Genomic DNA, 57,671 nt, shown 5'->3' on the forward strand with positions numbered 1-57,671 from the left:
ATCTATATACAGTTCTTATTGTTTTAAAAAAAGGTGTCGAAGAAAAAAGAAGAAAAAAGGGGTCGGATCACTTGCTTCATAAAAGAAGAAAAAAGGGGTCGGATCACTTGCTTCATAATACTTTGTCATGATTGTTCAGGTACTGGCATATGAGGAGTGTTGTGAAGCAACGAACCTGACCCCTTTACTTTTATTCTGACCCCTTTATTCTGAAATGCTGTATCAGCAAGGCTTCATACATAAAGAGCTTTACTCATCATTAAGTAAAGCAATGACGCTCTCATGACACTAAACCTTGTGAAGCTAAGTAGTTATTGCCTAATGCAATGTTAATTACTTTAGTTTTTGTCTAGCGGCTTGGTTTGGCAGTAGTTGCTCAACAATTTCCCTTGCTGGCAATGTGTAACGCACACCATCAAACATCACTGAGGTAAATTCCTCAATGCTCGTTATGCCCGTTAAAGTCCAGCCTTCACCACGCTCAGGGCAATAAACAGTGGTTGTTGGTTGTATTACTTTAAATTCATCGCTCATAATTTGATTGCTGTGTTATTAACTTGTATGCGCGGTATCTTAAGGCAATAATAGCGGGCTTGAAAGCCGTAATTTAATTTTATTTATGAACCATGAGTTTGCACTAAGCCGAATTACATTAAAGCCAATTAAGCATAGGGACTGTAGCGCGTTGTGGGCTATTTTGTCTGAGCCGTTAGTTGCTCAATATAATGATTATTCGTTGCCACTTACACGTAATGAGGTAAAACAACTGATCCAAGATGATATTACTGGCATGTATGAAGGAAATACGCTGCGCTTTGGAATGTACTTATTAAATACGTCGACCTTGATTGGCTGCATTGGTTTATATGATATTAGAGAAGATACTGCTTGGTTAGGTTTTGAGTTGTCACCAAATCATTGTGGGAATGGGTATATGTCTGAAGCATTAGCATTTATACTAACAAATATAACAGCCCTTGTTACGCCGTTAGGCAATGAGTTGAGCATTACTAGTTTAAAGGCTAAAGTAGCGCTAGAAAACACCCAAAGCCAGCAATTACTTCGCCGTTTTAAATTCATTCATGTAGCGAGTGAACAGTGGGTGTATCAACTGTAAATCATACTTTGTTACATAACGGTAGTTTAATTAAAAATACAGAAAGGGTATTGTTTTTAAAACAATCTTTACCTGACAGTTATGTTTACTCTATTAAAAAAGCTAAATCGCACCGTAATTATAATTCTCTTGAGTACAGCTGCCCTTATTGCATGCGCTATTGTTACTTATAAATACAACACGCATTACATTTCAAATTTTAAAGACGTCACTATTTATTCTCAGATCTTAGATGAAAATAGGAAAGTGTTTATTCGTTTACCTAGCAATTTTGAGCCAAATAAACGCTACTCCTTGATAATTAGAACTGATGGTAACTTTAATCTTACTCAGTGGGATTCCGTTTTGGCTGAGCTACCAGCGCAGCAGGACACAATTTTAGTGTCAATCCCTAATCAGTTTTGGACCTTTACCAGAAATCGTGATTTAGTGCCTCCGTATGCACGTCAAGATGTAAATACCCAGCCAAGACCTGCAAGTGAAAATGCAACAGAGCTGTTCGGTAAAGCTGATCAATTTTTGGCTTTTATTGAAAATGAGTTACTACCGTATTTAGAATCACATTATAAGCTAGATAATAATCGTATTTTGTCGGGCTACTCAGCAGGAGGGAGTTTTGTTTTATACACTATGAGCACAAAACCTTGGTTGTTTAACGGTTATTTTGCATTTAGTCCGGCTGCTTGGTACGACGACATGACCGTTGTAAAAGAGTTTGAGCAATTCTTATCGCAACGAAGCTTCACAACAAAAGATAATATACCGCTGTCGCTATATATAACAGTAGGAGGCGCAGAGCATCCATTAATGTTAAGTGCCTTTGCAGGCCTTAATAATAGCCTTAAAATACATGCTAATGATATTATTTGGAATAGTAGAATTAATGAAGGGTTAGAGCATTCTGAAAATCCAATGGTTAGTGTTAAGCAGGCACTCGATTTCTATAACTCATCGATAAACTAGTATGCGTAACGAAAAAATAAATTAGTAACAAACCAGAAAAGAACACATCATACTAAACATATTAATTAAGATAACTCTGCATAAGAGTTATTTTTAACTAAAGCTATCAAGAGGAATTATGAGCTTGATAAATCAAAGAGTAATCGTGAAATAAGTTGTCGCTAAAGAATAGATATTTTGCTGGTGAGTTGACGTAGCATTTTTTCAGGTTCTGGCACAGGTTCATTTAACCCTGAAATAATAGTCATAAAATAACAATCTAACATCACACTTGCTTTTATATCGTCAAACTCTTGCTGTTCATTGAACAGCCGTTTTTTAAACTCATTCATTTGCTGTTCAAAAAAAGCGGCTTGCCAAATCATATCGCTTATTAATATTTTACTAAATTCAATATTATTACAATAAAATTCAAACAACGGTAGGGCATAGTGACGCAACTTAAGCCTTGGTGCATGTTGGCAATCAGTTAAACTAGCCTGATGAATGATCGTATCTATTTGTTGCTGCATTTCTGCTTTTAGTAAGTCGATTTTATTTTCGAAATGACTAAACACAGTACCAACGGCCACATTAGCCGCTTTTGCAATTTCTCGTGTAGATGTATGAGCATAACCTTGCTCTAAGAATAACAGCCAAGCCGAGGTAAGAATTTTATTATAGGTTTGCGTTTTTTTATTCATTGCATATCAATTGATTATATTAAACTTGTGATAATAAAAATGAAGTCACTTTAAAAAGTGACTGTGCTCAATTATATTTGTGAGCACGCTCATTTAAGCAAGGATCTCATATGAACTTTATCAAACAAGTTATTGGTTACGGACTATTTATCCCATTTATTATTTTTTATTCTTACATGCTAGGACCATTACTAAAAGCTATTTTATTACCGGGGGGAATTTTAATGTTATGGATAATTTTAGGACCTAAGGAAGGTTATTTAGCTTTGACAAAAGCGTTTGCGACTAAAGATAAAGCAAAAAGTGTTATAGCACTAGGTACTAAATATTAGCAAAATAGGCTGATCAAATAATCAGCCTGTAAAAGTGTTCTAGTTATAATGTGTAATGAAAACCAAATGCAATGCCATCATCTTCTGATAGACCCATTTGATATTCTTGCTCTTTATCGGCACTTGAAAAATCACTAAAGTCTTTACGTGCTTCAATGTAAAAAATCGTATTTTCGTCGAACAGATAGTGAAAGCCAAGTACTGCAAATTGACGTTTAAAGTTATCGTTTGGATCAGCATTAAAGTTAGGTTGAATAACATAATCTTTGCCAGCATCGAAGATGTTATAAGCTAAAAATGGACGAATATCATTATCAAACTTATAAGAAACGAGTGCTTCTAAGCCAACTGCATCCTTAATTAAGCGACCTAAGTTATCAGTATCATGATTTTCATTTTTATTAATGTTAGCAGCAAAGTAGAACCCATCTTGCTCAAATTTACCCCAGGTTATTCCTGCACCATAAATAAAATCATTTACTGATTGAACTCGCCCTGATGTGTAGTTAACGCTTAGCTCACCGCGGTTAAATCCTGCGGTAAGTTTTAATTCATCACTTACTGAATAAGTAATGGCTGCGCCATAGGTTGAATTAAACGCCACTTTTTGCGCAAGGTTACTGCCATTATCCCACAATGTTTGGCAAGCTGACTCCGAAATAGCCTCTATATCACAGGTGTAAAAGTCATTATTTTTAAACTGAACTTGGGCTGCAAAGCTAAAGTCACCATAACTATTACGATACTGTAATAATTTATCGCCTCGACCGGTGCCGTTAATCGCGCCATCATCTTTGTTATACGTGTAAACACCGGCTGCATTACCGTCCCAAACTAGACTGTAATTAGTGCTATAAACTACGTCGTACCACGCACCCCATTGTTTACCTATTGTCACTTGGCCATATTTTTCATGTGTGATACCTACATAACCGAGTCGGTTATATAAAAATTCATCTTGAATAGACTCAAAACGGTTGTTATAGATAATATCGCTACTACCAACAGGGTTTACACCCCACTCTAATAAGGCTAAAGCTGACCATTGACCTTTTAGTTTACGACTAAAGTCAAAGCTGATCCGTGATGCGCCATTAACTATTTCAGTTTGCCCTTGTGTATTGATTATTCTAGCGTCAATAAAACCACCAATGGTTAAATTATTTTTTCCATCATCATAAACTTCAACAGCGTTTACGTTCGGTGCCATCAATGCACTTGCGATGATAACTCCAACTAATTTTCTATTCATTCGGTATTACCTTGTTCTATTTATCAGTGTCCTTAGGTCGCGCAGACTAACAAAGCTAAATTAATGACTAAAGTGAAAAAATATCATCAAAAAATGATAGAGGAAATTTGAATTGTTAACTTCTGTTCTTTTTACGCTCAACAGCATAATACTAGCATAATATATTGACCCTCATTAGCTTATTTTAATGCGCAGCAACTATAGCTCACAAAGCTAATAATTCATGGAAAAATAGGCCTCTTTGGTTTACACTCCAGTCAATTTTATTTCTTTGATTTTCCCCGTTGGAGGGTAGCGCTATCATCAGTACAGCTAACATCACCATGCAATTTGGTGCTAAACCATTATTTGAGAATATTTCAGCTAAATTTGGCGAAGGTAACCGTTATGGTTTAATTGGCGCAAATGGTTGTGGTAAATCGACATTTATGAAAATCTTAAGTGGGGAATTGGAGCCGTCAGCTGGTAATGTAAGTACTGATCCAAATGAGCGCGTTGCGAAATTAAACCAAGATCAGTTCGCTTACGAAGAATATTCTGTTATTGATACTGTAATAATGGGCCACAAAGAGTTGTGGGCAATTAAACAAGAGCGTGACCGTATCTACAGCTTACCTGAAATGAGTGAAGAAGATGGCATGAAGGTTGCCGATCTTGAAACTGAGTTTGCTGAAATGGATGGCTATTCTGCTGAATCTAAAGCAGGGGAGTTACTAATGGGCGTAGGTATTACAACTGATCAGCATTACGGTCCGATGTCAGAGATTGCTCCTGGTTTCAAACTGCGAGTGTTACTTGCGCAAGTGTTATTTTCAGATCCAGATATCATGCTACTTGATGAGCCAACAAATAACTTGGATATTTATACTATCAAGTGGCTCGAAGATGTACTGAATCAACGTGATTGTACAATGATCATCATTTCCCATGACCGTCATTTCTTAAACTCTGTATGTACGCATATGGCTGATATTGATTATGGTGAATTGCGTATTTACCCAGGTAACTATGACGAATATATGTTTGCAGCAACGCAAGCTCGTGAACGCTTATTAAGTGAAAATGCCAAGAAGAAAAATCAAATTGCCGAGCTACAACAGTTTGTTTCGCGCTTCTCAGCGAATGCATCTAAAGCAAAGCAAGCAACATCTCGTGCCAAGCGAATTGACAAAATTCAATTAGATGAAGTTAAAGCTTCTTCGCGTCAAACACCGTTCATTCGTTTTGAGCAAGAAAAACAGTTATTCCGTAATGCCCTTGAATTAACAAACTTAGGCCAAGGTTTTGACGATATGTTGTTCACCGGCCTTGAAGGCTTAGTTGAAGTAGGTGAGCGTATCGCTATTATCGGTGAAAATGGGGTTGGTAAAACAACACTATTAAATACTTTAGCAGGTCGTTTGACGCCAAAACAAGGTGAGTTTAAATGGTCTGAAAACCATAATATCGGTTATTATGCGCAAGATCATGCTGACGAATTTGCCACCGATATGAACTTATTTCAGTGGATGGAGCAATGGCAGCAAGAAGGCGATGATGAACAAGTTGTTCGCAGTTTCTTAGGGCGTATGTTGTTCTCACAAAATGATATTAAAAAGTCTGTAAAAGTAATATCTGGTGGTGAGCAAGGCCGCATGCTATTTGGTAAGATTATGATGCATAAGCCAAATATTCTATTAATGGATGAGCCAACGAACCACATGGATATGGAGTCAATAGAAGCATTAAACCTTGCGCTTGAAGCATATGAAGGTACGTTAATGTTTGTATCTCACGACCGTCAATTTGTATCCTCAGTTGCAACCCGTATTTGGGAAATCAAAGACGGCAAAATAATTGATTTCAGAGGTACTTATTCTGAATATTTAGCCAGTAAAGAAGGCTAAAGCTCAATTTACAAACTGATCAAAAAGCCATGCTAGTCATGGCTTTTTTGTTACTCGATATTCGCAATTTAACAATTAATACGTGTATAATGACCGCCTTTAATGCGGACATTAGTCCGCTGTAAGTATTAAAACCATTACTGAGGAGTATTTATGACTGTTGGCATTATTATGGGTTCCAAGTCAGATTGGCCAACTATGGAACATGCGGCGATCATGCTAGATAAATTTGGCATCGCTTACGAAACTAAAGTTGTATCGGCTCATCGTACTCCTCAACTACTCGCTGATTACGCAAGTACAGCAGCAGAACGTGGTATTAAAGTCATTATTGCCGGTGCCGGCGGTGCGGCGCATTTACCAGGTATGGCTGCTGCTTTCACATCGTTACCAGTATTAGGTGTACCAGTTAAATCTAAAATGTTAAATGGCATTGATTCATTACTGTCAATTTGCCAAATGCCAAAAGGTGTTGCAGTAGGTACATTAGCAATTGGTGAAGCTGGTGCTGCAAATGCGGGATTATTAGCAGCACAGATTTTAGGTTGTCAGCAACCAGAGATATTTGCCAAAGTTGAAGCGTTCCGTAAAGAACAAACAGACACAATTTTAGCTAACCCAAATCCAGCAGAGTAATATGACTATTTTAATTTTAGGAGCCGGCCAATTAGCACGTATGATGTGTTTAGCTGGTGCGCCATTGAATTTAAATGTGGTTGCGTATGATGTTGGCAGTAAAAAAATTGTTCACCCATTAACTGGGCAAATCTATACTACAACACTAGAGCAAGCCATTGCCGACGCTCATGCGATCACCGCTGAGTTTGAACATATTCCTGATGATGTACTTACGAAATGCTGTGAAAGTAATAAGTTTTACCCTGGTAAAGCAGCGATTAAAACGGGTGGAGATCGCGCCCTAGAAAAAGCATTATTAGGTAAAACAGCGGTCAAGTGCGCACCATATCAGTTAATCACTGAAAAGGCCCACCTAGAACAAGCCGTTGTTAGCTTGGGCAAGCCATTAGTGCTCAAAACCTGTCAAGCTGGTTACGATGGTAAAGGCCAGTGGCGTTTAAAATCAGATGATCAAATTGAACAGATATGGTTGGAAATGGCCGATTTTATTGCCTCCGGTACAGAATCCGCGCCACACACTATTATTGCCGAGCAAATGATCCCATTTGATCGTGAAGTATCAATCATAGGTGTTCGCGATAAAAGTGGTAACACCGCTATTTACCCACTTACTGAAAACCAGCATACCAATGGTGTTTTAACTTTATCTATCGCCGGTAAAGAAAAATCAGTGATTCAACAACAAGCTGAAGATGCATTTAATAAATTGGCTAATGAGCTTGATTACGTTGGTGTACTGGCGATTGAATTTTTCGATGTGGCAGGGCAGTTATTAGTCAATGAAATTGCTCCTCGAGTTCATAATTCTGGTCATTGGACCCAGCAAGGCACGCATTGCAGTCAATTTGAAAATCATATGCGAGCTGTCGCAGGGCTGCCATTAGGTAGCACACAATTACAACGCGTTACAGTGATGGTGAATGTGCTCGGACAAGCCGCTATTCCTCAACAAGTACTGAGCATTGCTGAGGTGACGAGTCATTGGTATGGAAAAACAGCAAAGCCTGGTCGAAAAATGGGTCATATTAATGTATCTGCTGCTAATCTTCATGAGTTAGGTGAACGCTTAGCACGATTGATGGAGTATCTTCCGGAGGAAGATTATCCCGGCGTGTTAGCGGCCAGCACCGCGTTGATTTTAAATTAACTAAAAAAGCCGAGTTCATCTCGGTTTTTTAGTCGTGCCAGCTGGTTATCAGCCCAATATACCGATTGTACGATCGTAACAAAGGGGTTATTTTGTCTGCTCGGATTAAAAAGCTCTTATATTTGCTTTTATTTGGCCTGTGTATCACCCCTTTGATTGGTGGTGGTAGTGCCCTAATTTGCGGGGCGCTGTTTGTAATTTTGCTCGGTAATCCATTTTCAGAGCTATCCCAAAAGGCGAGTAAATGGATGCTCAAAGCTGCTGTGGTTGGCTTAGGTTTTGCTGTTGATTTTAATCAGGTGATTGAAGTTGGTCGCAGTTCGCTGGTATTAACCATAGTCAGTATTACTGCGATCATTGGCCTTGGTGAAATTTTAACGCAAGTTTTTAAGTTAAATCGTAATACAGGGGTGTTAATTTCATTTGGTACGGCCATTTGTGGTGGCAGTGCTATTGCCGCGATGGCGCCAGTAATTAAAGCAAAAGATCACGAAGTCGCGGTTGCTCTTGGTGTGGTGTTTTTATTAAACGGTGTCGGTTTGTTACTATTTCCAACCATTGGCCATTATTTTAATCTAAGCCAACACCAGTTTGGCTTATGGGCAGCGTTAGCTATTCATGATACCAGCAGTGTAGTAGGTGCGTCAGCAGCTTACGGAGCTGTTGCACTGAGTATTGCTACAACCGTTAAGCTCACACGTGCGATGTGGATCATTCCCTACACTACGATTGCAGGTGTCTTTTGGCGCTCAGAGGAAAAAGCCAGTACTCCTTTATTTATTGTTGGTTTTTTAGCTGCTGCATTGATCAATACATATTTGCCTCAATTTTCGGATCTCTGGCAGCTGATCAACACCGTAGCAAAACAATTACTAGTAATGACTTTATTCTTAATTGGCAGTGGCTTATCACTGGCTGTATTAAAAGAAGCAGGACTAAAGCCCTTTATTATGGCAATTATTTTATGGGTAGTCGTAAGTAGTGTCATTTTGTTATTAATTTTAGATGGATATATCGTATGAAGAAGCAGTTTTCTATCGCCACATTAGCGTGCCTATTAATCAGTGGTTTTTCTAACTCAGCATTAGCCGTGTCATCTTTACGAGTAGCCACGTTTAATGTGAGCATGGATGCAACAAATTATGCAGAAAATGATAAACCCTTTGATGACAACGGGTTGGTAAATGCATTACTAAGTAATCATCCACAAATCAAAAATATTGCCGAGATCATTCAGCGTATTCGCCCTGACATTTTATTATTAAATGAGTTTGATTATGTCAGCAAAGCGCAAGGTATTGATTATTTTAAAACGCACTACCTTGCTAAAAGCCAAAATAAACAGCCCGCTATAGATTATCCATACAGCTATATTGGTCCGGTAAACACAGGTTTGAAAACGCCATTTGATCTAGATAATGACGGCCAAGCAACTGGTATTAAAGGGGATGCATTTGGTTTTGGCTTTTTTGAAGGCCATTATGGTATGGCCGTTTTATCTCGCTACCCAATTGATTTTGATAAAATTCGTACCTTACAAACCTTTAAATACAAAGATATGCCAGATGCTAAAATGCCTATTGATCCAACTACAGGTGAAAATTGGTATAACAACGAAGAATGGCAAGCTTTGAGACTCAGTTCAAAATCGTTTTGGGATATTCCGGTTACTGTAAAAGGTAAAACGCTGCACGTTATTGCATCGCACCCAACGCCTCCTGTATTTGATGGGGCTGAAGATAGAAACGGCTTACGTAATCATGATGAAGTACGATTGATTAAAGATTATATCGCCAGCGCAGATTACCTCTATGACGATCATGGTGTCAAAGGCGGGTTAGCTGAAAAATCACGATTTGTGATAGTCGGAGATTTAAATGCGGCTCCTGAAGGAGATAAAAAACGCCCAGAAACAACGGATCTACTTTTAAAAAATCCATTAATAAACAGGCAATTTACACCAACCAGTAAGGGCGCTAAAACCACTTACAGTGAAAAATATGCTGCGGCTTACACTGCAAACTGGCAAGCTCGTGCAGATTATGTGTTGCCTTCTATTTATGGCATTGAAGTCCATGACGGTGGGGTATTTTGGCCAACTAAAAATAGCGAGTTGTATCGGTTAATTAAAGATCGTAATGCATCGTCAGATCATCGCATGGTGTGGTTAGATATTTCTATAAAGTAACTTGGTTATTAAACAGCAAAGTTTGGCTGTTTGTCTGAAATTATTGCTATTACATAGGAGCTTCTGCTTAAATTGGGGGAATTACAATAACCTTACAGAAGCCCTATGATTTTTAAATCTTCTACTCAAAAAACCTTAATTGCACTTGCCGTCGCGTCCAGCGTTATGTTGTCCGGTTGTCAATCAACCGCATCTACCCCTACAGAGCAACCACAATCAACTGTTGCCAGCGTTGTTGTAACGCCTGCTGATACAGGCAGCAGCGCAATCACACTTGAGCAAGCAATGGCACATCCTGATTGGTTAGGCCGCCAAGCAGAGCGTGCATTTTGGGCTGCTGATTCAAAAACAGTTGTCTATGCGCAAAAACAACAAGGTAATGAGCTTCGAGACTTATTTACACAAGCTGTTGATAGCCAAGCGGCAAGCCAAGTAGCGTTAAATAAGTTGCATACATTAGGGGCTGGTGATGCCGTTTATTCAGCGGATCGTACACAGCAAGCCTATGTATTTGAAGGTAATATATTTGTAAAGAACATCAATACAGGTGCAATTACACAAATTACTCACGACAGTGCTAAACAATCTAAACCGCAATTTTTAACCGATGGTAATTTAGCTTATCGTCAAGCAAACACTTTTTATAAAGTAGATCTGGTAACTGGACAGCAAGCTGAGCTTGTAAATCTTCATTTGAGCGATGCACCAAAAGGAGTTACAGAGCCTGAAACTTACATCGCTAAAGAACAGCATAAACTGATTGATTACATTGCGCTGACCCATAAAAATAAAAAAGATAAACAAGCGCGCAAAGAGCAACTCAACCAGCAAAATAGTTCAATTGCCAATGCTCAGTTTTACTTAGGTAAAGGCAATGAGCTAGCCGATGTGCAGTTATCACCAAATGGTAAAGCCTTAATTGCTGTTGTCACTGAGGCCAGGCCTTGGCGAGATGAAGCCGACATTATGCCAAACTATATTGCTAATGATGCTCGGGTCAAAGCTGAAAAAGTACGTCGTCGTGTTGCTGATGACAAACCACAAACCTCGCAAGTTATCTACATAGATTTAACTGAGCAATCGCAAACAGCACTCGCATTTGATACCTTACCTGGTTTTGATGAAGATGTATTAGCGGCAGTTAAAAAAGAAAACTATGCCCGTGACGGCAAAACATATGAATCTAAAAAAGCACTTCGTGCTATCAACCTAATGATGGATTGGGGATGGGATCAAAGTGCTATCGTCTGGAACAAAGCTGGCACGCAAGTCGCGATTATGCTTGAAGCATGGGATAACAAAGACCGTTGGTTAGCTACTGTTGATGCTAAAAATTCCAAACTTGTTTCACAACATCGTTTACACGATGATGCATGGGTTAACTATGCTTATAACGATTTTGGCTGGTTAAATAATTCAGATACCTTGTATTATTTATCTGAAGAAACAGGCTATAGCCATCTATATAAAAAACCACTTAATGGTAAAGCAACACAACTTACCAAAGGTCAGCTTGTCGTATCGAACCTCACACTAACAGATGACGACAGTGCAATTTACTACAAAGCCAATGTTGAGCATCCTGGTCTATATGAAATCTACCGCGTTGATCCACAAACGGCAAAATCAGAGCAAGTAACCAACTTAGACGGTATGACCGACTATAAATTAAGCCCTGATCAAAGCAAATTATTGTTAACACATTCCAAAATCATGGCTCCACCAGAGTTATATGTTGCTGATGCAAAGACGAATACAGCTGCAACGCAGCTAACTCATACAGTATCGAGTGAATTTTTAGCAAAACAATTAATTGCGCCTAAAATTGTTGCGGTACCGTCAAGTCATACTGAACAACCGGTATACGCTAAAGTATATTACCCAGCAGACTATGTAGAAGGTGAGAGCGGCAAAAACCGCAAAGCGGTCATTTTTAACCATGGTGCAGGTTATCTACAAAACTCACACATGGGTTGGTCAGGTTACTTCCGCGAATTTATGTTTCATTCATTACTAGCCTCTGAAGGTTATGTAGTGATGGACATGGATTATCGCGCATCAAAAGGTTATGGGCGTGATTGGCGTACGGCGATTTACCGTCAAATGGGTACCCCAGAAATTGAAGATTTAGCCGATGGTGTTAAATGGATGGCTGAAAATGCCAATGTTGATACCGGTGCTGTTGGTACATATGGCGGCTCTTATGGTGGCTTTATGACCTTTATGGCGTTATTTACTCAGCCTGATTTATTTCAAGCTGGGGCTGCGCTTCGTCCAGTTACCGATTGGGCACACTATAATGGTCCATACACATCAAACATTTTAAATCACCCAGATGTAGATCCAATTGCGTATGAAAAAAGTTCGCCTATATATTATGCGCAGGGACTTAAAAACCGCTTATTGATCAACGCCCCTATGGTTGATAATAATGTGTTTTTCCAAGACTCAGTACGCTTAGTACAGCGTTTAATTGAGCTTGAAAAAGAAAACTTTGAAACGGCTATATTTCCAGTCGAACCACATGGTTTTGTACAGCCTTCTAGTTGGTTAGATGAATACCGTCGCATTCATAAACTATTTAAAGAAAGTTTATAAGCACTAAAATTTTAGATAACGCCAAGCTTATGCTTGGCGTTTTTTTATATAATTGATCAGCAGTGGCGTTGCGAGTACTATCCCACCAATTGCACCGATTAAGTGGGCATCAATAGCAACCCTGGAGGCAATTAATTTACTCACTTCAGCACTGGGGCCATGAAATTGTTCATAAGCAATTTTAAGCCAAATACCGATAAACAATAAACCGCCGCTTTTCATGCCAACTTCAATATCTTTGATTGCCCCCCACACAATTACACCATGCAGTAGTGCACTCAATCCGGTGTAAATATGAATATCAGGACAAAAAAAGTAAACCCCAATACCGCACCAAGTAGCCAAAAACAAGGTGTGCAATGCATATTGCGTCGGTTTTGTATGCTCAGCATGTAATGCCCATATCAGTATGATACCGGCACAATTTAATGCTAAGTGCGCCCAGTTAGCATGCACATATTGGCTCGTGATCAAACGCCAAACTTGGCCTTGATCAATTAGCTGGCGATTAAACTCTAAAATATCGTTTAAATTAAACGCTGCAAATAGGGCGCTTAATGCCATTAAACTCAGCGGGGGTAAAATATATCTGGGTTGAAGTGGTAAATAGACCATTTTATTCTTATTTTTACAGCAAAATTTTGCATATTGTGCCCGTTTAACTTTAAGATGCCAAACATCTCAATGCAATTAAGGTCTTTTTATGTTTTTACCTTTTAAAACCAGCGTCGTCTTTAGTTTAACTCTTTTTACTTTACCGGTTTTAGCCACTCAAGCACCACGGGAAGTACGCGAGCCAGAAGCAGCCACTGGCCATCAACTTAAGCAACATGTCACCGGTCAGCAGTATATGGTTGCTGCGGCAAACCCCTATGCTGCTAGAGCCGGACAAACCATACTCGCTAAGGGCGGCAGTGCAGTTGATGCTGCCATTGCAACGCAATTAGTGCTAACGTTAGTAGAGCCACAATCTTCAGGAATTGGTGGTGGGACTTTTATGCTGCATTTTGACAAACGTCATAATAAGCTAACCAGCTTTGATGGCCGCGAAACAGCGCCAAGCAATGCTGACGAAACATTGTTTTTAGATGAAAAAGGTAACGCGGCACCTTGGATTGAGGCAGTGGTTGGCGGCCGTTCAGTGGGTGTACCTGGTTTATTGCATGCCTTTGCAAAAGCGCATCAACAATATGGCACACTTACATGGGCGGAGCTATTTAAACCTGCCATAGAGCTTGCTGAACAAGGATTTGTAGTATCGCCGCGTTTACATGCTTTATTAGCCAAACAAATAAACCCTGGGGTGACAACACTACCGGTGATCCGTGATTATTTTTTCCCTGATGGTAAACCGCTTGCTGTTGGCACTGTTAAAACGAACCAACCACTTGCTGAACTTTATAAAAAAATAGCCAGTAAAGGCATTGATGCTTTTTATAAAGGTGATAACGCCAAGCAAATGGTTGCTGCGGTCACTCATTCGATTGTGGCACCAGGTACTTTAGTGTTAACCGATTTAGCTAATTATCAAAGTAAACAACGTGACGTAGTTTGCACCCCGTACCATAGCTATAAAGTATGTTCCATGGCACCACCGAGCAGTGGCGGAGTCGCTGTGTTACAAATACTCGCTTTGCTTGAAGATAAGAACATGGGTCAATTTAAAGCTAATTCTGCACAAGCCCTGCATTATTTTAGCCAAGCATCACGACTCGCTTTTGCGGATCGTAATGTGTATATGGGCGACCCCGATTTTGCAGATATTCCTACTAATGAGCTACTCGATAAACGCTATATCGAGCAACGGACAAAATTAATAAGTGAGCGAGATGAAAAAGCCTATGCAGGGCAACCTCGTCCATTACTGAGTTACGCACAAGATGATGCTTATGAATTGCCATCTACTACCCATGTATCTATTGTCGACAGCGAAGGGAACGCAGTATCAATGACCAGCTCAATAGAAATGGCATTTGGCTCAACGGTTATGGTAAACGGTTATATATTAAACAACCAACTAACCGACTTTGCCTTGTCGCCGCGCAAAAACGGCAAATTATTGGCCAACCGTGTTGAAGCAGGTAAACGCCCGCGCAGCTCAATGTCACCGGTGATGGTGTTTAATAACGATGGCAGTTTACGCTTAGTGGTCGGCTCACCCGGCGGTAGCCGAATTATCGACTATGTCGCGCAAGTGGTTATTGGCGTATTAGATTGGCAACTAACTGCTCAACAAGCCATTGACTTACCAAGAATTACTAATCGTAATAATTACACTAGTATTGAAAAAGGCACCGCTATCGAAACGATTATCCCAGATCTACAAAAACGGGGTCATACAGTAAAAGTCGTCGATTTAAACTCTGGCTTGCATGCGGTTGAAGTCATCAATGACACTTTGTTTGGTGCCGCAGATCCTCGCCGCGAAGGGATCGCTTTAAGTGAGCAAAGTATTGTTCTTAAAGAGCACGAAATGCCAGTGAATAAGCCTTAATTGACATCGTGATTTAATGTATAATCTACTTTTACGTGTGTGTTAAGCGCACACGTCTTATTTTCTCCTAATGGTCTGACAAGATTGAATATCATTGCTTTTTAGTATTCAACAGTAATAATGACAGATCGTAACTTAAAGACTTCGTTAAGCTTGGACTTATGACTACAAATACTGACCCAAATTATCTTTATATTCATCACTCAGGCCCAGGTCTGATCGAAACGCCACTTTTAAATAAAGGCAGTGCATTTACTCAAAAAGAGCGTGAAAGTTTCAACCTTGCGGGATTACTGCCTCCTCGCTATGAAACGATTGAAGAGCAGGTTGAACGTTGTTATCAACAATATTCAAGTTTTAAAGACAACCTAAATAAACACATTTATTTACGCGCCATCCAAGATAACAACGAAACACTTTACTATCGTTTAGTGCGTGACCATCTTGAAGAAATGTTACCAATCATCTATACCCCAACGGTGGGTGATGCCTGTGAAAAATTCTCAGATATTTATCGTAGCGCACGCGGTTTATTTATCTCTTATGAAGAGCGTTATCAAATCGATGATATTTTACGCAATGCGACCAAAGGCAAAGTAAAAGTTATCGTTGTTACCGATGGTGAGCGTATTCTTGGTTTAGGCGACCAAGGTATAGGTGGCATGGGCATTCCAATTGGTAAACTATCACTTTATACCGCCTGTGGAGGCATAAGCCCAGCCTATACGCTACCGGTTATGCTTGATGTAGGGACTAATAACGAAAAGCTATTAAACGATCCTATGTATATGGGCGCTCGCCATAAACGTATTGCACAAGATGAATATGATGAGTTTTTAGATCTATTCATCAAAGCCGTTAAGCGTCGTTGGCCAAACGTGTTATTACAATTTGAAGACTTTGCACAACCTAATGCAATGCCTTTATTAAAACGCTACCGTGATGAAATCTGTAGTTTTAATGATGATATTCAAGGCACTGCGGCGATTACAGTTGGTTCGTTGCTTGCTGCCTGTCGTGTAAAGAATGAACAATTGTCAGAACAAAAAGTAGTGTTTGTAGGTGCAGGCTCCGCAGGGTGTGGTATTGCCGAGCAAATCATTTCGCAAATGGTGTCGGAAGGTATTTCTGACGAACAAGCCCGCAGCCAAGTTTTCATGGTTGATCGTTTTGGTTTGTTAACGCAAGGCATGGAAGGACTACGGGACTTCCAGCAAGCACTTGCCCAACCTACAGATAGATTAGCTGATTGGACATACAGCGGTGAATACGCGTCATTGCTAGATGTAATGCACTGCACTGCTCCTGATATTCTGATTGGTGTTTCAGGGCAACCTGGTTTATTTACTGAGCAAGTAATTCGCGCTATGTACAATGGTTGCACGCAACCAGTTATTTTCCCGTTGAGTAATCCATCTAAGCAAGTAGAAGCCTTGCCAGAAGATGTGCTCAATTGGACACAAGGTAAAGCGATTATTGCAACTGGCAGTCCGTTTGCACCGGTTGTTTATGACGGTGAAACATTTGTAATTCCACAGTGTAATAATAGCTATATTTTCCCAGGTATTGGTTTAGGTGTCATTGCGGCGAAAGCCACCCGTATCACTGATGCAATGCTCATGGTGTCGAGTGAAATATTGGCAGAATCATCGCCTCGTGCTAATACAGGGAAAGGCAGTTTACTACCAGCGCTGACAGAAATTGAAACACTGAGTAAACGTATTGCCTTTGGTGTGGCTAAAAAAGCTATCGAAGAAGGTGCAGCACTTGAGATCAGCGATGATATGTTATGGGCCGCAATTGACAGAAATTACTGGTTACCAAAATACCGTAATTACAAACGTTGTAGTATTTAAACTATGCTAGATTAAAAAACAGGCTTTGGCCTGTTTTTTAATGCTTGTTCATTTTAAATTAACCGCGTACGGTATCTAATAACGTTATTAAAACTATTAAGGATATTTGTATGCGTTATTTACCATTGTTAGCCACGGCTCTAAGCTTCAATGTATTTGCAGCCAGTACACCCGATGCCCCACACCTTTATATTCAAGGCCAAGCGCAAATCACCACTATTGCCGATAATGTAAAATTAGGCGTTGCCATTGTTGAAGTAGATAAGGACTTGATGAGCGCTAAACAAAAAGCTGATCAAACGATGGCTAAGGCTATTAAATTAGCAAAACAGCAGGGGATAGATGAGAAAAGTATTTATGGCTCACAAATCTCTATTAGTCGCGAAAATCAATACAACCGTGAAACAGGTAAGCAAGATTTTATTGGTTACCGTGTTAGTCGCACACTTTCACTCACACTGACAGATGTAAATAAATATCCATTACTGCTGCAAAGTTTAGTTGACGCAGGCATTAATGAAATAAACCAAACTGAGTTCACATCGAGTCGTTACGCGTCATTGCAAAAGAAAGTGCAAAAAATGGCAATTGCAGATGCAAAATCAGCGGCAAAAGAATTTGCAGCTGATTATGACGTAGAGCTCAAAGGTTTATACAGCGCTTCAAATAGTCCTATGAATGTATCAGCTCAGCCCTATATGCGTGCTGAAAAAGCCATGCTATCAGACAGTAATTCAGGTAATTTCGTTCCAGATGCTTACCATGCCGGCGAAATCACGATTTCAGCAGACAGTTACGCTATTTATCTAATTAAGAATTAAGCCAACTCATTGGTGGCGAAATTTCGCCACCAATTGCTCTCCCATTTCAGGGGAGATCCTCGCAATAGCATTAAGCATATTACTTATTTGCTCGCGATCATATTGGTTACTAATATGCTCATTTATATCATCGATAATAGCATCTAAATAAGTAAATAGGCTCTGCGCTGCTTTACTGTTCTGGTGGGTTCTGAACAAAATGTTTTTGAACGCTTCGAGTACATTATTCATCACATAACCATCACTTTTTGCGTAGTTGCGGATTGGCGTGAAGTTATCATGCAATAATTCATCAAATGATGTTTCATGGAAATATAACAGTGGCTGTTTATTATCACTATGTTTAAAAGAGTAATTAACGTTATAAATGCTTAACCGATCAATGAGCAAAATACTGAGCATATCAATTGCCTTTACCGCAGTACCCGGATCGTTAATACCTGGGCTCATTGCTTTAACTGCAATCTCAGAAATCTGTGTCATTCCAAATCGATAATTGTCACTTACATATTCTTCGATATAAAAAATAAAGCAATTAAGTAAATCTTCAAGGAGTTGCTCGTTATCAGATAAATCATGATTACATTTTAAAAACGGGTAGCCTTCAACAGTAAAAAAACCCTGCTTAACTACAACATAAATCTTTATATCATGTTGTTGGCAAAGGGCACATAGTTTATCGCTATTGACGCCTTTAAAGTAACCTTCTGTTTTACTTGAAATACTCGACCAATCGTCAAAGTTAGGAAATACATCGATAGGGTTGTCTTTTTGCATGCTAATGATTGATTTCAATTCATTTTTAGTATTCTTATATAAGTCGTTTAATACGTTATCGACTTGAATAGCCCTTGAAATTGAATGGATGAAAAATACAAAAAAGCCTAACGATATCAGGCCAAAAACAAGTGCAAAAAGTATGCCCAATGAAGGAATTCCTATTTCACCATTATCCATAGTGCGGATGTTGATCAACATAACAATTGAAAAAATAATACTACCGAGATAAAACCCCAAAACAAGTTGATGTGATTTACGCGTTATAAGCCCCGGTAATACTCTGGGCGATAGACTTGCGCTGGCACTATTAAGTACCACCATAACCATAGAAAAACTAAATACAGTTAGTGAAATAATACTGCCCGTTAATGTGCTTAAAATCGTTCGTGCATTTTCTTCGCTATCAACCAACAGAACCTCAAGCAGTGATTTAAGCTCCATAACAAAAGACGTGTACTCTGTTGTAGTAACAAGTACCGCAAATAATAAAAATATCACCGATAATAACGATGGATAGAAACCAATACTACTGACTAATTCACGGTAATTATCGGCAATTTTTCGCGGAGTAAACATATATGAACCCTAAGATGACTTAGTTGCTGTATCAACAACAGCTAGTTTATGCACTAAGCTTAACAACAAACTTTGTTGCAGGTCTAATTATTATAGTAACGGTGTCACTATAAACGTATTTTTTGTCCGTGTAGGCTTAAACATCTATAATATATGTGCTTCAAATATCGGCCAGCAAGATGTTAAATTTTACGGTTCGCACTGAGTTTTTGACTACAATATTGCTAAATTATTTGATAAGCAACTGAGCAGTCTAAATTGCAAACGCCATTAATGCCGCACTGGTTGATTATCATTTGTTATTTAAATAACAATAGTTGTATAGTACTACCAAGAATTAGGGGAACTTTATAATACACAAGTTCTATAAACACTTAGATAAAAATTAGGTTTATTGTGATTGTATCTTTATATGCAGCTTTATTAGCACTTTTTTATATTTATTTAACGATAAACATAGTTAAAGTTCGTCGAGCAGAACGAATTTCACTTGGTGATGGTGGTAATCAACAACTGCAATGCGCCATACGCGCGCATGGTAATTTTATAGAGTATGTTCCTCTTGCAATTATTTTATTGTTTTTAGTCGAGTACCAAGGTTTAGCCAGCCATTATTGCCACGCATTTGGGGCTGCATTACTGATAGGGCGCGTATTCCATAATTTAGGTATTGTCGATAAAAACCTTCTCTATCGCCAAATTGGTGCACTAACAACCTTCTTAATAATAGTGTTAAGTGCGTTTATCTTATTACTTACACGCCTTTATTAAATGTCGAGAATATTTATAATTGGCCTACCTCGTACGGGCACCACGAGCGTATGCCATGCATTTTTACAACTTGGTTTTAGTTGTGCCCATACAGCCTATACCAAGCAATGTTTTAACCAAGCGCAAGTGATCGCTGACACCCCAATTTTTAATGATTACGAATATTTAGATTCACTTTATCCAGGTTCTAAATTTATCTATTTAGAGCGAGAAGCTGAAAAATGGCTTCCATCAATTCGCCAATTGTTACTGAGAATGCACACTAACTTAATGCGAGCGGATGGGGGCTTTAACCCACATATTAAGCGTTGTTATCTGCATACCTTTGGCACCTTTTCTATTAATGAGTTACACAGTGATGCCTATTTGCAACAATGCTATGAGCAACACAAAAGCGCTGCGCATAATTATTTTGCTAAGCGAGTAGCTGACTTTTTATCAATAGATATAGCGCACCCGAACAGTTTTAATCAGCTTTGTGATTTTTTACAATTACAAACTGAACTAACAAAGTTTGAAAAAATGAATATTGGCGGCAAGGTAACAGCTTGGAATGCAATAAAGCATCCACTAAAAATAGCTTCAACAACAAATGGTAAAATAGATAAATATCTATACCCAACGCCTTGATTGATAGTCGCTACTCAAGGTAATTATAAAATTATTGCTGTAACAAGATTTTGTAGTGTAATTGCGTTAAAATCTCGCCATTAGTTTTTAGGTAAAATATTTATGTTCGAATTAAAATATCATACTCCATTTGCATGGACCGAAGCTGTGATGGCAGACTTTGACACCTTTTTACAAGATCATGCTGCTGCAGAAAAAAAAGCATCCGGTATGGCTATGTCGATGTTGTCGCATTATCCAGATCGCCGCAAGCTTGTAAAAGCAATGACCGATTTAGCACTCGAAGAAATGATCCACTTTAAACAAGTATTGAAGCTATTGCTTGATCGTGATGTTAACTTAGGTAACGACCAAAAAGATCCCTACGTGAAACAAATTCGCGCGATTTTTAGAAATGGCCGCGACGAGTTCTTAATGGATAGATTATTAGTCGGTGCCGTAATTGAGGCGAGGGGACACGAGCGTTTCTCTTTAGTTGCACAAGCATTACCAATCGGCAAAGAAAAAGATTTTTATGTGGCAATAGCTAAATCGGAAGAAAAACATAAGAACTTATTTGTCGAGCTGGCTTATGAATATTTTGATAAAAATGAGGTCGATGCACGATTAGAAGAAATTCTTATCGCTGAAGCAGACATATGTAAAAACATTCCATTTACTGCGGCGCTTCATTAATGAAATCAGCGCTTGAATTGTAAGGCCGAAAGGCTAACACCATATGTTCCGTTGTATTAGTTCGGCCACTAATTTGGCTGGCGTTTACTTGTAGCTAGCCCATTGTCTTGATTTTTTGGTTGTAATATCACTGGAAACTGGGCTACTACCTGCGTTCCATTGTTGCTAGATCTACGCTTTATAGGCTGCTTATATTGCTTTGCAATGCTATTTATCACGTAATTCCCTAGGCCAAAATTTATAGAGCGAGCAAACATTGATAGGCCTTTACCGTTATCTTTTACCTGCAATATCAATTTATTACCAACCTTATTTAAATGAACTGTGATCTTAGTTGCATTTGCATGTTTAAATATATTTTCAACAGCATGATATAGCACAGTATAAATATCACACTGTAATTGTTTAGTAAGAACTTCATTACCTAGAGTCACATTAAATTCCGACTCAATACCATCCCTTGATAAACATTTAATATGCAGCATATCAATCGCTGTGGCCAAGTCATTCTGCCCAAGGCTTGCATGGCTATTAGCAATAGGGCTTAAAATTTCATGTGCTTTTTTCAGTTTATCTAGACCTTTACATGCCATTACTGCATCCCCACAACATAAATCAATGCCGTTTGCTAGGTTAATAGCTGCAATACTTAACCCTTCACGCTGTAATTGCTTTTGATGCGACTTAAAAACACGGTGAAAACTCTGCAACCAAAAGAACACAAAGCCGGCAACACATAAAAATAAGGTAACGAGTATTAAAGCATAAAACCACCAAGCACTATTTGAGCTATACCAAGGCCCAGTGACAAAAAAATTGAACGATTGTGGCTTACTCCACACGCCACCATTCGCTTTGTTTCTATATTCTAAAGTGTAACTATCAGGGTTTAGCTTATTCAATTGTATTAGTGGAGTAGGGATATCATGCCACTCACTCATATTTAAGCGGTATTGATAATTAATGTGATCACCAAACGTGTAGTTATAATTAGTCAAAGCTATATCAAGCCAGCCAGAGTTATTAACGCTTAATGTTTCTGGATTTAAATACGTCTTAGTGTTTGTTTTTATATAACTAATTCGACTATTTGGTACAATATCTTGCTTCTGCCTTTCAACACTTATTACGCCTTGGTTGCTAACTGCAACAATTTTATCACTGATACTTAAAACCCCATTTGGGGTAAAAGAATGATCCCCTGTACCTTCTAAAAGATTAGTGTAAGCATCATCCATACTAAACTTGTGAATACCGTGATTGGTAGACAAATATAGCTCTTGGCTCAATGAATGTAGCTCATTAATATATAGCGGGCTTACAATTGATTTCCACTGATCATTAACTTTTCTAAATAAACCACTGCCATAAGTTGCAGCATACAGTGTGTTACCTAGCAATTGTATATCTGCGACTGGTCCATATTTTTCAAGTTCAATCAAGGCATCACCTCGCTCATTAAAAGATATTAAACCCTTTTCATTGGCAATGAAGAGCTTACCTCCTAGATTTTTAGTAGCCCAAACAGTCTTATGGGGTAAAAACTTATTAATATAGCTTGAATCAATTTGAGTAAGGTCTAAATCAAATATTTTTACTCCATCATCATTTGTGGATAAATAAATCTGTTTATTAATAATAGCTAAATTAATTACATAACCTTTAAAAAATTGAGTAACCAGCTGTGTGGTCAAGTTAATAGCATACGCACCTAAATTAGTTGTAACGAACAGCGTATCACCTTCTTGTTGTAATGCCGTGACGGAAAAGCCGAGTTTTGATATTTGCTGATTTAAGTTATTAAGAGCAAAATAGTGGCCGTCAGAGTAGGTATAAAGCCCGTTATCAGAGCCAATCCATGTTTGACTATTTACGGTTGCTATCACATTGTAAATAGAAGCAGTTGAAAGGCGATCGAGTCTGACCTTAGATGAAACAACCTCAAAGCTATTAACATCCAATGACCATAAATTTTGCTCATCATCAACAAATAAGTCTTTATATGCTTGAGGATGAGAATTTATACTTTTTTGTAACACAGCTAGTTGTGTTATTTCAGCTTGGTTAATAGAGCCACGATCAACATAATACAAAAAATAAGGGGGGGAAAAACGCAGGTGCCTTGCACTTGTAATGTCGTAATTAACAATTTTTACATCATTCAAATGTGAATACGATATCAGATGATCATTTAAGAAATAAATTACGCCATATGGTGTCGCAACCAGCTCTCCGTCACTAACATGTGTGTCATCGATTAAACGTACACTCGTGTTATTAATCACGTAGACACCGTCATTCGCCATAATGTATCCATGGTTGGCTGAGGCAGTTACATCAAACATCTTATCTTTTTTACCAAGAGGATTAGTTACGTCTAATGTTTCTAGATCAAGTAACGATAATTGCTCTCTAGCTAACATAAATAAATGCGTATTGTTGACTGCCAGCTTGCTGGCTGAAATATTACTAAGTTTAACGGCTTCAAGTGTATTTAGATTAAATTGCCATACTTCTTTATCTTTATAGGCTATATACAAATAATCGGGGGATTGAAAGATAACATCACTTGTCCAGCGTTTTGGTAAAATAGAGATACTCGAAAGGTTTAGGTAGTGGCTACCATCAAAACGATAGACACCATCATGTGAAGAAAAATAAATATTCTTATTATTATCTTGGGTAGCGGCATTTAAGTGCTGCATGTTAAATGCAAAACAATTAACACTACTCAAAGTAAAGAAGAATAAAAATAGTAACTTGTTCATATGGTGTCCATTTTATTATTGCCAATCAAATTGGCGAATACATTTTCCAGTGAGCATTATTGCACTGATGTCGGCCTGTGATCTCTAGAACCACAATATGGCTTAACGATTGGTAACTCCACGTCTAAATCATCAGATTTTTCTGATGTTAATGAGGTTGTATGGTGATTTAATGTTTTTGCTGCACTTTTTGGTATAGCTTTGTTATACCAGTTTTCATGTGCATTTTCAGGAGGAGTTACAACTAGAAATGTTGGCTTTCGAGGATCACCTTCATTTACTTTAGTGTTCCAACTATGCAAAACCTGATCACCCGCAGCGTCGCCGTACATACTTGCAAATGCTGTAGCAAGTAAATGCGCACCGGCATCACTGGTAATAATCATCGCCGTTTTAGAAAAGTCACTACCACAATCAAAGCTCATATCAACATTAAGCAGTGAATTATCAGGTAGTAAGATATCTGCACTCATATATTGAATAACCGCACGATCTGTCTGAGGGGCAAGGGCTGCAACATTACAAACCGTGAATGTAGTACACAATAAAGTTGCAATTTTAAATGTATTTTTAAGCATATTAATATCCTTTTTACGCCATATACAACGATCCTTCAGCAAACAGTTTCAAAAATACTCCTCTCAAAATGTTCAAGCGTTTTGAGTAAGCATTGCTGTTAACTTTTGCACAATCAGAAGTTCTCGTCCTGTAGGCATGTTTTTGTATAAAATAATTTATCTAAAATTTTCAACTAGTATTAACCAACATCTAATATTAGTTGAAGAGGTTAAGAGCTGATTTAATTATCAACCGCCAAAATGCAAAAGTCTAACAACAATTTTGCACAGAGTTAATTTAGCATGACTTCAGGAAATAAGACATTTGAAGAAATAAGGGCCCTTGCTAGCCAATTTTACGGATCGCGTCTATGGCATCAGCAATATATGAGGGATTGTGAGAATGACATCAATGCAGTACAAATAGAAGCGGGCGCGTATTACGATCACAAAAGAGCAGGAGTAGAGGTAATAAAATAATACTTTCTTATGTATTAAGTGTGGTTTTAAAATCGGTCATTTTCACTCTTTCGAATGTCGATTTAATGATTTTTGAAGATTTTTTTATGAAATTATTCCAAAATTTGAAAGAGATCGTAAAAACAAAGGGCTGTTATTTTTATTGAACTGTAATAGTGGACTGATTAGTGTCAAAATAACAGTATTTAACATAACGTAATTTATAGGCTATAAACTAATTGTCTCGCCTAGGGAGTATTTATACAGCGCTAAGTCCAATACTAGACGGTATCGGACTTAGCGATGGTTTATTTTAATATTACAATTTAATTCGAGTATCTTTCTTGAGCTTCATTATCGCTTAGCATAGTATTAAAAGCACAATTTAAGCTGTATCACTAGAAGTAAAAACAATATGGAATTTGTGCGCCAGTTAGAACCAATCCTGATAATTGATGATGTTCAAGATATACGTGACTACTTAAATCAGATCTTAACTGAGTTAGGTTTTGAAGATATTCTTGAAAGCAGAGATTTTGAATCTGCTAAAACGTTGATTGATGAAAAATCCCCGAATGTTATCTTTCTCGATATTGAACTGCCCGATACCGATGGTACAGTAATTCTTGAATACTTAAATGACAATTACCCACATACACATGTTGTCATGTGCTCTGGCCATAACAGCCTCGAAAATGTTCAAAATACGTGGGAACTTGGTGCCAAAGGTTTTATTGCAAAACCATTTAATGCTAAAAAAGTTGATACGGTTATGAAACGCCTCGAACTCATTTAATGTAATTTATCAACCTATAAGGTTACTATGCAACAGACCGTACAAGCGATCATTGATGATTTATCTCAGGTTATTTTTGGCAAACAGCAACAAATAAAACTCGCGTTAACCTGCTTATTTAGCCAAGGTCATTTATTAATTGAAGATTTGCCTGGTATGGGTAAAACCACTTTATCGCATGCACTTGCTGCGGTATTAGGTTTGTCGTATCAACGAGTACAATTTACCAGTGATTTATTACCCTCTGACATACTGGGCTCAAGTATTTTTAATGCCAATGAGCATAAATTTACTTTTCATAAAGGGCCTATCTTCAGTCAAGTTGTTTTAGCGGACGAAATAAATCGCGCAGGCCCAAAAACACAAAGCGCTTTATTAGAGGCAATGGAAGAAAACCAGGTTACTATGGATGGTGATAAGCATGCCCTACCAACACCATTTTTTGTAATAGCAACTCAAAACCCTTTATATCAATCAGGTACTTATCCTTTACCTGAATCTCAATTAGACCGTTTTTTTATGCGTATTAGTTTAGGTTTTCCACCTAAAGAAGCTGAACGTAAACTCATTTTAGGCCAACATAATCGTGATTATGCACACTTACCTGTACGTATCGATACACGACAATTAATTGAAATACAAAATAAAGTTGGTGCTGTTATGTTAAGTGAACCGGTTGTTGATTATATTTTGGCGCTTGTATCTGCTACCCGAAATAACAGCCAATTTGCTAATGCATTATCTCCACGGGCCAGTATTGCAGTTGGCAAAGCCGCGAAAGCATGGGCGTTTATTGATGGTCGTGACTTTGTTACCCCTGATGATGTGCAAACTATTTTTGCTAGTGTTACCGAACATCGTTTAGGTCTGCAGCATGATGTTAGCTCACAACAGATCAAACAATTAATAAATACTGTTGATGTGCCACTTTAAGGTATGAACAATAAAATAGGAAAGCGCCCTACTTTTTGGCTTCAGTTTAAAGCTAAGGTTTTCAAGCTACTACTAAGAAATAAACATAATACCGAACATCTTACCTTAACGCATAACACATTATATGTTTTGCCATCAAAATTGGGTGTGAGCTTTTTAGTGGTTACTATGCTTAATTTTATATTAGGCATTAATTATCAGAATAATCTGATTTTAGCGATGGCTTATTTAATGCTCGTAGTAATGATATTTTCGCTACTTATGGGTTATAGCAATCTTAAAGGATTAAAAATTGATTATAAAAATCATATAGCTAGCTATGCTCCCTGCTCTGCATTATTAGAGCTGCAATTAAAAACCGAAAAAAAATGTCAATCATTGCAGTTTATTTATGAAAATAAAACCCTAACAACCGTTGATGAAATAACCAGTCAACAGCAAATAGTTAATTTAGATTTAGGATTAAAAGAACGTGGTGAATACCCCTTGCGCCGATTAAAAATAATCAGCAAGTACCCGTTTGGATTAGTATCAGTATGGAGCTATATGCAATTAGCACATACGGTCTTTGTCTACCCGCAACAACTCAAACCATTGCATGAAGCTAGTTTGCAAAATAACCACAATACTGATGATGGCCTGCATAAAAACAGCCATGGTAGTGATGAATTTGATGGTTTAAATATTCATCAACCTGGTATGAATATGAAACGAATATCATGGAAACATTACGCAAAAACTCAGCAATTAATGGTAAAAGAGTTTGTAAATTATTCAGCCCAAAGTGTAGTTTTTGATTTTAATCTGTTACAAGGAAATACCGAATCTCGCCTACAACAATTAAGCTATTTAGTAACTCTGGCTTACTCACAAGGCGTTAGTTATGGCCTGCAATTAGAAGCAGGACTATACGCGATCAGTGATACAAAAGAACATTGTAAACAGTGTTTAGAAGCACTAAGCCGTTTTGCAAAGGATGAAAATGAAAGTCACTGATAATTTAACCGCGATCAATTTGTCGTTATCTATTGTTTATATTTTATTGCTGAGCTTTATTTTTCCTGAGTTACCTCCTCTATTTAATACATTATTAGCTAGTTTGTGTATTTGGAATCTAGCCGTTACCTTATTGAAACGAAATAAACCCAATGCCATATTAGCAAATACTTTGGCCGGTTTGAGTCTATTGATCTTGTTTTATGATGTTGGTTTTAGCGATACGGTGACTTTATTTGTTGCAATGCTGATCCTCTCTAGCTTATTTAAATTACTGCAAGCTACTACAAAAAAGCATTATCAAACTATCATTTTGTTAAGTTTTTTTAGTCTCTCAACAGTATATCTATTTTCTCAGAGCTTATTTGCTACGCTAGTAATTAGCATGCTATATATTTTAAATTTTGCGCTTTTAGCGCTGATTGAATCTAAACATAGTTTAAAAATTGCAGCTAAAGACAGCTGCAAACTTTTGTTGCTAGCACTACCTTTAGCGATATTTTTATTATTATTGCTACCGAAACTTCCCGCATTTTGGCAATTACCGGGGCCAAAACTCGCTAAAACCGGTTTATCAGAAAGTGTTGATCCATTTGATATAGCCAAACTGTCTAATTCAGATGAGTTAGTATTTCGAGCTAAATTTGATCAGCAAAAGCCATCTGCCCCCTATTACTGGCGAGCGATTATACATGATGAGTTTGATGGGCAACGCTGGTTAATATCGGACATTTTAAAAAGCCAACATGCAATTGACCAAACCACCTCCGCTGAACGTGGTGAACCATTATATAGTTATCAAATTTTTGCAGAGCCTGGCGCTAAGCCTTGGCTTTATGGTTTACAGTTTGCCGACTCGCCCCATCAAGATGTAAAAACAACCAGCAATGGATTACTACTGCGGAAACGTTTTTTAGCTAATAGTATCAGCTATACAGCCCAGAGTTATGCTTTTAGCTTGGCTAAACTTTCTCATTCTGCACACTATCAAAACGTGCAGCTTAGTTTAGCCAAAGAGACTAATTTACAGTCGCGGTCTTTAGCTAAACGTCTGTATGAACAACATAATAACGATGATCAGGCTTTTTATTCAGCACTGTATGACTACTTTGCCAATAATAACTTTGGCTATACCTTAACGCCGGATCCAATTACCGGTAACAACACCCTTGACCAGTTTTTATTTGCTAATAAACGTGGTTTTTGTGGCCATTATGCCAGCACAGCTGCATTTATGTTCAGAAGTGTTGGTATTCCTGCCCGTGTTATTTCTGGGTACTTAGGCGGTGAGTATAATCAACAAAATAGTTATATGAGCGTCTATCAATATGATGCCCATGCATGGGTTGAAGTATTTATAAAAAATAAAGGTTGGCAAATTTTTGATGCAACTGCGGTTGTTTCACCTGAGCGATTAAACGGTTCTTTATCACAGCACTTACAGCTTAATAATGAATTTACAAGCAACTTGAGTTTTGGCTTATTACGATTAAGTAATATTGCAGGTATTAACTGGTTAAGGCTTAAGCTTGAAAATCTTGATTACCAATGGACAAACTGGGTGCTAGGTTTTGATCAGCAAAAGCAAACTTCCCTGCTAAAAGAGTTATTCGGTAATAAACAGCTTTGGCAAATTTCATTGATAGTGATAGCAACCGTATGTTTAGCCTTTATTTGTTATTTTGTGTATTTGTCTTGGCCTAATAAGCCAGAATCGCCAGCACATTCACTCGCAAAAGATTACCTGACTATTGTACGTTGGTGTAATAAACAAGGTATTTCAGCACCGACAAATCAAACGCCGCTGCAATTTCTAGCGTATGCAGCTCAACAACTGCCTAACAAACGAACATATATCATGCAATTTGCGCAATTATACTCCAATGTGCGTTATCGCCAGCTAATATTTAGTGCTTATCATAAAAAACACAGTAAATATCTGGTAAAATTAATTAAAACAACAAATAAGAGAACTCTATGAATGCAGTCGTGATTGGCGTTATTTTAATGCTTGGCCTCACTTTAGCCCGCGTTAATGTAATTGTTGCTATGACATTAAGTGCTTTAGTCGCCGGATTAACCGCTGGGCTTAGCTTAAACGATACACTAAACGCATTTAACGCAGGTCTCTCTGGTGGAGCTGAGATCGCTCTAAGCTATGCAATGTTAGGCGCATTTGCAGTTGCGATTTCAAAATCAGGTTTAACGCGCATTTTAGCTGCAAAGCTACTCGCTAAAGTGAATCACAACAGTAGTAATAGCGAAACGAATTTAAGCTATTTTATTTTACTGATAATTTTAGTATGTGCAATTTCATCGCAGAACCTAGTCCCAGTTCATATTGCTTTTATACCAATTTTGATCCCCCCGCTACTGGTTATATTTAATAAACTAAGGTTAGACAGACGTGCTATTGCCTGTATTTTAACGTTTGGTCTAGCAACCTCATATATGGTTTTACCCTATGGCTTTGGTGGAATTTATTTATACTCAATTTTACATAAAAACTTAGTCGAAAATGGCTTAGATATCATTAATACCCAAGTACCTATGGCGATGATCATTCCTGCCTGTGGCATGTTAGTTGGGTTAATTGTGGCGGTGTTTATTAGTTATAGAAAACGTCGGGATTATCAGTATGATGAACATCAAGAGCAAGCAACTAATGTGGTTGTAGAACAGCCTAAAAAAGTATTGTTAGTCGGTATTACAGCGGTATTAGCCTCTTTAGCTGCACAAAATGTCAGTGGTTCAATGATTTTAGGTGGCTTAGTTGGGGTGATGATTTTTAGTTTGTTTGGCGTAGTTAAGTGGGAGCAAAATAGCGACGTATTTAGTAAAGGCGTCGCAATGATGGCAATGATTGGATTTATCATGATCTCAGCTCAAGGGTTTGCCTCTGTAATGAAAGCGACAGGCGATGTGACTAGCTTAGTACAAAGCGCCGCATTGATTATTGATGGCAACAAACCTTTGGCAGCTGCACTAATTTTATTAGTTGGTTTAATGATCACCATGGGGATTGGCAGCTCATTTTCCACAGTGCCAATCATAGCAACCTTGTTTGTGCCACTGTGCTTAGAGCTTGACTTTTCAATGATGGCAACCGCAGCTTTAGTGGGAACCGCAGGTGCTTTAGGTGATGCTGGCTCCCCTGCTTCCGATTCAACTTTAGGACCAACTTCTGGCTTAAACGCTGACGGTCAGCATGATCATATCTGGGATTCAGTTGTGCCTACTTTTATCCACTTTAATATTCCATTACTAATATTTGGCTGGATAGCCGCTATGGTACTTTAATACCTTGAATGTGAGTAACCAAGTAGAGAATAGATTAAGCTCCCTACTTGGTTACTTAATTATTGTTTTAACGCAGATGCTAAAGATGTATAACACTCAATATAGTATGATGTGTTCTTTTGGTGTAACAAAGAAAGCACCATAAAAGTGCTTTCTTAACTTAACAACTCGGTTTAAAAACCATAAATCATCTTATCGCATACAACTGGCGTAGGTCTGTGATTGTCATCGACAGCAACGAATGTAAAACTCCCAGTAATTGCCGAGTGTTTATCATCCCTGTGCATTGTTTCTAAGAATATTTCAACGTCTACTCTTAAACTTGTATTGCCTACATGCACAACTTTTGAGATCAATTCAGCGAAGGTGCCAGCTGGAATAGCTTCTTTAAAATCAACTCTATCTGATGAAATGGTTACCAATGGTTTACGGCAAAAGCGCGTTGCAGCAATAAATGCAACTTCGTCCATCCATGCCAATGCATCACCACCAAACAAGGTATTGTGGTGATTAGTGCGCCCAGGAAACACTGTTTTTGTGACCGAAGTCGTTGAGTCTTTAATACGCTGAGCAATTATTTCTTCACGGTTTACTTGAGTTGTCATGTTCTCTACTTTTGGTTTGCTAATTTATCTAACATCATAAGTGCAGGATCAAGGCGTTCGCCTTTCCAATTAAAACGCCAATCCAGATGAGGGCCAGTTACACGGCCAGTTGCACCAATTTCAGCTATTTTTTCACCGCGTTTAATGGTATCCCCTACTTTTACATCAAGCTTACTTAAGTGTATGTAGGTAGACGTGACACTGTGGCCATGATCTAAAATTAAAGTTCCGCCAGAGTAATAAAGGTCGTTATCAGCAAAAACAACGGTACCGCTGACAGGCGCATAAACAGGACTGCCTGTTTTATTGGCTATATCTAAACCAAAATGTGGCCGACGAGGCTCACCATTAAAATAGCGTTGGCTACCATACACACCCGAAATACGCCCTTGTGCAGGTTTGTAAACTGGATCTAAAAAATACCTAAGTTCAGAGTCAACTTTTCGGGCATTTCTTACTGCCACAGCTTCGCGGCTGATACGTTCACTTACCGCTTTTGGCGGTGACACATATTTACTTGCCACTCCAGTAATTTTATCAATTTTATAATCTCGTTTAGTGATCTCAATCGCTTGCTGATGTTTTACACCGTCTGCATCAACCCAGGCTAATTGATGGGTTAATTCAGCATCACGGCCAAAGCCAAATACAAACTCTCCTTGTGCGGTGGTTTTTAATGCTTGGCCATTAAAAATAACTGACTTAACTCCATCAATTTGACCAGTCACTAACCCACCTTGGGTTAAGTGACCTTTTAGCTCAACTGCATCAGCAAAAAGGCTCACAGTAGCAAATAACGAAACGGCTAATAATTTACGCATAACAAATGGACCCTTTGGCCACACCTTCGTATGCTGTAACTTTTACGTCATTGTCCGGATGCTGCGCTTTAACTTGCTCAGCAAGGTAACCTGCAATACATTCAACCGTAGTATCAATGGGTAAAATATCACACCGTTCTTTACTTATTGCCATTTCAAAATAACCTTGTGCGGCGGTATAGGCAAAACAGTGGTCATTTTCTTTAGCGCTGATGTGCTGTAGCTGCGGCGCTTGAATTTGATCTTCTGCTGTCGCTAAATAAATATCTTGCCATTTATCAGCCCATTGCTTTTGTAATCGTGGCATTGCCATTCCATCAAGGGCAATACCAATTTGCGAACGGTGACCATGAATAATACGCTGGCAATTACCATCGTGCTTTTTAAGGCCATGACTATAGTGATAATAAAAGCTCTTACTATGTTCTGGCTTTAACTCAATTTCTATTTTCTCGATATTGCTTGGTAACTGCGGCATGATTGTAGCAATTAAAAATTCAATAACTGACTGCTCATTAACAACATCAGCATCAATTAAACAAAACGCTTGATTTGGCGCGCTCATTGCTAAGTGGTGATCATCACCAAAAGTACAATCAAGTGTTGTGTAGTCACCATGGTTTTCAACTTGGCCGTTAATTTGGTTGCCTATGGCCAGCTTGTGATCAATACATTGGTCAATAATGCCTTTGATTTGCTTTTTAACTAAGCCAAAATCAAGCACCATAGACTCTTCATTTAACTTGCCATGCAAGGTTAAATCAACAATCCAGCTCTCGCCAACTGCGCCTCGTTTATTACACAAGTAAGAAAAATCAATTACGGTAAGTGCGTTAACAAAAAGGATCATAAACTTCCTTTATACTGGTTAAAAAATCACAGTAATTATAATGATTTTTGCTAGTAATTGCGCGATTTAATCGTGTAAATAGCATGTACTTCACTTAAGCGGTGGTATTTCATGCAAATAAATTATTTTTTTAACTGCTCCGAGTTGTTTAGCGTACAAGTGTACGCTAAAGTACGTGGCAATTTCTAAGCGATGAAAAGTGTTATGGAACCTAAAAATAGTTATACAAAAGAAGATTTGATCCTCTGTGGTCAAGGTGAAATGTTTGGTGAAGGCAATTGTCGTCTACCAAGTGACAACATGTTAATGATGGATCGTATCATCTCTATCACTGATGACGGTGGAGAGCATGGTAAAGGTGAAATCGTTGCTGAGCTTGATATTAACCCTGATCTTTGGTTTTTTGCTTGTCACTTTAAAGGCGATCCAGTCATGCCCGGTTGTCTTGGTTTAGATGCAATGTGGCAACTAGTTGGCTTTTTCCTTGGTTGGTCTGGTGGTCCTGGGCTTGGCCGTGCGCTAGGTGTAGGTGAAGTTAAATTTACTGGACAAATTTTACCAACAGCAAAAAAAGTGACCTACCGTTTGACCATGAAGCGCGTTATTAAACGTAAATTATTCATGGGGATGGCTGATGGTACTGTTGAAGTAGATGGTCGCGTGATCTATGAAGCAAAAGATTTAAAAGTTGGTTTATTCCAAGATACTAGCGCGTTTTAATTTTTTTATTAAAGCCCGGCTACAAAAACGCCGCTGTTTATGAAACAGCGGCGTTTTTGCTTTAATTCAATACTTAAAAATTAGGTTTTATACATATTGCGATTTTCTATCGCTTCGCGCCAACCACCTAACCACTCTGATTTTGGGTCTACTTGTTGATAAGGGCATAGATCTTTTGAACGGCCCGCTAGGCCTGCTTTAAAGCCTTGAGAATGAGCTCTTTCTAACCGATCTCTTTTCTGTCTCTTCATAGGTAAATCCTCACCTTTTATATTTATATATTTGTAGTGTTCGTGACATCTACATTTAATGAATAGTTAATAAAACTGTTAAATTCAAACCACAAAAGCAATTAAATAAATTGACTTTAACTAAGCTGCTGATGCAAAAATGAATTAACTTATAAAAAAGTAAAGTGGTCGTACCACCTTCTGTGCGACCCATATATGTACAAAAAATTACGACTATCTAATCACTAACATGCAGTTTCCTGCTCTAATTGTGACTGCGGTTTATGGGTGAAGTTCCTATAAAAAATGTAATTATGACAAATTTATTTCAACTCATTAATAGTAAAGAAGTTTAATTTTTGAACTTATTTCAGGCCATTTTATGACGGCTTACTCGCACTTAATTAGCCCACATTTTACATACACTTTTTTAAATTGTTTAATAATTAATCCTTGCAACTATACCCAAACCACCTCAAGATACAGAATTCAGCGTTTCTCTGGGGCTTAGTATCAAGGCGTTACTTTGCAACAATGGCAGTCCCTTTTAAGAAGTAACAACGCTGAGAGTAAGTGCCTGGGAAACGCCCAACGGGTTGTTTTAAAAGCGATTTATACTGCGTTATTGATTTTAACAATAGAACCACTATTACTTGCAATCAATGCCTTGCCTAAATCGCTTTTAATTCCAACTGAAACTCGCATCTTGAGGCGGTGTGGGTATATTAATACGATCGGTCTAATATGTATTTATGCTAAAAAATAATCAAAATCCACCTCGACGTGGTCGCCCGCCAAAAGTTGCTCGCAGTAATGCCGATACCAAAGCATTGCTTATATCAACTGGGGTCGCAACACTCACTGAGTTTGGTTTTAGCGCCACAGGACTTGATACTATCTTAAAAAAGATAGGCGTCCCTAAGGGCTCTTTTTATCATTACTTTTCCAACAAAGATGCCTATGGTTTAGCGGTCATTGATGCCTATAACGACTATTTTGTGGCGAAGCTTCGTCGTTATTTAGAACAAGACGATATCCCCCACCTAGAGCGGCTTATTAATTTTACGCAAAGCGCAGCTCGCGGCATGCAAAAATATGAATTTAATCGTGGCTGTTTAATTGGTAATTTAAACCAAGAGCTCAATCACCTCAGTGATGAATTTAAAAATAAGCTGTTAAGCAGTTATCAGTTATGGCAAAACCATGTGCAAGCATGCCTAGCGCAAGCCCAGCGACAAGGCGTTATAGCCACCAGCGTTAATACTGAGCAAATGAGTGAATTTTTCTGGATAGGCTGGGAAGGTGCAGTAATGCGCGCTAAGCTGACTAAAAATACTCAGCCATTAATTTTATATACTGAAATGTTTTTACGCGCATTACTTAGATAATTAAGAGTGCGTTTTTATTTACCAATTAAAAGACGATCGGTCTAAATGGAGTCGACATGAACACGCAATTTAAAGCTGTTGTAATAAATAATTGTAATGATACTTATTCTGCATCATTACAAACGCTCAATAATACTGATTTACCTGAGCATAATGTCATGCTTGAGGTCCTTTACAGCACCTTGAACTATAAAGATGGTTTAGCAATTACCGGCAAAGGCCCTGTTGTACGCTCATTCCCTATGGTGCCCGGCATAGATTTGGTGGGTAAAGTAGCAGCCAGTGATTATAGCGAGTTCGCTATTGATCAGTTGGTATTGCTAAATGGCTTTGGTGTTGGCGAAAAATACTGGGGGGGTCTGGCTCAACAAGCCGCTGTTAATGGCGATTGGTTGATCCCCCTACCCGACACCTTAACGCCAAAACAAGCGATGCAAATTGGTACAGCCGGTTACACCGCGATGCTCAGTATTATTGCGCTTGAAAAGCAAGGGATCACTCCCGACTCTGGTGATATTTTAGTAACGGGTGCAAATGGTGGTGTGGGTAGCTTTGCCGTCTATTTACTTAATCTGCTAGGTTATACCGTAGTTGCAGCAACAGGTCGAGTCAATCAAAGCGAACATTTAAAACAACTTGGTGCCTCTGAAGTGATCGACCGAAATGAGCTATCAAATCCAGGTAAGCCATTAGCAAAAGAACGTTTTGCTGCAGCCATTGATTCAGTTGGCAGTCATACCCTTGCTAATATTTGTGCTTCTTTAAAGTATGGCGGTGTAGTTACTGCTTGCGGTTTAGCACAAGGCATGGATTTTCCTGCATCCGTTGCGCCGTTTATTTTGCGTGGTATTTCATTGATCGGCATTGACAGTGTAATGCGTCCAAAGGTCGACCGCGTCCAAGCATGGCAACGTCTAGGTGAGCTTGTTGAGCAGAACTACTTAGATAAAATATCGACTGAAATTAATTTAGAGCAGGTTATTAACGTGGCTGATGAGCTGATGGCCGGAAAGATTCGTGGTCGAGTAGTAGTTAATTGCCAATCATAAAGAGGTTATATAAGCCAGCCTCGGCTCTGGCTTATATTTAAGCGTTAGGAGAATATACAAAATAATGAGTAGTATTTTTTGGTATCAAATTCACGTGATAAAAATTATAATTACGTCATTAGAGTTTAGTAAAAGAGTGTGAACATGAGTAATGAAGATTTATTCGGCAATAACCCGCTACAAGGCGTTAAACTTGAGCAAGTTGTATCAGAGTTAGTTGATCAATATGGGTGGGAGCTTTTACATGCTTATCTACTGCTAAATTGTTTTAAAAACAACCCTGACATCAAATCTGCAGTTAAATTTTTGCGTAAAACCCAGTGGGCACAAGATAAAGTTGAAAACTTTTATCTTTATAGATTAAAAAATCTACCTAAACCCGATGATGTTCAATATGAACTGCCACCACGTGACCGCGTTATTCCTGAAGATCATAAACCGGGTGAACCATGTGAGTTAAGTTTTAGCGACGCAAAACGTATTCAAGCGAAAAAAGAAGCCAAAGATCGTGCGCGGACGCGTAAACAACGCTCAAATGCCAGTAACCCTTGGGGGAACTAGTGCTAGGTGCTAAATTTAGTATTCCTGATAACTTTAGCGAGCTGCATGGCAAACTATTTAAATATTTTATTCGTTCTGACAGCTACAAAAAGCACTTTAAAAAGCCGCCAGTAATATGCCTAAGTGTTTGGATAACAAGACCTATCATCGTACTGAAAATCAACCCCCTGCGTTAGGTGTTGAATATCAGCCAGATGAACCATCTTTGACTGAGCAATATTTCAAAAAATGGGCTTGCAGGTGCGTTATTTTATGCCGCTAAATAGTGTAGTAGCGCCCTTAGCCTTTTATTTTGTTGGTGATTTGCTAAATGATTACACTCACCTTGAGCTTATTAGCACTATGACACATTTCAAAAAATCTACCGACCAGAGATTTATAATGCCAATGCGACTGCGGGGAAATCATATCAACCAAATTTGAGAACCTAGATCATTCGCTCACGCAGATTATTTATGACCGTGAAGAGCGCAGTAAATTGGCGAATGAACAGGGGGAATTTGCCAAAATTCTTAATCAGAAGCCAAAGAACTAGAAGCTGTGGGGGGTGATATCATTCAATTTGATGAGCCTGCATTTAATGTGTTTTTTGATGAAGTAAATGATTGGGGAATTGCGTGTTTAGAAAAAGCCATTGAAGGCCTTAAATGCGAAACGGCGGTACATATGAGTTAGCAGCGGGCTAACGTGTTTCCCTATTTCATACGAGATAGAATTTCTGCCTCGTTTAACTTAATCTCCTTCACATCAAAACTAAAACGCAAAGCTGTTAAAACATAGTTTAGTAAATTAGCTACAATTTATTCTTGATGTTAAAACATGATCTTGCCAAGTCTCCGCTATTTTCAAATAGGATTTAGCAATCCCCTCTTTTTCAAAGCCAAGTCTTTGTAAGAGCATTTCGGAACGGATGTTTGATTGCATATAATTAGCAATAATTCTATGCAGTTTATATTCAGCAAAAACATATTGGATATATGTTTCTAAAAATTCAAACTATTATTAATTAGACACTTAACATCTTAATAAATCTTGTTAGAGTTTATATTTTCGGCGAACTTCATTTATTAAACGATGGCGAGAACTTTTCAGCCTTTCGTGTGGGGCAAATAATGAACTAACTGAATCTAAAAGGTTAACAGCAGAGTTAAGTTTAGATAGTTGTTCATCAGTTAATTCTGTAAACGCTAATAAATCATTAATTTCAAGAATCGACAACTCTTTAGCTGCAATGTCCTCTGGTAAGCCTGATTTAGTACACAAGCCATATATGCCCTTTAAAAAATGCACCCATTCTTCTTTAATGTGATTGTTAAGCCCTGAATTTACTTTAGCGTCACCTGAAAAATGACCTTGCTTATTAAGGTTAGCGAGAGCGGTTTTATAACGAGTAGCAAAAACAGCATAAATAGCATCGCGTGAATTGAGTGATTGAATTATGCCTAACCATGAAGCATAACCTTTTGCATAATATTCTATTTCTTGTTCACTATCATAAGAACCAAAAAATGAGTCACTTTTTAACGCTAGGTTTAGTTTATAAGAACATTGCGGCATTAAGCCATGTTCTTGGTACTCTCGTAGAGCTTGTTCGTTCGTTTTTGCAATATCAAGTAGCTCCTGCTTGGTATAGAAATGTTCATTAAGGTATTTGATTAATTCCATTAGCTCTGAGCCTCCACTAAATACTTGTTATTTTTATTTGCACGTAAATTATAAGTTTACTAGATATTAATACACTCTAGCTAATGTCTATGCACAACTTGCTATGAAAATATCAATACCCGCGCTTTTGCCAAAACTCAATTTCTGACATTGACTCTTGTTCAAACACAGAAAATGTTTTATCGGCAATCAGTTTACCGTTTAGCTCTATAGTCATACGCCAATCGCCTATTTTATTGCTAATGGGTTTCCACAAGGTATCGCCTAGGTAAAAGTGCCAGTCGTTGTCTTTAACGTATTCAAAGCCGTCAAATGGTGGCATTACCTTACCATCAGCATCCGGTATATCAGGATGGTATATACAATAATGAAGCTTTTCGCCTTTGGCTTTTTTAATATTAATGATAAAACCAAACTCCACATCGAGTTGTGCGGGTACTTTTGTGGTAAATGCTTGAATTTGCGGCAAGGCTTTTGATGATGAGTCCCACTTTGTATAAATACCAAAGCTTTGCATAGTGATCACGGGCTTAGTTTTTGCCATTATTTATCCTTTTTTTGATGCATTAGTTTAACGTATTTATACGGCAAAATTAAGCGCCAAAACGTTTAGGATCTTTAGGATAGAAAAAATCAGGCTGGCGATCACACAAGGCAAACTCACGGGTATTTTTGTAAGGTAGTTTCATGAATCCAGCGACACCGACATCAGTAATGCTCACCGCATATTGCATCAACTTATTAAGCAAGCGCTTAAACTGTGCTTCTTTAGTGCCATCTAACAAACGATAGTAATGATGTATTTTCATTCTATCCGGTAAAGCTTCAAAAATAATGCAGCCGGTATGATGTATTTGGTTTAACTCAAATACACATTTGATCACTTTTTTAGGCAGCTGCAGTTGCTCGTCCGGATCTTTACCGTCTTCAAAATACGAATGTGGTCGGGTGACTTCTGAGCTTTTTAAATTCATTACCTCATAGTCAAGCTCTGGAAGTTGTTCAAACTTAAATGCACCTGTGCCATCACGATCCAGTTGAATGGTCTTTCTGGCATCAAATAAACAACACTTAAATAAGCCTTTTTGATGAATGCTTTGTGCCAACATCACGGTATTATTAACCGCTTGGGTAAAAGCATGGCCTAGACTTTCGTCATGCATGATCAATGATGATTCAATGAACAGTGATTCTTCTTTCCAATGAAAGCTTAAGCCCCCTACTACTGGGTACTTTGCTAGTCGGCTGATAGACGCTAAAAATGCTTTTTCAGTATCGCCGGTATCAAACAGGAATTCTTTATAATACCGGTCCAATTGAGCGTCATTTACATCAAGCAGTTGTTGGTTATGGTCGGCTTGGCGTAAAAATTGTTTACGTGAGCTATAAACAACAGTCTCAGGTAGTTCGTCATCGTTACCAAACCAAAATGGAATATTGGCTCGCACATGCTCAGCTAAATTGAGCTCTGGTAAATATGCTTTTGCCATAGCAGGCATATTACGCATGAAGTAATCACCCGCCCCGTCTCTTGTAATTTTATTTTTAGAGAGCATACCGTCAATCACTTTTGCAAGCTCCATAGGGAGTCCTAATGAACTAGCTGGGATCACTTGCGCACCAAATCGGCATGACTGTGCAGAAGCCAGTGCGTATAAGGTGGAAGCCACACCTTGCTCATCAAAACGCGGGGATGATTTAGCGCCTGACATTTGCTCATCACCAATAAAATACACATCCCCCATCCGCGCATTGGTAGTACTTAAATCGCCAGACATTAAATCCATAAAGTTACTGGTGATTGGCTCGCCATTACTGTCTATTTGGGCATACACTGAGCTGCCCCAGTCCACCAGCGATAAGCCTTGGGTATGTTCATCCCACACTAGATTAGAGGGCTTGATATCGCCATGCACAATCGGTTGTGGCGTTATGCCATTTTGCTGAGTGCGTAGGTCTATTAATACATTACGTAGTTTTAGCGCTAAACTGGTGATTGCTGCGGCGCTAAAGCGGCCTTTTTTAAGTGATACTTTTTCTAAGTCTTCGCCTAGCGCGCGGGCCATCATTAAAATGCCCTGCTTTTTTATCCGTTCAAAAGCATAAAACTTAGGCACTAATGGGTTATCTACTTGCGAGAGCATATACGCTTCGTCCTCAAGTCGATCACGTACACTTTGTGCCAAGGTGATACGTGAAAATTTAAACACCCAAGGAAGTTTACGCTCATCTAAACCCGCAAACACAAATCCAAAAGCACCCGAGCCAATCATTTCAACCTGACTGTAGCCTAAATTAGTGAGTTGCTTAATACAGATATTCAACCATTGGCGGTGTTTTTTGGCGTCATGGTGCGAAAGCAAATAGACCGACTGCTCTTCATTAATATAAAAATTGTGGATTGCTTTGGTTTTCACTGCGAGGTCTCAACGTATTCTAAAAAATGTAAGAGATAAGGGTGAAGCTAGCTTATTGATTATTAATTTTTTAGTTCTAAATTTCTAGTCATTTAGCCTCAGCTTAGTGTGTCCTGACATTTTGCGCAAAAAAAGTATAAAAAGGCAATGTGTGTTAAAAAAATAATGCACCAAACTCACTAAACGACAGGTGATACTCCTTATTCATGGTGATACTCCTTATTCATGGTAATTGCTTAGTTAGATATTACAGACTTTCTGGTTGGTAAAATAAAAGAAAAAAGCTGCGTGCTCAGCAAACTGATCACAACAGCTTTTAACAACCAGAATCGTTATAAATTAGAGTGCTTGTTCAAGCTCTGGTAGCACATCAAATAAATCTGCTACTAAACCATAATCCGCCACTTGGAAGATTGGCGCATCGGGATCTTTATTGATAGCCACAATCACTTTAGAGTCCTTCATACCCGCTAAGTGCTGAATTGCGCCACTAATGCCTACGGCAATATATAAGTTAGGCGCAACGATCTTACCGGTTTGACCCACTTGCATATCGTTTGGCACAAACCCTGCGTCAACCGCAGCACGAGACGCACCAATTGCCGCGTCTAGTTTATCGGCAATACCATTAAGTAATGAGAAGTTCTCGCCATTTTGCATACCGCGTCCACCTGATATAACCACTTGCGCAGCAGTTAACTCTGGGCGCTCAGATTCGGTTTGCTCAACACTTACAAATGCGCTTAATTCACTGCTAAACACAGAATCAACAACACGACTCTCAGCGGGAGCTTGCTCACCTTGCAGATCAAAGCTACTTGCACGAACGGTGATCACTTTTTTGCTATCCAGTGATTTTACAGTTGCGATGGCATTACCTGCATAGATTGGGCGTTTAAATGTATCAGCGTCAACCACATCAATGATTTCTGAAATTTGTGCAACATCAAGTAATGCGGCAACACGTGGCATAAAATTTTTGCCCGTTGTAGTGGCACTAGCAACAAGATGCGAATAATCTGGCGCAAGCGATAACACTAAATCTGCGATGTTCTCAGCTAACTGATGCGCATACTCGCTATGATCAGCCACCAGCACAGTGTTTACACCTGCAATACTGGCCACTATTTCACTCATTGGTGCTACGTTTTCACCAGCAATAAGTACATCAACAGCAAAACCAAGCTTTAATGCTGCATTTATGGTTTTAGAAGTTTCAGGCTTTAAACTGCCATTGTCATGATCTGCTATAACTAATGTTTTCATTTAAATCACCTTCGCTTGTGTTTTTAATAAATCAACTAACTGCGCTACATCATCAACAATGATACCGCCACTGCGTTTTGCCGGTTCATGTACCGCAACAAGCTCGATACGCGGGGTTAAATCTACACCTAGGCTATCAGCTGCAATTACCTCTAGTGGTTTACGTTTTGCTTTCATGATATTTGGCAATGACGCATAACGGGGTTCATTCAAACGTAAGTCTGTTGTGACCACGGCCGGTAACTTTAATACCACTGTTTGTAAACCGCCATCAACTTCACGCGTCACATTAACAGTGCCATTTGCTATGTCGACCTTTGATGCAAACGTACCTTGCCCGCGCCCCGTCAGAGCCGCCAGCATTTGACCTGTTTGATTGTTATCTGAATCAATCGACTGTTTACCTAAAATCACCAATTCAGGAGCTTCTTGCTCGACGATTTTAGCAAGCAGCTTTGCAACGTGCAGCGATTCTAATTTCTCGTCAGTCTCAATATGAATCGCTTTATCGGCCCCCAGTGCCAGTGCTGTACGTAATTGTTCTTGGGATGCTTTAGCACCAATGGTAACAGCAATCACTTCAGTGGCAGTACCTGCCTCTTTTAAGCGGATAGCTTCTTCAATGGCAATTTCGCAAAATGGGTTAAGTGCCATTTTCACATTAGTTAGATCAACGTCGCTATTATCGGCTTTAACGCGTGCTTTCACGTTGTAATCGATGACTCTTTTTATTGGAACGAGAACTTTCATAGGAACTCCATAATTATTTAAACCTACAAGCTAACGTGTACGTCAACCTATTTATTTTATGAATTCAGACTACTTCCTGTTGACGTAAACGTCAACCTAAAATAACCTTAAACTATTCACAGCCTGTAACGTTTCATTTGCAAGTATGAAATTACCTTCCTCAAAGGTACGGCTCCGTCACACACAAGAGGTTATTATGGTCGAACGTGAAACCATGGAATTTGATGTAGTAATCGTAGGTGCAGGCCCTGCAGGGCTTTCTACTGCGATAAAGTTAGCGCAACAAGCCCAACAAAAAAATAAAGAGTGCATGATCTGTGTTGTTGAAAAAGGCTCTGAAGTCGGCGCACATATTTTATCTGGGGCAGTATTTGAGACTACCGCACTCGATGAGTTACTCCCTAATTGGCAAGAATTAGGGGCTCCAGTCACAACCAAAGTGACGAATGATGAAGTTTATTGGTTTAATAATGACAGCAAAGCCACCGCTATCCCTCACTTTGCCGCACCTAAAACATTTCAAAACGACGGTAACTATATTGTGTCGATGGGAAATGTATGCCGCTGGCTAGCGGAGCAAGCAGAAAATCTAGGGGTTGAGGTTTTCCCCGGTTTTAGCGCGCACTCTCTCATTATTGAAGATGATACAGTAAAAGGCATTATTACCGGCGATATGGGCCTTGATAGCAATGGCAATGAAAAAGATGGCTTTATGCCTGGCATGGAACTTCGTGCTAAATACACTGTATTTGCTGAAGGTTGTCGTGGCCATTTAGGCAAACAGCTGATCAATCAGTTTGCACTTGATCAAGATGCCTCACCGCAACATTATGGTTTAGGATTCAAAGAAATTTGGCAAATCGATCCTGCTAAACACAAGCAAGGCACGGTAGTTCATGGCACCGGTTGGCCCTTAAGTGCAGATACTAACGGTGGTGCGTTTATGTACCACAGTGATAATAATCAAGTTGTAGTTGGCTTAATTGTAGATTTAAATTACTCAAACCCATATTTAAGCCCGTTTGATGAATTTCAGCGTATGAAACACCACCCAATCTTTAAAGATGTATTAGCTGGTGGTGAACGTATTGCTTATGGCGCTCGTGCAATTGCTAAAGGTGGCTTGCACTCATTACCAAAAATGCACTTCCCAGGCGGTTTGTTGGTCGGCTGTGATGCTGGCACTTTGAATTTTGCCAAAATCAAAGGTAACCACACAGCGATGAAGTCAGGTATGATTGCCGCTGAGGTGATCTTTAGCGCGCTTACAAACGAGCAACAGCATACTGACTTAGTTGACTACAGCCAAGCATTTAAGCAAAGCTGGGCTTATAAAGAGCTATATCAATCACGTAATTTTGGCCCTGTGATGCACAAGTTAGGAAAATTTCTTGGTGGTGCCTATAACACCCTTAATCAAAATATTTTTGCAGGAGCATTACCTTTTACCTTCAAAGACAATATCCCAGATCACGCAGCGCTAGTTGATAAAAATCAGGCCAGTGTCATTGATTACCCGAAACCTGATGGTCAACTCAGCTTTGATAAGTTATCTTCGGTGTTTTTATCAAATACCAATCACGAAGAATCTCAGCCGTGTCACTTAAAACTTAAAAACGCAGCAATTCCAATTGAGGTTAATTTAGTTAAGTTTGATGAGCCCGCTCAGCGCTACTGTCCAGCAGGCGTGTATGAAGTTCAAAAAGTTGAAGGTAAAGATAAATTTGTGATCAACTCACAAAACTGCGTGCATTGTAAAACCTGCGATATTAAAGATCCAAGTCAAAATATTACTTGGCTGACACCTGAAGGCGCTGGTGGACCTAACTACCCGAATATGTAATTACTTTTAATTTTAAATAAATCCTAAATTGCAGGGGGCTTCGGCCCCTTTTTTGCGCTATGCTCAATAATGTCGAGAAATTATAATGAGTAAGTTTATGCCGTCGTCAAGTGTTATATTTCGTTTTTTAGCAGAGCCCACCGATGTGAATTTTGGTGGCAAAGTCCATGGTGGCGTGGTCATGAAGTGGATTGACCAAGCAGGCTATGCGTGTGCCGCAGGTTGGAGTGGTCATTACTGCGTAACAGTATCCGTTGCGGGTGTTAAATTCCAGCGTCCTATCCTCGTTGGCCAAATTGTTGAGGTTGAAGCAAAAATTGCTCATACCGGTAAAACCAGTATGCAAATTTTTATTCAAGTACGCTGTGGCGATCCAAAAACCGGTAACCTTGTTGAAACCAATCACTGTGTGATCAGCTTTATTGCCATGGATGAAACTGGCTACCCTGTCGCTGTACCTGTATACACAGCGCAAAGCGACGAAGACAAAAAAATCGAAAACTACGCAATTAAGATGAAAGAGATTGCCATAGAAACTGAAACTTTATTGCATAAATCAGAACCCTGATCACCTAAATTATCTATCTGTAAAAACTACACCCTAGTCAGAAATTTTTTCTTCAGCCAAACTGAACGAGCGTTTAAATAGCGCTCACTGGTATACTTTACATGCTAAAAAAGACTTTAAGCGGCTGTTTTTAAATCAAATAAATCATGGCACGCACCATGCAATATTAAAAAAACCGATAGTTAAGGTTATATTTTTTATTTTGTAAAGGAGCTATTAAATGATTAAATCAATTTCACTTTCTGCCATCTCATTAGCATTGTTAAGTTTTAATACTGCTGCTAGCGCAGAGACAACAAACCTGGATTACCCTCGCGTATATACAGGTATTGGTTACGGTCAATACTCATTCCAATTTGAAGATTCTGAAAACGACATCAATTTTGACGACGACTCGCAGATGCTCAAAGGCTATGTTGGTTCACAATTTAATAAGTATTTGAGTTTAGAACTGGCCTATCAGAACTTTGATGAAGTAAGTGATATAGATAGTTACGCTGAGGTAGATGGTATCTCCCTTGCTGCACGATTAGCAGCACCAATAACAGCAAGCTTTTCTGTTTACGCCAAAGGTGGTTGGTTAGAATGGGACGCCGAGGTAACCAGTGATATTCCAGCCCTTGGTGAAATATCAACCGATCAAAGTGGTGGCGATATATTCTACGGTGCAGGTATAGAGTATGCATTTACTAGTAATATGCAAATACGCTTTGAGTACGAGCGCTACGAATTAGAAGACGATATTGATCCAGATATGGACGTCGCATCAGTATCTGTACAATACATGTTTTAAGTAATGCTGAACCTGTCCTGAGGTTATTTAGCATTAAAAGGCAGCTTCGAGCTGCCTTTTTTGTTGTTAGCGGTTAGAATATCGTATCTTTAACAGTAATTGAGTTTCATGAGCGATTTTCAACTAACGGCTATTGGCCATATTCAATCTCCTTATAAACAAAAGTTCGCCATCCCTCGCCAACCGCGTTTAGTTCCACAAGCAAAAGCTAAGTTGGTATTTGCTGCTGATTTTAACCGTGAAGAATTTGTTCGTGGTTTAGATGAATTCAGCCATATTTGGTTATTGTTTCGCTTTCATGAAACGGCTGACAAAGGCTACTCAGCCATGGTTAGGCCACCGCGTTTAGGCGGTAATGAGCGCAAAGGCGTATTTGCCACACGCGCGACCTTTAGACCCAATGCCATAGGCATGAGTGCCGTCAAGCTTGAAGGCATAGAGTATATAAATGGCCAGCTGTGTTTATTATTGTCAGGCATAGATTTACTTGATGGCACCCCGATTTTAGACATCAAACCCTATTTACCTTATTCAGATGCCATGGTTGATGCCACCGCAGGCTTTGCTGACACGCGCCCAGAAACGCAAATGACCGTTGAGTTTAGCCCGCAAGTGCAGGAGTTTATTGAACAGCAAACCAACTTCCCACAGTTGCATGACTTTATTAGTAATGTACTTAAGCAAGATCCTCGCCCTGCCTATAAAAAGCAAAAAGAGGGTGCACAAAGTTATGGAATGACCTTGTATGATTTTAATATCCGTTGGCAAGTCAACGACGAGCATAACTATGTCACTAGCATAGAAAAAAGTTAGAAAAACACACTTAGCGCTTTAGTGTAAAAGCAACCGCTGCTAAACTGAGTGCCCAATTGAAATAATAATTTTATAACTATCGGAATAAACATGCGTACCAGTCAATATATACTCGCAACACTTAAAGAAACGCCATCAGATGCTGAAATTGTATCGCATCAATTAATGTTAAGAGCGGGCATGATCCGTCGCGTCGCGTCGGGCCTATATACTTGGTTACCCTCTGGATTACGCGTGTTACGAAAAGTCGAAAACATTGTGCGTGAAGAAATGGACAAATCAGGTGCAATCGAAATGTTGATGCCTGTTATTCAACCTGCGGATCTATGGGAAGAGTCTGGCCGTTGGGAGCAGTTTGGCCCAGAACTTATGCGTTTTACTGACCGCCACAATCGTACTTTCGCGTTAGGACCAACCCATGAAGAAGTGATCACCGACTTTGTTCGTAAAGAAGTAAGTTCGTATAAACAATTACCGCTTACTTTGTATCAAGTACAAACAAAAGTGCGCGACGAACGTCGTCCTCGTTTTGGAGTTATGCGCGCACGTGAATTTACCATGAAAGATGCCTATTCATTTCATTTAAGTGAAGAATGTTTAGATGCAACTTATCAAGTAATGCACAAAGCATACTGTAATATATTCGATCGCTTAGGCCTTGATTACCGTCCTGTTCTTGCTGATACCGGCTCTATCGGTGGTAGCGTATCTCATGAATTTCATGTGTTAGCTGAATCAGGTGAAGATGCTATCGCCTTTAGTGATAAAAGTGACTACGCGGCAAACATCGAAAAAGCAGAAGCATTAGCACCTACCGAAGAGCGCCCTGCTGCTGCAAAAGAATTAAAAGCATTCCCAACGCCTGATGCTAAAACCATCGACGAGCTTAAAAAGCATTATGGTGTTAAACCACATCGTGGCGTAAAAACTCTGATTGTATATGGCACGCCAGACGAAAACGGTCAGCGTGGCCTAGTTGCGTTAATTGTTCGTGGCGATCATGAACTAAACGAACTTAAAGCAGAAAAACATCCGTTAGTAGATTCCCCACTGGAAATGGCAAACGAGGCTGACATCATTGCAGCCATTGGTGCTAAACCAGGTTCATTAGGCCCTGTTGGCTTAACCATGCCAATTTTAGTAGACCGTACAGCAAACGTAATGGCTGATTTTGTAGCTGGTGCTAACAAAGATGATGAGCATTACAGCGGTATTAACTGGGATCGCGATGTAACTGAGTATGAAGTTGCTGATCTACGTAATATTGTCGAAGGTGATCCTAGTCCATGTGGCAATGGTACTTTACATATTAAACGCGGTATTGAAGTTGGCCATATCTTCCAGCTTGGTACTAAGTACTCTGAAGCATTGAAAGCGGGTGTATTAAACGAAAGCGGTAAAAACCAAATAATGACTATGGGCTGTTATGGTATCGGTGTATCGCGTATTGTTGCAGCAGCTATTGAGCAAAATAATGACCAATACGGTATTATTTGGCCACAGCCAATTGCCCCATTCGATTTAGCTATTGTGCCAATGAATATGCATAAATCGCATCGTATACCGGATATTGCTAATAATCTTTACGACAGTTTAAAAGCCGCAGGCTTAGACGTGTTATTTGATGACCGTAAAGAGCGCCCAGGTGTGATGTTTAACGACATGGAATTACTCGGTGTACCTTTCACCTTAGTAATTGGTGAGCGCAATCTTGATGAAAACATGGTTGAGCTGAAAAATCGTCGTACCGGTGAAAAACTAATGATAGACATTAATACCGCTGTTGAAGCAATAAAAGCGGCTATGAACGCTTAATCATCACCACCCTCTGAAACAAAAAACCGCGTAATGCGGTTTTTTGTTTTTTCACGATTATTAATTGTCATAGAAGTTTCGTCAAACAGTCTTATAAACGTCATTCATGTTGCTTAACTTTATTGTTATTACACCGTGAGTGATCTCCTATGCACAACATCGAAAAAAGTGATAAAAAATACTATCCAGCCGTCTGGATCTCCGATGTACATTTAGGTTATAAAGATTGTCGAGCAGATTACTTACTCGACTTTTTAAATAGTATTGAGTGCGATACCCTTTATTTAGTGGGTGACATCGTCGATTTATGGTCAATGAAGCGAAATTTTTATTGGCATTCTAGTCACTATCAAGTATTAACTTGTATTCAAAACAAAGCCGCTCAAGGTACACGGGTGATTTATATTCCCGGCAATCACGACGAAACATTCAGGCAGTACGTCAATAACAGCCTATTTGGTATTGAAGTCCACCAGCAATATATTCACACCACTAAAGCCAACAAACGATTTTTGCTGGTTCACGGTGATGATTTTGACTCAGCAACTCGGTATAACAAACTGATCAGTATTGCCGGTGATGCAGGTTATGACTTTTTACTATTTTTAAATCGCTGGACTAATCGTATTCGACGCTTATACGGTGGTAACTATTGGTCACTCGCTGCTTGGATCAAAGCCCGCGTTCATAAAGCGCGTGAAGCAATAGAGGCATTTGAAAACGCGGCTATTCATGAGGCTAAAAAGCAAGGCGTAGACGGTATTATTTGCGGTCATATTCATCACCCGCAGATCAAAGTTGTTGATGGTATTGTTTACTGTAATGATGGAGACTGGATAGAAAGCTGTACTGCGGTAGTAGAGCAAGAAAATGGCCGTATCGAATTGCTACACTGGTCTGATACTCAAATAGTGATTAATTCGACTGATATTAGCAAACTAAATTCTAATATAAGTGAACCAAACACTAAACCAGAAAAATCAGTAGCTTAGAATTTAAACTGTATGGTTTATTTTAACCACATAGCTAGTTTATCTTTCAAAACTTTTGGCTTAATGGGTTTGGTAATATAATCATTCATACCAGCTGTAATACAACGCTCTCTATCACCCGCCATAGCACTGGCAGTCATAGCGATAATAGGCACTTTCGCATAGTCAGCGCCAGCTTTGTTGCTGCGAATTGCGAAGGTCGTGTCATAGCCATTGAGGTTTGGCATTTGGCAATCCATTAAAATCAGATCAAATAAAGGGGCTTGATTTGTGTTTAATATTTCCAGTGCATCAAGGCCATCACCGGCACATACAATAGTGATACCAGTATTTTTTAATATTGCTTTGGCGACTTCAAGGTTGATCATATTATCATCAACCAATAACAGCTTAAAATTTGAGAAATCGTATTCAACATATTCTGTATGCTCACTACCTTGGCTTGCAACCAGAAAACTATTATTAACCCCAAACAAACTTGCTAACTTATAGCTAAATTGATCTTGGGTAAGCGGCTTATTTAGCACATGGCAATTTTCAGGCACCTGCTCTTTAGCTTTTTTACTAAGTAGTAAATCCCGCAAGATTAATACATATTTTTTATTCTGCTTATTACATAAACTAATTAATGTTTGTAAATATGGGTGATCATTATCAATAACCAATAAATCAACTTTTAACTCTTGGTACTGTGCTTGGTAATCAAATCGTTGAATATTATTAGCTGCTACTTGGCAGTTTTTAATCAATAAATTAGTGATATTGTTATATACACTGTCGCTATCTATCAGCATGCCTACCTGAATATCTTTTGCCAACTCAACGCTAGTATTAAGCTTTTTCTCAGCTGCAATATGTAATTGCACTTGCGCTGTAAAACAGCTCCCTTTGCCTTTTTCACTGGTGACGCTAATATCCCCCCCCATTAATTGCGCCAACTTACGACAAATTGATAAACCAAGCCCAGTACCACCAAAATGGCGTGTGGTACTGGTGTCCTCTTGGGTAAAGGCCTCAAACAGCTTACCGATATTTTTTTCAGCAATGCCAATGCCTGAATCTTCAATCACAAAACTCATTAATAACATATCTTCAGTAAGATACTGACATCCGAGAGTTAAACTGACTTCACCTTGATGAGTAAATTTAAATGCATTATTAAGTAAGTTTATTAATATTTGTTTTAATCGGTGGCTATCCCCAACTAACATACGATCTATCACTTTATCGGTATACAAAAAAACTTCTAAGCCTTTACGTTGAGCTTGTAGTGCCATAGAGGTGATCATATCACTGCATACAGTAATCACATCAAAACTGTGGTTATCAATATCAAGTTTACCTGCTTCGATTTTTGAAAAATCCAAGATGTCATTAATTAATGTCATTAATGAGTTAGCGCTACTATTGGCCAGCTCTAAATATTGTTGTTGCTGCTGCGTTAGCGTGTCTTCTTTGAGCATTTCCAGCATCCCTAATACACCATTCATAGGCGTACGTATTTCATGGGAAATATTAGCAATAAAATCACTTTTCGCTTTACTGGCTGCCAACGCTTCTTCAATCGCACTTTCAAGTTCAGTTGTACGTTGGCGCACTTTTTGTTCTAACGTACTATTGAGTTTTTCAAGCTCTACTTGAGTCTGTTTAAGGGAATTGATGTTTCGTAAAATCGCTGCAACTTGGTAGCGCTGGGTAAAAATATCAAACACGCTAGTAAGTGTAATTGAGTAAAAGTGTTGTTGATCCTGCGGATCAATATACACGCCTTCAAATGATGGTTTTGACCCCTGTACTATTGTTTCATCAATACATGACTTATCAATTTCAGCAAGCGTAAATAGTTGCATAAACTGGGTGTGATCAATAATGATATCAAAACACTGTAACGCTGTTTTATTAGCATTACTGATAAGGCCATTTTCTTGTACTGTTAAAATTGCATCGAGGGAGTTTTCAATAATCTTGTTATTACGCTCCTTCAAAGAGTGAAGCTCTAATTTGCGATTTATATACCCTTGGTATAACCACACTAATAACCACAAAACAGTGAAAAGTGAAATAATTATCAGCAGAAAGTGCTCACGACGCATAGCAACGTCTTTTAACAGAATACCGGTATTAATTGACACGGCAAGTTCTAGGGGTAGCATGCTAATATTATTTTCAAAGCTAATACGTTGTTTTAAATAATAATGACTTGGTAAATCATGAAAAGGTAAAGTTGTTTGACTGCTCATATTTTGGCTTTGGCTAAATACACTTGACCACGTAATGTCTTGACCAAACTCAAAACCAAACCGCAGTTTAGGATCTGGGTGAAATAAAAACTGCTGCTGATCATTTAACAAATAAACATCAACCCCTGTTGATGAACTATAAGTCACACTATTAAATAGCTCATCGGCAAAGTAATTTGTTACTAATACAGCAAACACTGCTCCTTGTTTATTAAAAACCGGTTTCGCAACTCGGTAGGTACTCACGTAAGGGGTCTGAATTTGGCCATGCTCTCGATTATAGTTAATCGGTGATATATAGACAGATTCACTATCTAACATGCTAGCATTAAGCATGTAATCCCGCTGCCCTTTTTGTTGTAATAAGTCTCCCTCTAGGCGAACCACTGCATCATTGATCCTATCAACACGGACAATTTCTTGACCATTATCAGCAAGGGTAATATATCTAGCTTGTAATAAATGCTGGTCAGTGTGCATAAAGCCACTAAATATTTCAGCTAAACGCGTTTGCCATATTGCGATGGGAGTATTTAAGAGTGGATCAATAAGGTTATTTGCGGCAGCTCGGCTGATACCGCTGATAGGCGGCGTGGCATTTAAAAAGTTGATTGACGAGACTCTGTGTTTTAAATGTCCTTTTAATATTTGTGCTTTTGTATCAAGTTCTTGCTGTAATGTAGTATGAGCGATCTGGTAAATGTCTTTGCGTACATTCAGCTCAAATATATATAACGCAGGAATTGCGAGAACGAAAAAAAACAACAATGCTAATAAGGAGATTTTATTGCTGCGAAATAAATTAAAAAATGTCAGGGAGTAGCGCATCTAAATTGCCAATTTTCTTTCAAATACAAACTACATTATAGAGCAATTAAAAGGTTACCCCTGAGCTTTTTATAGTGTCTTCATTTTAATAAGGAAACTATAAGTGTGTAATAAAAAATGACGAGCTAGCCCGTCATTTTTATACTAAACTGAGGACAAACAACAACGCTCAGCCTACTCTTAAAATTTGTTACCTAAATAAGACTTCTTCTTTATTAAACCATTTTACACAAAATGCTAATAGTGCACCGGCAACAATAACGGTCGCTAAAAAGATTACTCCAAGTAAGGTGTAATCAATCGTGCCTTTGATAATTTCTTTAATCGCCAAAGCCACATTAGTAACCGGTATAAATGCGGTTTTAGCGGTTAGCTCCACATTCGGTAATAAGGCAACTATGATAGGAAATATCACCCCCATGCTCAGTGGTGTCATATAATTTTGCGCTTCTTTAAAGCTACGCGCATAAATCGATATTGCTAACGCAAGAGAAGAAAAAATAGCGGCAACGGGCAATAAAATAATAAAAATGAGTGCCAAGTCTAATACTCGTAATGAACTAAATGCTGTTTTTATCACATCCAAATCAATGAAAGAAATCGCGATACTGATCCAAACCCCCATACTCAACACTGTTATCGTTGTGGTGGCGATTGACGCTGCAAGTAAAGTAATAAATTTACCTAATACAAGTTGCGTACGGGTGATTGGTGTCAGTAGTAACGTTTCTAATGTGCCGCGTTCTTTTTCACCTGCTCCTAAATCAATTGCTGGGTATGTTGCTCCCATCAATACTAATGGAATAAGTAAGTAAGGAATCAAGCCGCCAATTTTCTCACCTAAATTTTCTCGTTTATCAGCGGTATCAACTTTTACTACTTTGATTGGATCAATAATCGCACTTTGTTGCTCAACTGAAACACCATAGCTCAATAGTTTTTCAGCTCTTAGGCTATTACCAAATTCTTCAGCAAGCTCTTTTACTCTGTCGAATAAAAAGTTAATCGCTTTGGCATCGTTATAAACTACTTGCCACTGGCTTTGTTTTGCGTCATCCAGATTTTGTTTGGCATCTGCGGGTAAGAAAATACCCATATCAATGGTGCCAGCTTTAACGGCCTCTGTAAGCTCTGCAACTGTATTAAAGGTGTGTTCACCTTTATATAATTGAAAACTTTTATGGTAAAAAACTTTATCTGTGAATGATTGCGCATATTCGCCATTGATAATGGCATAGGTATGAACTTTTTGTTCGGCTTCAAGTGTTGCTTGAGAACTAATAAATGCCATCACCGCAAATAATAATGGAAAGATAGCAACTGGCAATGCGACAATAAAAATAAGTGTTTTTTTATCTCGTAATAGCTCCTTTAGTTCCTTTTTAAATACTTCAAACATTATTTTTCTCCGTCAAAATATTCATAAACGCCTGATTTAGTTCGTCGCTTTTACCCACTTTTTTAAATTCGTCAAGACTGCCGTCAAAACAACTGATACCTTCGTTGATCACCGCAACGCGATCACACAGTAGCGCTACTTCATCTAAATGATGGGTTGAAAATATAACAGGAGTGCCTTGCGCTTTAAGCCGTTTGATAAACTCGATCACTGTTTGAGTAGTCATAATGTCTAATCCCGTGGTCGGCTCATCAAGCACCACGACTGCTGGGTGGTGCACAACTGCGCGGGCTATATTGGCTTTTTGCTTCATACCCGTTGATAAATTATCAGCACGTTTATCAATAAAACTATGCATATCGAGTAAATCAAATAACTCTTCACACCGTGATCTAATCGCGTCTTTACTCATACCGTGCAATTTTGCAAAATATTCGATATTTTCTTTTACCGTTAAACGGCCATATAAACCGGTACTGCCAGATAGAAAACCAATAGACTTACGACCAAATAGTGGTTTTTTAATGATGTCTTCACCAGCAATAATTATTTGCCCTTCATCGGGTTTTAACGCAGTCGAGATCATTCTTAGCGTGGTGGTTTTTCCTGCACCATTAGGGCCGAGTAAGCCCAGCACTTCACCTTTATTACAATGAAAGCTGACATCTCGCACCGAATGAAAATAATCTTTATCTTCACGGGGATCTATTTTATCGACTTTGTTTTTTTTATGGTCTTTAGTTAGCTTAAATTTCTTTTTAAGCCCCGTAACTTCTATCATGTGCGTGTCCTTCGTTTTGGTCTAAAGTAATCTGTATTACTATAAAACTCGGGGTTATTATTATCATACCAGCCTGGTACGCCTAGCAGTGGTAATGGTGAGAGCTGGCTATTGTCCCTTAAACAGTTATCGACGCTAATCATCTCATAAAGGGTTTGATCAATATACTGATACTGCTGGGCTAAATCTTTACAAAACATGTCACTCGGTACTTTTACAAATAATGCTTTACCTGTCAGACCAATATACGGCTTTGTTAGCATTTCATAATTTGCGTGGCCGAACATAAATGGCGCAATGGTTTTCCCCCACAATGCTCTTTGTTCAATAAATGCCTGCTGCCATTGATGATTTTTAAGTAACGCAGGCCAAACATCATCACTTACAGCAAGTACAACCCCACATTCATCAAACAAGGTTAAGGCATTACGGTGTTTTGAGCGTACTTTAGTGCCGTGAAGTGTGATCTCTTCAACATGGCGTTGATTGATCAATGCTTTAGTTTTAGGAAATAAACACCAAATAAGTCCACCAAATAAGTCATGCCAATTTTGCTGCCGAGTTGGCACTTTACCGGTATCAAAAATGATTTGCTCATAATAGCGCTCTTCCTCAGTAAAGCAGGCGTCATCAACAAAGCGAATTGTTTGCTGATTTGCATTTTTAGCATCTAAAAATGATGAAAACCACGCACATTGTGGCCAGTCGGATAAACCGTTTAAAGAAAACAGTGTATTTAAATGGCTAAATGCACCATTTTCTAAACTGGCGCTATGCCATTGTTCGTAAGGGGTAAAACGCTTCATGAGTATCTTTAGCTTTACAATTGTTATGGTTGGAGTTTACCGCAAAAACTGGTTCTCTTTAATAGAAGTTCTTATACTGAGCCAACTTAAAACAAAAAAAGAGCGACTATGAAACGTTATTTTTCTCTGACACTCCTTGCAACTGCGATACTTGCAGGATGTGCAACAACAAGTCTCACCTCTGATGATGTTAGCAAAGGGTATAATTCAATCAATGCCCAACAACTCGCTGAGCATGTCAAAGTGCTTGCCTCCGATGAATTTGGTGGCCGAGCTCCATCTTCAAAAGGTGAAGAACTCACACTGGCGTACCTTACTGAAGAATTTAAAAAACTAGGTTATCAACCCGGTAATGGCGACAGCTTCTTACAAGAAGTCCCGTTGGTGTCTCTTGAAGCAGATCCAAACATGGTATTAACTATCGGCGGCAAAGATTACCAGTATAAAAAAGATATGGTGATGGGCAGCAGTCGCATTAGCGAACGCCAAAGCATTAAAGACTCTGAGCTGGTATTTGTTGGTTATGGTGTTAATGCCCCAGAATATAATTGGAATGATTACGCAGGTTTAGACGTTAAGGGTAAAACTGTGGTGATCTTAGTCAACGACCCTGGTTTTGCTACAAAAGATCCTGCTTTGTTTACTGGTGACGCCATGACTTACTATGGGCGTTGGACTTACAAATACGAAGAAGCCAGCCGTCAAGGTGCTACTGGGGCTATCATCGTTCATGAAACTGCACCGGCCTCTTACCCTTGGTCTGTGGTTGAAAACTCATGGAGTGGCGAGCAGTTTGGTTTTCAAAAAGAAAACAATAATATGGACAGAGTTGCCGTTGAAGGTTGGGTAACCACAGAGGTTGCTAACGAGCTTTTCACTAAAGCAGGTTTAGATTTTGCCGCTGCGAAAGCCAATGCAGCAAAAGGCGCTTATCATGTCGATATGGGCGATTTAACAGCGTCTGTTGCGGTTAAAAACACCATCAAAAAATCAATTTCATATAACTTCATTGCAACCTTACCCGGTAGTGAAAAACCAGATGAGCATATTATATACTCAGCACACTGGGATCACTTAGGTACTGATAAAAACCGTAAAGGCGACCAAATCTACAATGGTGCACATGATAACGCGACAGGCACTGCAGGCTTAATTGAAGTAGCAGAAGCGTTTGCAAGTTTACCAAAGCACCCTAGCCGCTCAATGACCTTTTTAGCTGTGACAGCAGAAGAGCAAGGTTTATTAGGATCTAAG

Annotated in this window: 51 protein-coding genes and 3 pseudogenes (1 of these 54 running past the window's edge); 33 read left to right on the top strand and 21 right to left on the bottom strand. The window is 38.8% G+C overall.

Annotated features, from left to right (window positions below; all coding sequences use genetic code 11):
- Positions 1 to 333: 333 nt before the first annotated feature.
- Positions 334 to 534 (bottom strand): hypothetical protein, encoded by a 201-nt coding sequence (locus tag J7338_RS13105; RefSeq protein WP_210797471.1) that lies wholly within the window; start codon positions 532 to 534, stop codon positions 334 to 336.
- 85 nt (positions 535 to 619) lie between these two features.
- Between J7338_RS13105 and J7338_RS13110 the strand changes: the two genes are divergently transcribed.
- Both J7338_RS13110 and J7338_RS13115 read left to right on the top strand, forming a co-directional pair.
- Positions 620 to 1,117, top strand: coding sequence for a GNAT family N-acetyltransferase (locus tag J7338_RS13110; RefSeq protein WP_210797472.1), 498 nt, complete (start codon positions 620 to 622; stop codon positions 1,115 to 1,117).
- Positions 1,118 to 1,198: 81 nt separating this feature from the next.
- Positions 1,199 to 2,080 (top strand): alpha/beta hydrolase, encoded by an 882-nt coding sequence (locus tag J7338_RS13115; protein WP_210797473.1) that lies wholly within the window; start codon positions 1,199 to 1,201, stop codon positions 2,078 to 2,080.
- A 161-nt stretch (positions 2,081 to 2,241) separates the two neighbouring features.
- On the opposite strand, the gene J7338_RS13120 is transcribed toward J7338_RS13115, so the two are convergent.
- Entirely contained in the window at positions 2,242 to 2,763 is a 522-nt protein-coding gene (locus tag J7338_RS13120) for a TetR/AcrR family transcriptional regulator (protein WP_210797474.1), read from the bottom strand.
- A gap of 110 nt (positions 2,764 to 2,873) precedes the next feature.
- Between J7338_RS13120 and J7338_RS13125 the strand changes: the two genes are divergently transcribed.
- Complete coding sequence (locus J7338_RS13125) at positions 2,874 to 3,095, top strand: hypothetical protein (protein WP_210797475.1); 222 nt, start codon at positions 2,874 to 2,876, stop codon at positions 3,093 to 3,095.
- 43 nt (positions 3,096 to 3,138) lie between these two features.
- Here the strand turns inward: J7338_RS13125 and J7338_RS13130 are convergent, their stop codons facing one another.
- Positions 3,139 to 4,347 carry a porin gene (locus tag J7338_RS13130; RefSeq protein WP_210797476.1) on the bottom strand — a complete coding sequence of 403 codons (1,209 nt, stop codon included), beginning with the start codon at positions 4,345 to 4,347 and terminating at the stop codon, positions 3,139 to 3,141.
- A gap of 299 nt (positions 4,348 to 4,646) precedes the next feature.
- Here J7338_RS13130 and J7338_RS13135 point away from each other — a divergent pair, with 299 nt between their 5' ends.
- The 6 genes from J7338_RS13135 (at position 4,647) to J7338_RS13160 (ending at position 12,805) form a co-directional block, all read left to right on the top strand.
- Positions 4,647 to 6,233: an ABC-F family ATPase gene (locus tag J7338_RS13135; RefSeq protein ID WP_210797564.1), complete on the top strand. Its 1,587-nt coding sequence runs from the start codon at positions 4,647 to 4,649 to the stop codon at positions 6,231 to 6,233.
- Between the two features lie 153 nt (positions 6,234 to 6,386).
- A complete protein-coding gene (gene purE, locus J7338_RS13140) occupies positions 6,387 to 6,869 on the top strand; it encodes a 5-(carboxyamino)imidazole ribonucleotide mutase (RefSeq protein WP_210797477.1) in 483 nt (160 codons plus the stop codon).
- 1 nt (position 6,870) lies between these two features.
- Positions 6,871 to 8,019 carry a 5-(carboxyamino)imidazole ribonucleotide synthase gene (locus J7338_RS13145; RefSeq protein WP_210797478.1) on the top strand — a complete coding sequence of 383 codons (1,149 nt, stop codon included), beginning with the start codon at positions 6,871 to 6,873 and terminating at the stop codon, positions 8,017 to 8,019.
- Between the two features lie 92 nt (positions 8,020 to 8,111).
- Entirely contained in the window at positions 8,112 to 9,041 is a 930-nt protein-coding gene (locus J7338_RS13150) for a YeiH family protein (RefSeq protein ID WP_215909085.1), read from the top strand.
- A complete protein-coding gene (locus tag J7338_RS13155; protein WP_210797479.1) occupies positions 9,038 to 10,207 on the top strand; it encodes an endonuclease/exonuclease/phosphatase family protein in 1,170 nt (389 codons plus the stop codon). Before J7338_RS13150 ends, J7338_RS13155 begins: the two co-directional genes overlap by 4 nt.
- A 105-nt stretch (positions 10,208 to 10,312) precedes the next feature.
- Positions 10,313 to 12,805 carry a S9 family peptidase gene (locus J7338_RS13160; RefSeq protein WP_210797480.1) on the top strand — a complete coding sequence of 831 codons (2,493 nt, stop codon included), beginning with the start codon at positions 10,313 to 10,315 and terminating at the stop codon, positions 12,803 to 12,805.
- Between the two features lie 27 nt (positions 12,806 to 12,832).
- Here J7338_RS13160 and rrtA read toward each other — a convergent pair whose 3' ends face one another.
- Entirely contained in the window at positions 12,833 to 13,420 is a 588-nt protein-coding gene (gene rrtA / locus J7338_RS13165; RefSeq protein ID WP_210797481.1) for a rhombosortase, read from the bottom strand.
- 88 nt (positions 13,421 to 13,508) lie between these two features.
- Between rrtA and ggt the strand changes: the two genes are divergently transcribed.
- The 3 genes from ggt (at position 13,509) to J7338_RS13180 (ending at position 17,976) form a co-directional block, all read left to right on the top strand.
- The gene (gene ggt, locus J7338_RS13170) at positions 13,509 to 15,299 is read left to right on the top strand and encodes a gamma-glutamyltransferase (RefSeq protein ID WP_210797482.1); all 1,791 of its coding nucleotides are present in this window, start codon (positions 13,509 to 13,511) and stop codon (positions 15,297 to 15,299) included.
- A gap of 161 nt (positions 15,300 to 15,460) precedes the next feature.
- Positions 15,461 to 17,155 (top strand): NAD-dependent malic enzyme, encoded by a 1,695-nt coding sequence (locus tag J7338_RS13175; protein ID WP_210797483.1) that lies wholly within the window; start codon positions 15,461 to 15,463, stop codon positions 17,153 to 17,155.
- Between the two features lie 110 nt (positions 17,156 to 17,265).
- Positions 17,266 to 17,976 carry an SIMPL domain-containing protein gene (locus J7338_RS13180; RefSeq protein WP_210797484.1) on the top strand — a complete coding sequence of 237 codons (711 nt, stop codon included), beginning with the start codon at positions 17,266 to 17,268 and terminating at the stop codon, positions 17,974 to 17,976.
- Positions 17,977 to 17,982: 6 nt separating this feature from the next.
- On the opposite strand, the gene J7338_RS13185 is transcribed toward J7338_RS13180, so the two are convergent.
- Positions 17,983 to 19,332, bottom strand: coding sequence for a DUF2254 domain-containing protein (locus J7338_RS13185; protein WP_210797485.1), 1,350 nt, complete (start codon positions 19,330 to 19,332; stop codon positions 17,983 to 17,985).
- Positions 19,333 to 19,728: 396 nt separating this feature from the next.
- Between J7338_RS13185 and J7338_RS13190 the strand changes: the two genes are divergently transcribed.
- The 3 genes from J7338_RS13190 (at position 19,729) to J7338_RS13200 (ending at position 21,408) form a co-directional block, all read left to right on the top strand.
- Positions 19,729 to 20,103 carry an MAPEG family protein gene (locus J7338_RS13190; protein ID WP_210797486.1) on the top strand — a complete coding sequence of 125 codons (375 nt, stop codon included), beginning with the start codon at positions 19,729 to 19,731 and terminating at the stop codon, positions 20,101 to 20,103.
- Positions 20,104 to 20,733 carry a sulfotransferase gene (locus J7338_RS13195; RefSeq protein ID WP_210797487.1) on the top strand — a complete coding sequence of 210 codons (630 nt, stop codon included), beginning with the start codon at positions 20,104 to 20,106 and terminating at the stop codon, positions 20,731 to 20,733. It abuts the gene before it with no gap.
- A gap of 102 nt (positions 20,734 to 20,835) precedes the next feature.
- Positions 20,836 to 21,408 carry a MiaE family protein gene (locus J7338_RS13200; protein ID WP_210797488.1) on the top strand — a complete coding sequence of 191 codons (573 nt, stop codon included), beginning with the start codon at positions 20,836 to 20,838 and terminating at the stop codon, positions 21,406 to 21,408.
- Positions 21,409 to 21,476: 68 nt separating this feature from the next.
- On the opposite strand, the gene J7338_RS13205 is transcribed toward J7338_RS13200, so the two are convergent.
- Together J7338_RS13205 and J7338_RS13210 are read right to left on the bottom strand one after the other, a co-directional pair.
- Positions 21,477 to 24,176: an ATP-binding protein gene (locus J7338_RS13205; protein ID WP_210797489.1), complete on the bottom strand. Its 2,700-nt coding sequence runs from the start codon at positions 24,174 to 24,176 to the stop codon at positions 21,477 to 21,479.
- A 56-nt stretch (positions 24,177 to 24,232) separates the two neighbouring features.
- Positions 24,233 to 24,754 carry a hypothetical protein gene (locus J7338_RS13210; protein WP_228732989.1) on the bottom strand — a complete coding sequence of 174 codons (522 nt, stop codon included), beginning with the start codon at positions 24,752 to 24,754 and terminating at the stop codon, positions 24,233 to 24,235.
- A gap of 853 nt (positions 24,755 to 25,607) precedes the next feature.
- On the opposite strand from J7338_RS13210, the gene J7338_RS13215 reads away from it, so the two are divergent.
- The 5 genes from J7338_RS13215 to J7338_RS13235 all read left to right on the top strand — a co-directional run bounded on the left by J7338_RS13215 (position 25,608) and on the right by J7338_RS13235 (position 31,217).
- The gene (locus tag J7338_RS13215; protein WP_210797490.1) at positions 25,608 to 25,988 is read left to right on the top strand and encodes a response regulator; all 381 of its coding nucleotides are present in this window, start codon (positions 25,608 to 25,610) and stop codon (positions 25,986 to 25,988) included.
- A gap of 27 nt (positions 25,989 to 26,015) precedes the next feature.
- Positions 26,016 to 26,921 (top strand): AAA family ATPase, encoded by a 906-nt coding sequence (locus J7338_RS13220; protein ID WP_210797491.1) that lies wholly within the window; start codon positions 26,016 to 26,018, stop codon positions 26,919 to 26,921.
- A 168-nt stretch (positions 26,922 to 27,089) separates the two neighbouring features.
- On the top strand, positions 27,090 to 27,917 hold the full coding sequence (locus J7338_RS13225) for a DUF58 domain-containing protein (RefSeq protein WP_210797492.1): 828 nt from the start codon (positions 27,090 to 27,092) through the stop codon (positions 27,915 to 27,917).
- A complete protein-coding gene (locus tag J7338_RS13230) occupies positions 27,904 to 29,898 on the top strand; it encodes a transglutaminase TgpA family protein (protein ID WP_210797493.1) in 1,995 nt (664 codons plus the stop codon). Before J7338_RS13225 ends, J7338_RS13230 begins: the two co-directional genes overlap by 14 nt.
- Complete coding sequence (locus tag J7338_RS13235; protein ID WP_210797494.1) at positions 29,895 to 31,217, top strand: Na+/H+ antiporter family protein; 1,323 nt, start codon at positions 29,895 to 29,897, stop codon at positions 31,215 to 31,217. Before J7338_RS13230 ends, J7338_RS13235 begins: the two co-directional genes overlap by 4 nt.
- 173 nt (positions 31,218 to 31,390) lie before the next feature.
- On the opposite strand, the gene J7338_RS13240 is transcribed toward J7338_RS13235, so the two are convergent.
- The 3 genes from J7338_RS13240 to J7338_RS13250 are packed head-to-tail and all read right to left on the bottom strand — an operon-like array spanning position 31,391 to position 33,493.
- Positions 31,391 to 31,822, bottom strand: a complete 432-nt coding sequence (locus J7338_RS13240; RefSeq protein WP_064666260.1) for an acyl-CoA thioesterase — start codon at positions 31,820 to 31,822, stop codon at positions 31,391 to 31,393.
- A gap of 5 nt (positions 31,823 to 31,827) precedes the next feature.
- Positions 31,828 to 32,643, bottom strand: a complete 816-nt coding sequence (locus J7338_RS13245) for a M23 family metallopeptidase (protein WP_210797495.1) — start codon at positions 32,641 to 32,643, stop codon at positions 31,828 to 31,830.
- Complete coding sequence (locus tag J7338_RS13250) at positions 32,636 to 33,493, bottom strand: 6-carboxytetrahydropterin synthase (protein WP_210797496.1); 858 nt, start codon at positions 33,491 to 33,493, stop codon at positions 32,636 to 32,638. The genes J7338_RS13245 and J7338_RS13250 overlap by 8 nt, the downstream gene beginning before the upstream one ends.
- A gap of 204 nt (positions 33,494 to 33,697) precedes the next feature.
- Between J7338_RS13250 and fabA the strand changes: the two genes are divergently transcribed.
- The gene (gene fabA / locus J7338_RS13255) at positions 33,698 to 34,213 is read left to right on the top strand and encodes a bifunctional 3-hydroxydecanoyl-ACP dehydratase/trans-2-decenoyl-ACP isomerase (RefSeq protein WP_145233946.1); all 516 of its coding nucleotides are present in this window, start codon (positions 33,698 to 33,700) and stop codon (positions 34,211 to 34,213) included.
- An 80-nt stretch (positions 34,214 to 34,293) separates the two neighbouring features.
- Here the strand turns inward: fabA and rmf are convergent, their stop codons facing one another.
- Positions 34,294 to 34,464: a ribosome modulation factor gene (gene rmf, locus J7338_RS13260; RefSeq protein WP_016707188.1), complete on the bottom strand. Its 171-nt coding sequence runs from the start codon at positions 34,462 to 34,464 to the stop codon at positions 34,294 to 34,296.
- A 731-nt stretch (positions 34,465 to 35,195) separates the two neighbouring features.
- On the opposite strand from rmf, the gene acuR reads away from it, so the two are divergent.
- From acuR to J7338_RS20945, 5 genes and pseudogenes are all read left to right on the top strand, one after another.
- Positions 35,196 to 35,831 carry an acrylate utilization transcriptional regulator AcuR gene (gene acuR, locus J7338_RS13265; protein WP_210797497.1) on the top strand — a complete coding sequence of 212 codons (636 nt, stop codon included), beginning with the start codon at positions 35,196 to 35,198 and terminating at the stop codon, positions 35,829 to 35,831.
- A gap of 56 nt (positions 35,832 to 35,887) precedes the next feature.
- Positions 35,888 to 36,880 carry an acrylyl-CoA reductase (NADPH) gene (gene acuI / locus J7338_RS13270; RefSeq protein ID WP_210797498.1) on the top strand — a complete coding sequence of 331 codons (993 nt, stop codon included), beginning with the start codon at positions 35,888 to 35,890 and terminating at the stop codon, positions 36,878 to 36,880.
- Positions 36,881 to 37,024: 144 nt separating this feature from the next.
- Positions 37,025 to 37,441, top strand: a complete 417-nt coding sequence (locus J7338_RS13275) for a VF530 family protein (RefSeq protein ID WP_145233938.1) — start codon at positions 37,025 to 37,027, stop codon at positions 37,439 to 37,441.
- Positions 37,441 to 37,892: pseudogene (locus J7338_RS13280) on the top strand (putative oxygenase MesX); the annotation flags it as partial. The gene J7338_RS13275 and the pseudogene J7338_RS13280, both read left to right, overlap by 1 nt.
- 18 nt (positions 37,893 to 37,910) lie before the next feature.
- Positions 37,911 to 38,110: pseudogene (locus J7338_RS20945) on the top strand (methionine synthase); the annotation flags it as partial.
- A gap of 120 nt (positions 38,111 to 38,230) precedes the next feature.
- On the opposite strand, the pseudogene J7338_RS13285 reads toward J7338_RS20945, so the two are convergent.
- The 6 genes and pseudogenes from J7338_RS13285 to J7338_RS13310 form a co-directional block, all read right to left on the bottom strand.
- Positions 38,231 to 38,422: pseudogene (locus J7338_RS13285) on the bottom strand (GNAT family N-acetyltransferase); the annotation flags it as partial.
- 54 nt (positions 38,423 to 38,476) lie between these two features.
- The gene (locus tag J7338_RS13290) at positions 38,477 to 39,106 is read right to left on the bottom strand and encodes a DUF6058 family natural product biosynthesis protein (protein ID WP_210797499.1); all 630 of its coding nucleotides are present in this window, start codon (positions 39,104 to 39,106) and stop codon (positions 38,477 to 38,479) included.
- 112 nt (positions 39,107 to 39,218) lie between these two features.
- Positions 39,219 to 39,650: a DUF3859 domain-containing protein gene (locus tag J7338_RS13295; protein ID WP_210797500.1), complete on the bottom strand. Its 432-nt coding sequence runs from the start codon at positions 39,648 to 39,650 to the stop codon at positions 39,219 to 39,221.
- A 49-nt stretch (positions 39,651 to 39,699) separates the two neighbouring features.
- Entirely contained in the window at positions 39,700 to 41,523 is a 1,824-nt protein-coding gene (locus tag J7338_RS13300; RefSeq protein ID WP_210797501.1) for a protein kinase domain-containing protein, read from the bottom strand.
- Positions 41,524 to 41,862: 339 nt separating this feature from the next.
- The gene (locus J7338_RS13305; protein ID WP_210797502.1) at positions 41,863 to 42,789 is read right to left on the bottom strand and encodes an electron transfer flavoprotein subunit alpha/FixB family protein; all 927 of its coding nucleotides are present in this window, start codon (positions 42,787 to 42,789) and stop codon (positions 41,863 to 41,865) included.
- Entirely contained in the window at positions 42,790 to 43,539 is a 750-nt protein-coding gene (locus tag J7338_RS13310; protein WP_210797503.1) for an electron transfer flavoprotein subunit beta/FixA family protein, read from the bottom strand.
- Between the two features lie 196 nt (positions 43,540 to 43,735).
- Between J7338_RS13310 and J7338_RS13315 the strand changes: the two genes are divergently transcribed.
- The 6 genes from J7338_RS13315 to J7338_RS13340 all read left to right on the top strand — a co-directional run bounded on the left by J7338_RS13315 (position 43,736) and on the right by J7338_RS13340 (position 50,363).
- A complete protein-coding gene (locus J7338_RS13315) occupies positions 43,736 to 45,382 on the top strand; it encodes an electron transfer flavoprotein-ubiquinone oxidoreductase (RefSeq protein ID WP_210797504.1) in 1,647 nt (548 codons plus the stop codon).
- Between the two features lie 97 nt (positions 45,383 to 45,479).
- Entirely contained in the window at positions 45,480 to 45,950 is a 471-nt protein-coding gene (locus J7338_RS13320) for an acyl-CoA thioesterase (protein ID WP_210797505.1), read from the top strand.
- 220 nt (positions 45,951 to 46,170) lie between these two features.
- A complete protein-coding gene (locus tag J7338_RS13325; RefSeq protein WP_210797506.1) occupies positions 46,171 to 46,743 on the top strand; it encodes an outer membrane beta-barrel protein in 573 nt (190 codons plus the stop codon).
- A 108-nt stretch (positions 46,744 to 46,851) separates the two neighbouring features.
- Complete coding sequence (gene tsaA, locus J7338_RS13330) at positions 46,852 to 47,556, top strand: tRNA (N6-threonylcarbamoyladenosine(37)-N6)-methyltransferase TrmO (RefSeq protein WP_210797507.1); 705 nt, start codon at positions 46,852 to 46,854, stop codon at positions 47,554 to 47,556.
- Positions 47,557 to 47,646: 90 nt separating this feature from the next.
- Positions 47,647 to 49,371 (top strand): proline--tRNA ligase, encoded by a 1,725-nt coding sequence (locus J7338_RS13335; RefSeq protein WP_210797508.1) that lies wholly within the window; start codon positions 47,647 to 47,649, stop codon positions 49,369 to 49,371.
- 149 nt (positions 49,372 to 49,520) lie between these two features.
- On the top strand, positions 49,521 to 50,363 hold the full coding sequence (locus tag J7338_RS13340) for a UDP-2,3-diacylglucosamine diphosphatase (protein ID WP_210797509.1): 843 nt from the start codon (positions 49,521 to 49,523) through the stop codon (positions 50,361 to 50,363).
- A gap of 17 nt (positions 50,364 to 50,380) precedes the next feature.
- On the opposite strand, the gene J7338_RS13345 is transcribed toward J7338_RS13340, so the two are convergent.
- The 4 genes from J7338_RS13345 to J7338_RS13360 all read right to left on the bottom strand — a co-directional run bounded on the left by J7338_RS13345 (position 50,381) and on the right by J7338_RS13360 (position 56,417).
- Positions 50,381 to 53,431 (bottom strand): ATP-binding protein, encoded by a 3,051-nt coding sequence (locus J7338_RS13345; RefSeq protein WP_210797510.1) that lies wholly within the window; start codon positions 53,429 to 53,431, stop codon positions 50,381 to 50,383.
- A gap of 190 nt (positions 53,432 to 53,621) precedes the next feature.
- Entirely contained in the window at positions 53,622 to 54,830 is a 1,209-nt protein-coding gene (locus tag J7338_RS13350) for an ABC transporter permease subunit (RefSeq protein WP_210797511.1), read from the bottom strand.
- Complete coding sequence (locus J7338_RS13355; RefSeq protein ID WP_182734741.1) at positions 54,823 to 55,611, bottom strand: ATP-binding cassette domain-containing protein; 789 nt, start codon at positions 55,609 to 55,611, stop codon at positions 54,823 to 54,825. The genes J7338_RS13350 and J7338_RS13355 overlap by 8 nt, the downstream gene beginning before the upstream one ends.
- Positions 55,608 to 56,417, bottom strand: coding sequence for a DUF3025 domain-containing protein (locus J7338_RS13360; RefSeq protein WP_210797512.1), 810 nt, complete (start codon positions 56,415 to 56,417; stop codon positions 55,608 to 55,610). Before J7338_RS13360 ends, J7338_RS13355 begins: the two co-directional genes overlap by 4 nt.
- A gap of 108 nt (positions 56,418 to 56,525) precedes the next feature.
- On the opposite strand from J7338_RS13360, the gene J7338_RS13365 reads away from it, so the two are divergent.
- On the top strand, positions 56,526 to 57,671 hold the 5' portion of the coding sequence (locus tag J7338_RS13365) for a M28 family metallopeptidase (RefSeq protein WP_210797513.1). Its footprint extends 480 nt past the window's final position; the window shows 1,146 of its 1,626 coding nt (coding positions 1-1,146); its start codon is at positions 56,526 to 56,528; the stop codon falls past the right edge of the window.

Origin of the sequence: Pseudoalteromonas ostreae (genome assembly GCF_018069805.1) — a bacterium.
GTDB classification, from domain to species: domain Bacteria; phylum Pseudomonadota; class Gammaproteobacteria; order Enterobacterales; family Alteromonadaceae; genus Pseudoalteromonas; species Pseudoalteromonas ostreae.

Excerpts from the sequence above, each read along its gene's own strand:
- ggt (WP_210797482.1), top strand. The coding sequence starts at position 13,509 with ATGTTTTTACCTTTTAAAACCAGCGTCGTCTTTAGTTTAACTCTTTTT.
- J7338_RS13315 (WP_210797504.1), top strand. The coding sequence starts at position 43,736 with ATGGTCGAACGTGAAACCATGGAATTTGATGTAGTAATCGTAGGTGCA.
- J7338_RS13180 (WP_210797484.1), top strand. The coding sequence starts at position 17,266 with ATGCGTTATTTACCATTGTTAGCCACGGCTCTAAGCTTCAATGTATTT.
- fabA (WP_145233946.1), top strand. The coding sequence starts at position 33,698 with ATGGAACCTAAAAATAGTTATACAAAAGAAGATTTGATCCTCTGTGGT.
- J7338_RS13210 (WP_228732989.1), bottom strand. The coding sequence starts at position 24,754 with ATGCTTAAAAATACATTTAAAATTGCAACTTTATTGTGTACTACATTC.
- J7338_RS13355 (WP_182734741.1), bottom strand. The coding sequence starts at position 55,611 with ATGATAGAAGTTACGGGGCTTAAAAAGAAATTTAAGCTAACTAAAGAC.
- tsaA (WP_210797507.1), top strand. The coding sequence starts at position 46,852 with ATGAGCGATTTTCAACTAACGGCTATTGGCCATATTCAATCTCCTTAT.
- J7338_RS13250 (WP_210797496.1), bottom strand. The coding sequence starts at position 33,493 with ATGATCCTTTTTGTTAACGCACTTACCGTAATTGATTTTTCTTACTTG.
- J7338_RS13175 (WP_210797483.1), top strand. The coding sequence starts at position 15,461 with ATGACTACAAATACTGACCCAAATTATCTTTATATTCATCACTCAGGC.
- acuI (WP_210797498.1), top strand. The coding sequence starts at position 35,888 with ATGAACACGCAATTTAAAGCTGTTGTAATAAATAATTGTAATGATACT.
- J7338_RS13310 (WP_210797503.1), bottom strand. The coding sequence starts at position 43,539 with ATGAAAGTTCTCGTTCCAATAAAAAGAGTCATCGATTACAACGTGAAA.
- J7338_RS13205 (WP_210797489.1), bottom strand. The coding sequence starts at position 24,176 with ATGAACAAGTTACTATTTTTATTCTTCTTTACTTTGAGTAGTGTTAAT.
- J7338_RS13120 (WP_210797474.1), bottom strand. The coding sequence starts at position 2,763 with ATGAATAAAAAAACGCAAACCTATAATAAAATTCTTACCTCGGCTTGG.
- J7338_RS13245 (WP_210797495.1), bottom strand. The coding sequence starts at position 32,643 with ATGCGTAAATTATTAGCCGTTTCGTTATTTGCTACTGTGAGCCTTTTT.
- J7338_RS13125 (WP_210797475.1), top strand. The coding sequence starts at position 2,874 with ATGAACTTTATCAAACAAGTTATTGGTTACGGACTATTTATCCCATTT.
- J7338_RS13325 (WP_210797506.1), top strand. The coding sequence starts at position 46,171 with ATGATTAAATCAATTTCACTTTCTGCCATCTCATTAGCATTGTTAAGT.
- J7338_RS13290 (WP_210797499.1), bottom strand. The coding sequence starts at position 39,106 with ATGGAATTAATCAAATACCTTAATGAACATTTCTATACCAAGCAGGAG.
- J7338_RS13115 (WP_210797473.1), top strand. The coding sequence starts at position 1,199 with ATGTTTACTCTATTAAAAAAGCTAAATCGCACCGTAATTATAATTCTC.
- J7338_RS13220 (WP_210797491.1), top strand. The coding sequence starts at position 26,016 with ATGCAACAGACCGTACAAGCGATCATTGATGATTTATCTCAGGTTATT.
- purE (WP_210797477.1), top strand. The coding sequence starts at position 6,387 with ATGACTGTTGGCATTATTATGGGTTCCAAGTCAGATTGGCCAACTATG.
- J7338_RS13345 (WP_210797510.1), bottom strand. The coding sequence starts at position 53,431 with ATGCGCTACTCCCTGACATTTTTTAATTTATTTCGCAGCAATAAAATC.
- J7338_RS13235 (WP_210797494.1), top strand. The coding sequence starts at position 29,895 with ATGAATGCAGTCGTGATTGGCGTTATTTTAATGCTTGGCCTCACTTTA.
- J7338_RS13340 (WP_210797509.1), top strand. The coding sequence starts at position 49,521 with ATGCACAACATCGAAAAAAGTGATAAAAAATACTATCCAGCCGTCTGG.
- acuR (WP_210797497.1), top strand. The coding sequence starts at position 35,196 with ATGCTAAAAAATAATCAAAATCCACCTCGACGTGGTCGCCCGCCAAAA.
- J7338_RS13130 (WP_210797476.1), bottom strand. The coding sequence starts at position 4,347 with ATGAATAGAAAATTAGTTGGAGTTATCATCGCAAGTGCATTGATGGCA.
- J7338_RS13155 (WP_210797479.1), top strand. The coding sequence starts at position 9,038 with ATGAAGAAGCAGTTTTCTATCGCCACATTAGCGTGCCTATTAATCAGT.
- J7338_RS13360 (WP_210797512.1), bottom strand. The coding sequence starts at position 56,417 with ATGAAGCGTTTTACCCCTTACGAACAATGGCATAGCGCCAGTTTAGAA.
- J7338_RS13185 (WP_210797485.1), bottom strand. The coding sequence starts at position 19,332 with ATGTTTACTCCGCGAAAAATTGCCGATAATTACCGTGAATTAGTCAGT.
- J7338_RS13200 (WP_210797488.1), top strand. The coding sequence starts at position 20,836 with ATGTTCGAATTAAAATATCATACTCCATTTGCATGGACCGAAGCTGTG.
- J7338_RS13320 (WP_210797505.1), top strand. The coding sequence starts at position 45,480 with ATGCCGTCGTCAAGTGTTATATTTCGTTTTTTAGCAGAGCCCACCGAT.
- J7338_RS13105 (WP_210797471.1), bottom strand. The coding sequence starts at position 534 with ATGAGCGATGAATTTAAAGTAATACAACCAACAACCACTGTTTATTGC.
- J7338_RS13230 (WP_210797493.1), top strand. The coding sequence starts at position 27,904 with ATGAAAGTCACTGATAATTTAACCGCGATCAATTTGTCGTTATCTATT.
- J7338_RS13110 (WP_210797472.1), top strand. The coding sequence starts at position 620 with ATGAACCATGAGTTTGCACTAAGCCGAATTACATTAAAGCCAATTAAG.
- J7338_RS13275 (WP_145233938.1), top strand. The coding sequence starts at position 37,025 with ATGAGTAATGAAGATTTATTCGGCAATAACCCGCTACAAGGCGTTAAA.
- J7338_RS13160 (WP_210797480.1), top strand. The coding sequence starts at position 10,313 with ATGATTTTTAAATCTTCTACTCAAAAAACCTTAATTGCACTTGCCGTC.
- J7338_RS13295 (WP_210797500.1), bottom strand. The coding sequence starts at position 39,650 with ATGGCAAAAACTAAGCCCGTGATCACTATGCAAAGCTTTGGTATTTAT.
- J7338_RS13145 (WP_210797478.1), top strand. The coding sequence starts at position 6,871 with ATGACTATTTTAATTTTAGGAGCCGGCCAATTAGCACGTATGATGTGT.
- J7338_RS13195 (WP_210797487.1), top strand. The coding sequence starts at position 20,104 with ATGTCGAGAATATTTATAATTGGCCTACCTCGTACGGGCACCACGAGC.
- J7338_RS13240 (WP_064666260.1), bottom strand. The coding sequence starts at position 31,822 with ATGACAACTCAAGTAAACCGTGAAGAAATAATTGCTCAGCGTATTAAA.
- rrtA (WP_210797481.1), bottom strand. The coding sequence starts at position 13,420 with ATGGTCTATTTACCACTTCAACCCAGATATATTTTACCCCCGCTGAGT.
- J7338_RS13215 (WP_210797490.1), top strand. The coding sequence starts at position 25,608 with ATGGAATTTGTGCGCCAGTTAGAACCAATCCTGATAATTGATGATGTT.
- rmf (WP_016707188.1), bottom strand. The coding sequence starts at position 34,464 with ATGAAGAGACAGAAAAGAGATCGGTTAGAAAGAGCTCATTCTCAAGGC.
- J7338_RS13335 (WP_210797508.1), top strand. The coding sequence starts at position 47,647 with ATGCGTACCAGTCAATATATACTCGCAACACTTAAAGAAACGCCATCA.
- J7338_RS13225 (WP_210797492.1), top strand. The coding sequence starts at position 27,090 with ATGCTTAATTTTATATTAGGCATTAATTATCAGAATAATCTGATTTTA.
- J7338_RS13350 (WP_210797511.1), bottom strand. The coding sequence starts at position 54,830 with ATGTTTGAAGTATTTAAAAAGGAACTAAAGGAGCTATTACGAGATAAA.
- J7338_RS13305 (WP_210797502.1), bottom strand. The coding sequence starts at position 42,789 with ATGAAAACATTAGTTATAGCAGATCATGACAATGGCAGTTTAAAGCCT.